Source organism: Streptomyces sp. NPDC086023 (genome assembly GCF_044540325.1).
Taxonomy (GTDB): Bacteria; Actinomycetota; Actinomycetes; order Streptomycetales; family Streptomycetaceae; genus Streptomyces.
In genome coordinates, this window is record NZ_JBITRX010000004.1 from 222661 (window position 1) to 280143 (window position 57483).

51 protein-coding genes and 2 tRNA genes (2 of these 53 cut by a window edge) are annotated in these 57483 nt (G+C 69.9%); 22 read left to right on the top strand and 31 right to left on the bottom strand.

Translation table 11 applies throughout. From position 1 onward, the window contains the following. Positions 1-336, bottom strand: partial view of an NADPH-dependent FMN reductase gene (locus tag ACIF6F_RS10440; protein WP_399944027.1) — the 5' portion only. It extends 234 nt beyond the left edge of the window; 336 of the gene's 570 nt are visible here — the first part of the coding sequence; its start codon is at positions 334-336; the stop codon falls past the left edge of the window. Between the two features lie 174 nt (positions 337-510). After that, positions 511-583 (bottom strand) — tRNA-Ala (locus tag ACIF6F_RS10445). 157 nt (positions 584-740) lie between these two features. Here ACIF6F_RS10445 and ACIF6F_RS10450 point away from each other — a divergent pair. Next, positions 741-1289, top strand: coding sequence for a helix-turn-helix domain-containing protein (locus tag ACIF6F_RS10450; RefSeq protein WP_399944030.1), 549 nt, complete (start codon positions 741-743; stop codon positions 1287-1289). Between the two features lie 27 nt (positions 1290-1316). Next, positions 1317-2624, top strand: coding sequence for a protein kinase (locus ACIF6F_RS10455; protein WP_399944033.1), 1308 nt, complete (start codon positions 1317-1319; stop codon positions 2622-2624). A 35-nt stretch (positions 2625-2659) separates the two neighbouring features. Here the strand turns inward: ACIF6F_RS10455 and ACIF6F_RS10460 are convergent, their stop codons facing one another. The 11 genes from ACIF6F_RS10460 to dnaA form a co-directional block, all read right to left on the bottom strand. Further along, the gene (locus ACIF6F_RS10460) at positions 2660-3955 is read right to left on the bottom strand and encodes a hypothetical protein (RefSeq protein WP_399944035.1); all 1296 of its coding nucleotides are present in this window, start codon (positions 3953-3955) and stop codon (positions 2660-2662) included. 126 nt (positions 3956-4081) lie between these two features. Beyond that, complete coding sequence (locus tag ACIF6F_RS10465) at positions 4082-4216, bottom strand: DLW-39 family protein (protein ID WP_208809277.1); 135 nt, start codon at positions 4214-4216, stop codon at positions 4082-4084. A gap of 148 nt (positions 4217-4364) precedes the next feature. Beyond that, positions 4365-4438: transfer RNA gene (locus ACIF6F_RS10470), tRNA-Ile, on the bottom strand. A gap of 94 nt (positions 4439-4532) precedes the next feature. Continuing rightward, the gene (locus tag ACIF6F_RS10475; RefSeq protein ID WP_399944038.1) at positions 4533-5045 is read right to left on the bottom strand and encodes a DUF3566 domain-containing protein; all 513 of its coding nucleotides are present in this window, start codon (positions 5043-5045) and stop codon (positions 4533-4535) included. A 93-nt stretch (positions 5046-5138) separates the two neighbouring features. Further along, positions 5139-7742, bottom strand: a complete 2604-nt coding sequence (gene gyrA / locus ACIF6F_RS10480) for a DNA gyrase subunit A (protein WP_399944039.1) — start codon at positions 7740-7742, stop codon at positions 5139-5141. A 43-nt stretch (positions 7743-7785) separates the two neighbouring features. Next, entirely contained in the window at positions 7786-9846 is a 2061-nt protein-coding gene (gene gyrB / locus ACIF6F_RS10485) for a DNA topoisomerase (ATP-hydrolyzing) subunit B (RefSeq protein ID WP_399944042.1), read from the bottom strand. A 325-nt stretch (positions 9847-10171) separates the two neighbouring features. Then, positions 10172-10732, bottom strand: a complete 561-nt coding sequence (locus tag ACIF6F_RS10490; RefSeq protein WP_399944044.1) for a DUF721 domain-containing protein — start codon at positions 10730-10732, stop codon at positions 10172-10174. Next, a complete protein-coding gene (gene recF / locus ACIF6F_RS10495) occupies positions 10729-11892 on the bottom strand; it encodes a DNA replication/repair protein RecF (RefSeq protein ID WP_399944046.1) in 1164 nt (387 codons plus the stop codon). The genes ACIF6F_RS10490 and recF overlap by 4 nt, the downstream gene beginning before the upstream one ends. A 62-nt stretch (positions 11893-11954) precedes the next feature. After that, positions 11955-12833, bottom strand: coding sequence for a phosphogluconate dehydrogenase (NAD(+)-dependent, decarboxylating) (gene gnd / locus ACIF6F_RS10500; RefSeq protein WP_399944049.1), 879 nt, complete (start codon positions 12831-12833; stop codon positions 11955-11957). A gap of 103 nt (positions 12834-12936) precedes the next feature. Next, positions 12937-14067 (bottom strand): DNA polymerase III subunit beta, encoded by a 1131-nt coding sequence (gene dnaN / locus ACIF6F_RS10505; protein WP_399944052.1) that lies wholly within the window; start codon positions 14065-14067, stop codon positions 12937-12939. A 937-nt stretch (positions 14068-15004) separates the two neighbouring features. Continuing rightward, positions 15005-16732, bottom strand: coding sequence for a chromosomal replication initiator protein DnaA (dnaA, locus tag ACIF6F_RS10510; protein ID WP_399944054.1), 1728 nt, complete (start codon positions 16730-16732; stop codon positions 15005-15007). Between the two features lie 356 nt (positions 16733-17088). On the opposite strand from dnaA, the gene rpmH reads away from it, so the two are divergent. From rpmH to ACIF6F_RS10555, 9 genes are all read left to right on the top strand, one after another. Beyond that, positions 17089-17226: a 50S ribosomal protein L34 gene (gene rpmH / locus ACIF6F_RS10515; protein ID WP_030457638.1), complete on the top strand. Its 138-nt coding sequence runs from the start codon at positions 17089-17091 to the stop codon at positions 17224-17226. A gap of 21 nt (positions 17227-17247) precedes the next feature. Further along, a complete protein-coding gene (gene rnpA, locus ACIF6F_RS10520; protein WP_399944057.1) occupies positions 17248-17622 on the top strand; it encodes a ribonuclease P protein component in 375 nt (124 codons plus the stop codon). Further along, complete coding sequence (yidD, locus tag ACIF6F_RS10525) at positions 17619-17900, top strand: membrane protein insertion efficiency factor YidD (RefSeq protein WP_399944060.1); 282 nt, start codon at positions 17619-17621, stop codon at positions 17898-17900. Before rnpA ends, yidD begins: the two co-directional genes overlap by 4 nt. Positions 17901-17903: 3 nt before the next feature. Further along, positions 17904-19004 carry a membrane protein insertase YidC gene (yidC, locus tag ACIF6F_RS10530; protein ID WP_399944063.1) on the top strand — a complete coding sequence of 367 codons (1101 nt, stop codon included), beginning with the start codon at positions 17904-17906 and terminating at the stop codon, positions 19002-19004. 15 nt (positions 19005-19019) lie between these two features. Then, positions 19020-19532, top strand: a complete 513-nt coding sequence (locus ACIF6F_RS10535; RefSeq protein WP_399944066.1) for a protein jag — start codon at positions 19020-19022, stop codon at positions 19530-19532. A 118-nt stretch (positions 19533-19650) separates the two neighbouring features. After that, entirely contained in the window at positions 19651-20370 is a 720-nt protein-coding gene (gene rsmG / locus ACIF6F_RS10540) for a 16S rRNA (guanine(527)-N(7))-methyltransferase RsmG (RefSeq protein ID WP_399944068.1), read from the top strand. Positions 20371-20591: 221 nt separating this feature from the next. Further along, a complete protein-coding gene (locus ACIF6F_RS10545; RefSeq protein WP_399944071.1) occupies positions 20592-21698 on the top strand; it encodes an AAA family ATPase in 1107 nt (368 codons plus the stop codon). Further along, positions 21695-22771, top strand: coding sequence for a ParB/RepB/Spo0J family partition protein (locus tag ACIF6F_RS10550; RefSeq protein ID WP_399944074.1), 1077 nt, complete (start codon positions 21695-21697; stop codon positions 22769-22771). Before ACIF6F_RS10545 ends, ACIF6F_RS10550 begins: the two co-directional genes overlap by 4 nt. 211 nt (positions 22772-22982) lie before the next feature. Next, positions 22983-23600, top strand: coding sequence for a GNAT family N-acetyltransferase (locus ACIF6F_RS10555; protein ID WP_399944077.1), 618 nt, complete (start codon positions 22983-22985; stop codon positions 23598-23600). Between the two features lie 112 nt (positions 23601-23712). Here the strand turns inward: ACIF6F_RS10555 and trxA are convergent, their stop codons facing one another. From trxA to ACIF6F_RS10590, 7 genes are all read right to left on the bottom strand, one after another. Then, on the bottom strand, positions 23713-24048 hold the full coding sequence (gene trxA, locus ACIF6F_RS10560; protein ID WP_399944079.1) for a thioredoxin: 336 nt from the start codon (positions 24046-24048) through the stop codon (positions 23713-23715). A 46-nt stretch (positions 24049-24094) separates the two neighbouring features. Then, positions 24095-25054 (bottom strand): thioredoxin-disulfide reductase, encoded by a 960-nt coding sequence (gene trxB, locus ACIF6F_RS10565; protein WP_399944082.1) that lies wholly within the window; start codon positions 25052-25054, stop codon positions 24095-24097. Between the two features lie 125 nt (positions 25055-25179). Further along, a complete protein-coding gene (locus ACIF6F_RS10570; RefSeq protein WP_399944084.1) occupies positions 25180-26112 on the bottom strand; it encodes an anti-sigma factor family protein in 933 nt (310 codons plus the stop codon). Continuing rightward, positions 26109-26798, bottom strand: coding sequence for an RNA polymerase sigma factor SigM (gene sigM / locus ACIF6F_RS10575; protein WP_399944086.1), 690 nt, complete (start codon positions 26796-26798; stop codon positions 26109-26111). The genes ACIF6F_RS10570 and sigM overlap by 4 nt, the downstream gene beginning before the upstream one ends. A 28-nt stretch (positions 26799-26826) precedes the next feature. Next, complete coding sequence (locus tag ACIF6F_RS10580) at positions 26827-28548, bottom strand: protein kinase family protein (protein ID WP_399944089.1); 1722 nt, start codon at positions 28546-28548, stop codon at positions 26827-26829. A gap of 172 nt (positions 28549-28720) precedes the next feature. Then, positions 28721-30883, bottom strand: a complete 2163-nt coding sequence (gene murJ, locus ACIF6F_RS10585; RefSeq protein ID WP_399944091.1) for a murein biosynthesis integral membrane protein MurJ — start codon at positions 30881-30883, stop codon at positions 28721-28723. Positions 30884-30930: 47 nt separating this feature from the next. Beyond that, entirely contained in the window at positions 30931-33204 is a 2274-nt protein-coding gene (locus tag ACIF6F_RS10590) for a DUF6049 family protein (RefSeq protein ID WP_399944094.1), read from the bottom strand. 184 nt (positions 33205-33388) lie between these two features. Between ACIF6F_RS10590 and ACIF6F_RS10595 the strand changes: the two genes are divergently transcribed. Beyond that, on the top strand, positions 33389-34831 hold the full coding sequence (locus tag ACIF6F_RS10595) for a CCA tRNA nucleotidyltransferase (RefSeq protein ID WP_399944097.1): 1443 nt from the start codon (positions 33389-33391) through the stop codon (positions 34829-34831). A gap of 37 nt (positions 34832-34868) precedes the next feature. Here ACIF6F_RS10595 and ACIF6F_RS10600 read toward each other — a convergent pair whose 3' ends face one another. The 3 genes from ACIF6F_RS10600 to ACIF6F_RS10610 all read right to left on the bottom strand — a co-directional run bounded on the left by ACIF6F_RS10600 (position 34869) and on the right by ACIF6F_RS10610 (position 37989). Continuing rightward, positions 34869-36149: an MFS transporter gene (locus ACIF6F_RS10600; RefSeq protein WP_399944100.1), complete on the bottom strand. Its 1281-nt coding sequence runs from the start codon at positions 36147-36149 to the stop codon at positions 34869-34871. A 105-nt stretch (positions 36150-36254) separates the two neighbouring features. Next, on the bottom strand, positions 36255-37337 hold the full coding sequence (locus ACIF6F_RS10605; protein ID WP_399944103.1) for an inositol-3-phosphate synthase: 1083 nt from the start codon (positions 37335-37337) through the stop codon (positions 36255-36257). A 49-nt stretch (positions 37338-37386) separates the two neighbouring features. Beyond that, positions 37387-37989: a helix-turn-helix transcriptional regulator gene (locus ACIF6F_RS10610; protein ID WP_399944106.1), complete on the bottom strand. Its 603-nt coding sequence runs from the start codon at positions 37987-37989 to the stop codon at positions 37387-37389. 275 nt (positions 37990-38264) lie between these two features. On the opposite strand from ACIF6F_RS10610, the gene ACIF6F_RS10615 reads away from it, so the two are divergent. Both ACIF6F_RS10615 and ACIF6F_RS10620 read left to right on the top strand, forming a co-directional pair. Further along, the gene (locus ACIF6F_RS10615; RefSeq protein ID WP_399944109.1) at positions 38265-40898 is read left to right on the top strand and encodes a transglycosylase domain-containing protein; all 2634 of its coding nucleotides are present in this window, start codon (positions 38265-38267) and stop codon (positions 40896-40898) included. 103 nt (positions 40899-41001) lie between these two features. Continuing rightward, positions 41002-42462 (top strand): glycosyltransferase family 87 protein, encoded by a 1461-nt coding sequence (locus tag ACIF6F_RS10620; protein WP_399944112.1) that lies wholly within the window; start codon positions 41002-41004, stop codon positions 42460-42462. Between the two features lie 25 nt (positions 42463-42487). Here the strand turns inward: ACIF6F_RS10620 and ACIF6F_RS10625 are convergent, their stop codons facing one another. From ACIF6F_RS10625 to ACIF6F_RS10635, 3 genes are all read right to left on the bottom strand, one after another. Further along, entirely contained in the window at positions 42488-43519 is a 1032-nt protein-coding gene (locus ACIF6F_RS10625) for an alanine racemase (protein WP_399944115.1), read from the bottom strand. Positions 43520-43566: 47 nt separating this feature from the next. Next, a complete protein-coding gene (locus tag ACIF6F_RS10630; protein WP_399944118.1) occupies positions 43567-44685 on the bottom strand; it encodes a lipid II:glycine glycyltransferase FemX in 1119 nt (372 codons plus the stop codon). A 131-nt stretch (positions 44686-44816) separates the two neighbouring features. Further along, positions 44817-45131, bottom strand: a complete 315-nt coding sequence (locus tag ACIF6F_RS10635) for a hypothetical protein (protein WP_399944120.1) — start codon at positions 45129-45131, stop codon at positions 44817-44819. Positions 45132-45395: 264 nt separating this feature from the next. On the opposite strand from ACIF6F_RS10635, the gene rpsF reads away from it, so the two are divergent. The 4 genes from rpsF to rplI all read left to right on the top strand — a co-directional run bounded on the left by rpsF (position 45396) and on the right by rplI (position 47091). Then, positions 45396-45686 carry a 30S ribosomal protein S6 gene (rpsF, locus tag ACIF6F_RS10640; protein ID WP_004950685.1) on the top strand — a complete coding sequence of 97 codons (291 nt, stop codon included), beginning with the start codon at positions 45396-45398 and terminating at the stop codon, positions 45684-45686. A gap of 72 nt (positions 45687-45758) precedes the next feature. Continuing rightward, positions 45759-46346, top strand: a complete 588-nt coding sequence (locus ACIF6F_RS10645) for a single-stranded DNA-binding protein (RefSeq protein WP_399944123.1) — start codon at positions 45759-45761, stop codon at positions 46344-46346. A 43-nt stretch (positions 46347-46389) separates the two neighbouring features. After that, positions 46390-46626, top strand: coding sequence for a 30S ribosomal protein S18 (rpsR, locus tag ACIF6F_RS10650; RefSeq protein ID WP_005315025.1), 237 nt, complete (start codon positions 46390-46392; stop codon positions 46624-46626). A gap of 18 nt (positions 46627-46644) precedes the next feature. Beyond that, positions 46645-47091: a 50S ribosomal protein L9 gene (rplI, locus tag ACIF6F_RS10655; protein ID WP_399944126.1), complete on the top strand. Its 447-nt coding sequence runs from the start codon at positions 46645-46647 to the stop codon at positions 47089-47091. A 137-nt stretch (positions 47092-47228) separates the two neighbouring features. Here the strand turns inward: rplI and ACIF6F_RS10660 are convergent, their stop codons facing one another. Further along, a complete protein-coding gene (locus ACIF6F_RS10660; protein ID WP_399944129.1) occupies positions 47229-48566 on the bottom strand; it encodes an MATE family efflux transporter in 1338 nt (445 codons plus the stop codon). 481 nt (positions 48567-49047) lie between these two features. Between ACIF6F_RS10660 and dnaB the strand changes: the two genes are divergently transcribed. Then, complete coding sequence (gene dnaB / locus ACIF6F_RS10665) at positions 49048-50532, top strand: replicative DNA helicase (RefSeq protein ID WP_399944132.1); 1485 nt, start codon at positions 49048-49050, stop codon at positions 50530-50532. Positions 50533-50558: 26 nt separating this feature from the next. On the opposite strand, the gene ACIF6F_RS10670 is transcribed toward dnaB, so the two are convergent. After that, positions 50559-51125 carry a dihydrofolate reductase family protein gene (locus ACIF6F_RS10670; RefSeq protein ID WP_399944135.1) on the bottom strand — a complete coding sequence of 189 codons (567 nt, stop codon included), beginning with the start codon at positions 51123-51125 and terminating at the stop codon, positions 50559-50561. A 158-nt stretch (positions 51126-51283) separates the two neighbouring features. Between ACIF6F_RS10670 and ACIF6F_RS10675 the strand changes: the two genes are divergently transcribed. Beyond that, positions 51284-52672: a serine hydrolase domain-containing protein gene (locus tag ACIF6F_RS10675; RefSeq protein ID WP_399944137.1), complete on the top strand. Its 1389-nt coding sequence runs from the start codon at positions 51284-51286 to the stop codon at positions 52670-52672. 19 nt (positions 52673-52691) lie between these two features. Here ACIF6F_RS10675 and ACIF6F_RS10680 read toward each other — a convergent pair whose 3' ends face one another. The 3 genes from ACIF6F_RS10680 to ACIF6F_RS10690 are packed head-to-tail and all read right to left on the bottom strand — an operon-like array spanning position 52692 to position 55258. Then, a complete protein-coding gene (locus tag ACIF6F_RS10680) occupies positions 52692-53870 on the bottom strand; it encodes a winged helix DNA-binding domain-containing protein (protein WP_399944140.1) in 1179 nt (392 codons plus the stop codon). Between the two features lie 31 nt (positions 53871-53901). Beyond that, positions 53902-54363, bottom strand: coding sequence for a GNAT family N-acetyltransferase (locus tag ACIF6F_RS10685; RefSeq protein ID WP_399944142.1), 462 nt, complete (start codon positions 54361-54363; stop codon positions 53902-53904). Positions 54364-54379: 16 nt separating this feature from the next. Beyond that, positions 54380-55258, bottom strand: coding sequence for a GNAT family N-acetyltransferase (locus ACIF6F_RS10690; protein ID WP_399944590.1), 879 nt, complete (start codon positions 55256-55258; stop codon positions 54380-54382). Between the two features lie 141 nt (positions 55259-55399). On the opposite strand from ACIF6F_RS10690, the gene ACIF6F_RS10695 reads away from it, so the two are divergent. Continuing rightward, entirely contained in the window at positions 55400-56050 is a 651-nt protein-coding gene (locus ACIF6F_RS10695; RefSeq protein ID WP_399944144.1) for an HAD family hydrolase, read from the top strand. Positions 56051-56239: 189 nt separating this feature from the next. Next, positions 56240-57483, top strand: the 5' portion of a protein-coding gene (locus ACIF6F_RS10700; protein WP_399944147.1) for a globin domain-containing protein. Its footprint extends 49 nt past the window's final position; only the first 1244 of its 1293 coding nucleotides appear in the window; it begins with the start codon at positions 56240-56242; its stop codon lies off the right edge, out of view.

The following is a 57483-nucleotide window of genomic DNA, read 5'->3' on the forward strand; positions in this document are numbered from 1 at the left end:
CACGGCGGTGACGCGGTCCTTCAGCGGCGAGGCGCCGCCCGGACGGGACAGCCAGTCCAGGGCGTTCTTCAGGACGCCGGGCATCTCACCGTTGTAGGAAGGGGTGCTGATGACGACCGCGTCGGCGCCGAAGACCAGCTCCTTCGCCGCGCGCACCGCATCCGAGCTGTCCGCGCGCTCGATCTCCACGTCGTAGAACGGGAGCTCCGCGATGGGGAGCAGCACCGCCTCATGGGAGCCGGGCAGCTCCGCGAGGATGCCCCGCACGGTCTCCAGGACCGCCGTGTTCACCGACTCCCGGCTCGTGCTGCCGGACACCAGAACGATCTTCGCCACGGGAACCCCTTCTCCTTGGCCGCCCGGTCGGCAGGCCTTCGACTGGTGAGGAGCCTCTCTCCCGCGGTTCCCGAACCCCTCCCGCTCCGTTCCCGCCCCCGGCGCCCGCCCGCTCCCGGGCATGAAAAAGACCCCTCCGATCCGCGTTTCCGCAGGTCGGAGGGGTCTGATACGTGGAGCCTAGGGGAGTCGAACCCCTGACATCTGCCATGCAAAGACAGCGCTCTACCAACTGAGCTAAGGCCCCGAAAGTGGATGCGACCGGGCTCCGCTGAGCCTCGGCCACTGCCGCAGACCAGAGTACCGGGTCATCCCCTGTATCCCGCAAAATGATAGGGACTCCCGGTCCGCGACCACTCTCCGTAAGATGCTCGCGAGGTTCGCACCAGCGAAGGGGAGTAGTAGTGGACGCAGTACAGCAAGAGGCCACGGCCAGAGCCAGAGAGCTTCAGCGCAGTTGGTACGGAGAGCCCCTCGGCGCGCTCTTCCGCCGACTCATAGATGACCTCGGCTTGAACCAGGCCCGCCTCGCTGCCGTGCTCGGCCTGTCGGCGCCCATGCTGTCCCAGCTGATGAGCGGCCAGCGCGCCAAGATCGGCAACCCGGCAGTGGTCCAGCGCGTCCAGGCCCTCCAGGAGCTGGCCGGACTGGTCGCCGACGGCAGTGTCAGCGCGGCCGAGGCCACCGACCGGATGGACGAGATCAAGAAGACCCAGGGCGGCTCCGTCCTGAGCAACACCTCGCAGACCACCACCAGTTCCGGCGCGCCCACCGTGCGCCGCGTGGTGCGCGAGATCCAGTCGCTGCTGCGCTCGGTGGCCGCGGCGGGAGACATCATCGATGCGGCGGACTCCCTCGCACCGACCCACCCGGAACTGGCAGAGTTCCTCCGGGTGTACGGCGCCGGGCGCACCGCGGACGCGGTGTCCCACTACGAGGCGCACCAGGGCTGACACCAGACGGGGAGCGGGCGCAGCGCGATGGGTGAGGTCTTCGCCGGTCGGTACGAACTGATCGATCCGATCGGACGCGGTGGGGTCGGGGCCGTGTGGCGGGCCTGGGACCACCGGCGGAAGCGGTACGTGGCCGCCAAGGTGCTCCAGCAGAGCGACGCCCACACCCTGCTGCGTTTCGTCCGCGAGCAGGCACTGCGGATCGATCACCCGCACGTGCTGGCCCCCGCCAGCTGGGCGGCCGACGACGACAAGGTGCTGTTCACCATGGACCTGGTGAGCGGCGGCTCGCTCGCCCACGTCATCGGCGACTACGGGCCCTTGCCGCCCCGCTTCGTCTGCACCCTGCTCGACCAGCTGCTGTCCGGATTGCAGGCGGTGCACGCGGAAGGCGTCGTGCACCGCGACATCAAGCCGGCCAACATCCTGCTGGAGGCCACCGGAACCGGCCGGCCGCACCTGCGGCTGTCGGACTTCGGCATCTCCATGCGCAAGGGCGAGCCCCGCCTGACGGAGACCAACTACGTCGTGGGGACGCCGGGTTACTTCGCACCCGAGCAACTGGTGGGAGCGGAGCCCGACTTCCCCGCCGACCTGTTCGCCGTCGGGCTGGTCGCCCTCTACCTGCTGCAGGGCCAGAAGCCCGACGCGCAGGCGCTCGTGGAGCACTTCATGGCCCACGGAACTCCGGGTGCCCCACAGGGCATCCCGGAGCCGCTGTGGCAGGTCATCGCCACTCTGCTCCAGCCCGACCCGGCGGTCCGCTTCCGTACGGCCACAGGGGCCCGCAAGGCCCTCACGGCGGCCGTGGAGCTGCTTCCCGAGCCCGGTCCCGACGAGGAGCCGGTCGAGGTCTTCGACCAGCTGGGCCCCCTCCCCGCGGGCTTCGGCCCCGAGGGTCCCGCACCCGTCGCGAGTACCGTGCCCGCGCCGGCCGATGTTTCACGTGAAACATCGGCCGCACCGGCGGCGGTCACCCCTTCCGCCACGGTGTACTCCCCCGGCGAACCCACCCAGACCTCGGCGACCAGGGCCCGGAGCCCGTACGAGGCGCCGCCGGCGAACCCGTACGCGCCCCAGTCGGCCATGTCGGAGACCGGCAGCTTCCATCTGGCTCCCCCGCCTCCGCGCGACGCCGCGGCGAGCCCCTTCCCCCAGCAGGACGGCACGCGGCCCTACACGGCCCCGCACCCCCTGGCGGGCCCACCGGACACCCCCGCGCCCGCCCCGGCCCCGGCACGCCGCCCGGGCCCCCCGAAGAAGGTCGCCGTCCCGGTCCTGCTGCTCGCCCTGCTCTGCTTCGCCGTGGGCTTCTGGGCCCTCACCCAGACCTGAGCCACCCGGCGCCGTACCGGGCGGCCACCGGTCTCCTACGCACCGGCCCTGCGCCGCGCCAGCAGCGTCCAGCCGCCCAGCCACAGCAGCAGCACGGTCCCGGCTCCGATGCCGCCGGCCGCGACGATCCGCATCGTGGCGCGGGAGTCGGCCGCCTCGGAGGCCTCGATCGCGGTCTGCCCCGCGTCGGCGGCCGCCCGGTCCTCGTCGGTCAGCCCGAAGCCGGCCTTCCTGGCCTGCTCCGGCTCGGCGTAGGCCGGGCCCTGGGCGGCCTGGCCGGTCAGCTTCACCCGGAGCGTGAGCGGGACGGAGCCCGTGGTGAACTCCCCGACCTTCTGGTTCAGGGTGACGGCCAGATAGTGCCACCCGGCGCTGCGCAGCTGCCGTATGTCGCTGTTGTCCGAGAAGCGGTTCTCGTACGCGACCGGCGCCAGCGGGCCGAGCGGCAGCCTCAACTGCTTGCCGCTGTAAGTGTCGTTCGTGGAGTGCACGAGGTTTCGCACGGACGTGTAGACCTCGGAGATGAGGCCGTAGGAGGCGTAGCCGGAGTCCTTGGTCATCTGGGCCTCGGACAGCTCCACGTCCACGCTCAGCTGCTGCCCCCAGTCCACCGGCACCCGGTAGAAGAGGCTCTGCCCGGGGCGGATGTCCGCGGTGTAGACGCCCTGTCCCACCGCGCGCGCGTCGTTGAACCCGGTGCCGCCCGCCCGCCTCACCGGCGCGCCGCCGGGAGCCGAGACCGGCGCGGACGGGTAGGCGCTCGGGCCGGCGGTGGGCGCGTTGCCGCCCGCCAGACCCGGCTCCCGTACGACCTGGAGCTCCATGGGCCAATCGGCCTGGTCGGACTCCTTGTCGGTCTCCCGGGTGACCTTGACGTAGTAGGTGCCGGCCGCCTGGCAGTCGCCGTCCTCCTCCAGCCGGCGCACCGCGAGGTCCGCGAGCGGCCGAGCCTGGTCGCCGCCGAAGGTGACGCCGCCGGAGCTGGTGCACTCCTTGCCGCCGGTGTCCATCAGCACCACGTCGACGCCGTCGCCGTACTTGACCTTCGCGTCCGCCTTCGGCCGTACCGTCGCCGAGACGTAGACGCTGGACTTCCCGTCGAGCTCCACCCGGTAGAACCGCTCGGCGCCCACCGGCAGCGTGTCCTCGTACGTCCGTCCGGCCCGCAGCTCGGGGCCGTTCGCCGTGCTGGCGCCGCCCTCGACCGCTTCGGCCCCCGGGTGCGGCACGTACGACGGGACGGGGTCCGGAGCCGCGTACGCCGTCCCGGGGACGACCGCCAGGGCACCCGCCACCAGCGAACCGACCAGACGCCTCGACCCGTGCTTCATCACGCCCCACCCCGAGTTTGCTAGCGCAAGCAGAAAGTTAGCAAAAACGAACGAACTACCGCAGAACAGCACAAAGCCCCGGCCGCAGCGGCAGCCGGGGCTTCATGACTCAGCCTTCAGTCGGTCTCACACACCGGAGCCGGACGGCACGGAGTCGGTCGCCTCCGTCCACAGGTCCTGCTCGGCGCGGTCCGCCTGGATCTGGCGGTACACGAGGAGCCCGCCGATGGCGGCCAGTGCGACCAGGAGCAGCTTCTTCACCGCGCGACCTCGTCTTTCGTTGACGTAGGGGACTTCTGGCGCCCGACTATACACACCGACCGATACCGATCGGTGACCTAGGGAACGAGCGGGGCCCCACAACGGCAACGGCCCGACGGAGAGTCTCCGTCGGGCCGTTGCCGATCTGTGGGGCTAACAGGATTTGAACCTGTGGCCTCATCCTTATCAGGGATGCGCTCTAACCAACTGAGCTATAGCCCCTCCGCGCTGCGCGCTGACCTCTGAAGATTAGCGCACAGACCCGGTAGTTCCCAAATCGCTGGTCACGGCCCTGCGAGGGCCCCAGCAGAGCGCTCTACTCGTCCTCGGCGAGGGTCAGCTCGACGCCGCCCACGAAGCCCGCCGACAGGTTGTAGATGAAGGCGCCCAGCGTGGCCAGCGCGGTGGCCAGCACCACGTCGATGACCGCGATCACCGAGGTGAAGATCAGCACCCTCGGCAGGGACAGGAAGGACTGGAGGTCGAAGCCGTTGCTCTCGTTGGAACCGGTGGCCTCGCTGATCGTCCCGCCCACGGTCGAGAAGACGCCCATGGCGTCCATGACCATCCACAGCACCGCCGCCGCGATGATCGTGCAGATGCCCAGCGCGATCGACAGCAGGAAGCTGACCTTCATGACCGACCAGGGGTCGGCCTTCGCCACGCGCAGCCGCGCCTTGCGCGTACGGGGCGTCGTACGGGCCCCCGTGCGCGCCACGCGCTGCTGCTGCTCGCCGCGCTGCGTGCCGGGCCCCGCGGGGGCCGCGTACGCCTGCGGCGGGTGGTAGGGACCGGCAGCCTGGGGCTGCGGCCCGCGGGTGTCCGTCACGGTTCCCCCCTTGGAGTCCGCGGCGGGGCCACCGGCACCGTTCGCTCCAGTCGTGGCCGATCCGGCGCCGGTGGCTCCGCTCACGTTCTACTCCTACTGCTCCGCGGCCGAGGGCTCGGTGCCCTCGGCGGCCTCGGTGACCTGTGCTTCCTCGGCCTGCCCCTCGACTGCGTCGGTCTCGTCGACCTCGTCAGCCTCCTGGCCGGCTTCGGCGTTCCGCGCGATGCCGACGACGGCGTCGCGCTTGCCCAGGTTGATCAGCTGGACGCCCATGGTGTCACGGCCGGTCTCCCTGACTTCGTTGACTCGCGTACGGATCACACCTCCGCCGAGCGTGATGGCGAGGATCTCGTCCGTCTCCTCGACCACCAGGGCCCCGACGAGGGAACCGCGGTCCTCCACGATCTTGGCGGCCTTGATTCCGAGGCCACCTCGTCCCTGGACGCGGTACTCGTCGACGGGGGTCCGCTTGGCATAGCCGCCGTCCGTCGCGGTGAAGACGAACGTACCGGGCCGGACGACATTCATCGAGAGCAGCTCGTCACCCTCGCGGAAGCTCATGCCCTTCACACCGGAGGTGGCACGGCCCATCGGGCGCAGCGCGTCGTCCGTCGCGGTGAAGCGGATGGACTGCGCCTTCTTGCTGATCAGCAGCAGGTCATCCTCGGAGGACACCAGCTCGGCGCCGATCAGCTCGTCGTCGTTGCCGTCCTCCTGCTCGCGCAGGTTGATGGCGATGACGCCGCCCGAGCGCGGGGAGTCGTAGTCCTTCAGCGCCGTCTTCTTCACCAGACCCGCCTTGGTGGCGAGGATCAGGTACGGGGCGGCCTCGTAGTCGCGGATCGCGAGGATCTGCGCGATCTGCTCGTCCGGCTGGAAGGCCAGCAGGTTCGCCACGTGCTGGCCGCGCGCGTCCCGGCCGGCGTCCGGCAGCTCGTACGCCTTGGCGCGGTAGACCCGGCCCTTGTTGGTGAAGAACAGCAGCCAGTGGTGCGTGGTGGAGACGAAGAAGTGGTCGACGATGTCGTCTTCCTTCAGCTTCGTGCCCCGGACGCCCTTGCCGCCGCGCTTCTGCGAGCGGTAGTCGTCGGTCTTGGTCCGCTTGACGTAGCCGCCGCGGGTGATCGTGACGACGATGTCCTCTTCGGCGATGAGGTCCTCGATGGACATGTCGCCGTCGAACGGCACCAGCTTGGAGCGCCGGTCGTCGCCGAACTTCTCGACGATCGCCGCCAGTTCCTCGCTGACGATGGCGCGCTGCTTCTCCGGGGAGGCCAGGATCGCGTTGTACTCGTTGATCTTGGCCTGGAGCTCGTCGTGCTCGGCGACGATCTTCTGGCGCTCCAGGGCGGCCAGCCGGCGCAGCTGCATCTCCAGGATGGCGTTCGCCTGGATCTCGTCGATCTCCAGGAGGTCCATCAGGCCGGTACGGGCGACCTCGACCGTGTCGCTGCGCCGGATGAGGGCGATGACCTCGTCGATCGCGTCCAGCGCCTTGAGCAGGCCGCGCAGGATGTGGGCGCGCTCCTCCGCCTTGCGCAGGCGGAACTTCGTCCGCCGGACGATGACCTCGATCTGGTGGTGCACCCAGTGGCGGATGAACGCGTCGAGCGACAGCGTGCGCGGCACGCCGTCCACCAGCGCCAGCATGTTGGCGCCGAAGTTCGTCTGGAGGTCGGTGTGCTTGTACAGGTTGTTCAGCACGACCTTGGCGACCGCGTCCCGCTTGAGGACGATCACCAGGCGCTGGCCCGTGCGCGAGGAGGTCTCGTCACGGACGTCGGCGATGCCGCCGATCTTGCCGTCCTTGACGAGGTCCGCGATCTTCTGCGCCAGGTTGTCGGGGTTGGTCTGGTACGGAAGCTCCGTGACCACCAGGCACTGGCGGTTCTGGATCTCCTCGACCGCGACCACCGCGCGCATCGTGATGGAGCCGCGGCCGGTGCGGTACGCCTCCTCGATGCCCTTGCGGCCCACGACCAGCGCGCCGGTCGGGAAGTCGGGCCCCTTGATGCGCTCGACGAGCGCGTCCAGCAGCTCCTCGTGCGAGGCCTCGGGGTTGGCCAGGTACCACAGCGCGCCGTCCGCGACCTCGCGGAGGTTGTGCGGCGGGATGTTGGTGGCCATGCCGACGGCGATGCCGGCGGAGCCGTTGACCAGGAGGTTCGGGAAGCGCGCCGGCAGGACCGTCGGCTCCTGGTTGCGGCCGTCGTAGTTGTCCGTGAAGTCGACGGTCTCCTCGTCGATGTCGCGGACCATCTCCATCGACAGCGGCGCCATCTTGCACTCGGTGTAGCGCATGGCGGCCGCCGGGTCGTTGCCCGGGGAGCCGAAGTTGCCGTTGGAGTCGACCAGCGGCATGCGCATGGACCACGGCTGGGCCAGGCGCACCAGGGCGTCGTAGATGGAGGAGTCGCCGTGCGGGTGGTACGTGCCCATGACGTCGCCGACGACGCGGGCGCACTTGTAGAAGCCCTTCTCGGGCCGGTAGCCGCCGTCGTACATCGCGTACAGCACGCGCCGGTGGACGGGCTTGAGGCCGTCACGTACGTCCGGCAGCGCGCGGGACACGATGACGGACATCGCGTAGTCGAGATAGGAGCGCTGCATCTCCGTCTCGAGCCCGACGGGCTCGATCCGCAGCTGCGGCTCCTCTTCGGGGGTCTCGGTGGTGGTGGGAGTGTTCTCGTCGGCCATTGCTGGTCTTCAAGTCCTTTCAGGCGGTCAGCGACGGACCGACTCAGATGTCGAGGAAGCGGACGTCCTTGGCGTTGCGCTGGATGAAGGAGCGCCGTGCCTCGACGTCCTCGCCCATCAGCACCGAGAACAGGTCGTCGGCCTGGGCCGCGTCGTCCAGCGTGACCTGGCCGAGCACGCGGTGGTCCACGTCCATCGTGGTCACCCGCAGCTCCTCGGCGTTCATCTCGCCCAGACCCTTGAACCGCTGGATCGAGTCTTCCTTGATCCGCTTGCCGTTCTGCTTGCCGAGCTCGACCAGCGCGTCGCGCTCACGGTCCGAGTACGCGTACTCGAAGTCGTCACGACCCCACTTGATCTTGTACAGCGGCGGGCGGGACAGGTACACGTGCCCCGCCTCCACCAGCGGCCGCATGAAGCGGAACAGGAACGTCAGCAGCAGGGTGTTGATGTGCTGACCGTCGACGTCGGCGTCCGCCATCAGGATGATCTTGTGATAGCGGAGCTTCTCGATGTCGAAGTCCTCGTGCACACCCGTACCGAACGCACTGATCAGCGCCTGGATCTCGGTGTTCTGCAGGATCTTGTCGATCCGCGCCTTCTCCACGTTCAGGATCTTGCCGCGGATCGGCAGGATGGCCTGGTACATCGGATTCCGGCCCGACTTCGCCGAACCGCCGGCGGAGTCACCCTCGACGATGAAGATCTCGCACTTCGTCGGGTCGTTGGACTGGCAGTCCGACAGCTTGCCCGGCAGCGAGGCGCTCTCCAGCAGACCCTTGCGACGCGTCAGGTCACGCGCCTTGCGCGCCGCGACACGCGCCGTGGCCGCCTGCACGGACTTGCGGACGATGTCCGCCGCCTCGTTGGGATTGCGGTCCAGCCAGTCCGCCAGGTGCTCGTAGACCGCCTTCTGCACGAAGGTCTTGGCCTCCGTGTTGCCCAGCTTCGTCTTCGTCTGACCCTCGAACTGCGGCTCGCTCAGCTTCACCGAGATGATCGCCGTCAGGCCCTCGCGGATGTCCTCACCCGTGAGGTTGTCGTCCTTCTCCCGCAGCAGCTTCTTGTCACGCGCGTACTTGTTGATCAGCGACGTCAACGCGGCACGGAAACCCTCCTCGTGGGTACCGCCCTCATGCGTGTGGATGATGTTGGCGAACGAGTACACGCCCTCGGTGTAGCCGTTGTTCCACTGCATCGCGATCTCGACCGAGAGCATGCGCTCCCGGTCCTCGGCCGCCACGTCGATGACGGTCGGGTGGATCAGCTCGCCCTTGCGCGAGTTGAGGTACTTCACGAAGTCGACGATGCCGCCCTCGTAGCAGTACGAGACCGTGCGCGCGACGTTGTCGTCGGCCTCCTCGGCCGAATCGGCGCCGACGGTGGCCTTCGCGGACTCGCGCTCGTCCGTCAGCTTCAGGGTGAGGCCCTTGTTGAGGAAGGCCATCTCCTGGAAGCGGCGCGAGAGCGTCTCGAAGGAGTACTCGGTGGTCTCGAAGATGTCCGGATCGGCCCAGAACGTCACCGAGGTCCCCGAGTCCGAGACCTCCTCGTGCTTGGCCAGCGGAGCGGTCGGAGCGCCGAGCTTGTAGTCCTGGGTCCAGCGGTGGCCGTCGCGCTTGATCTCGATGGAGACGCGGCTCGACAGGGCGTTCACGACGGAGACGCCGACGCCGTGCAGACCGCCGGAGACGGCGTAGCCGCCGCCGCCGAACTTTCCGCCGGCGTGCAGGACGGTCAGGACGACCTCGACGGCCGGCTTCTTCTCCACGGGGTGCATGTCGACCGGGATGCCGCGGCCGTTGTCGATCACGCGCACGCCGCCGTCGGCGAGGATGGTGACGTCGATGGTGTCCGCGTGGCCCGCCAGGGCCTCGTCGACGGAGTTGTCGACGACCTCGTAGACGAGGTGGTGCAGTCCTCGTTCACCGGTCGAGCCGATGTACATGCCGGGTCGCTTGCGGACGGCGTCCAGGCCCTCGAGGACTGTGATCGCGCTGGCGTCGTACGAGGCGGTGACCTCGCCGTTCTCGCCGGCTGTGGACGGAGTGTTCTCGTTGGGGTTGCCGGAATCGGCCACGAAGCGCCCTTTCTGGCACAGCACAGGCCTGACTCCGAGCAAGCACCGGTGCAAGCAGGAGCGGCTGCGTCGATCTGCGTTGTCAGCGTTTTCAGCGGGATCCCGCGAGCAGGGCGGGATTATCTACCAGTCTACCGGTAGCGCTGACATGAATGGGGGTTTGCCGGTACCTGAGTCCGCATGTGCCGCCCTGAACCTCCGTCGCCCGACTCCCCATATCCGGGAAGGGGCTCAAAGAGGCTCACACGGGCCTCCAGCGCTTCGGGCTGTCAACCTCCGGCTACCGTGAGGGACACCTCACTCCACAGAGGTCCCATGGGCGTCCCGCAGGGGTTCCGCGGGGCGGGGTTCAGCCCCGGTTTCCGTCGTTCCGGGTGGTCCCGGGGGCCCTCAGCCGGCCCGAGTACGAGGGCCTGCCGGTGTTCGGCGACAGCACCTTGATGAGCCGGACCGTGCCCTGCCCGAGGTCCTCGTTCAGGCGCGCGACGAGCTGCGCGCTCAGCATCCTCAGCTGGGCCGCCCAGGCGTCCGAGTCGCACTGCACGTGCAGCTCGCGCTTGTCCGGGTCGTCCTCGTACTTCAGCGGTACGCAGTGCCTGGCCAGCTCCGGGCCCACCAGCTCCGGCCAGCGGCGCATCACGCCGGCCACCGCGAGGGGGTTCTCCCAGCCGTGCTCGGTCTGGAGCCGGGACAGCGCGGTGCCCAGCCGCATCGGGTCGCGGCCGTCCGCCCGGGCGCCCGACCGCAGCCCGCCCCGCTGCTTCTTCCTGTCCTTGCCCACGGCCTGGCCGCGCGCCCGCGCCGCCTCCTTCGCGGCCGCCAGCGCCTGGCGCGCCAGGTCCACCCCGGAGGGCTCCGGGACCTTGCGGGGCTCCTCGCCGCCGCCCGCCTTGCCGTCCCCGTCCGTCACAGCCGCGTCACCTCGCCGTTCGAGACCGCGTACCGGGCGCCCACCAGGACGTCCGGCACGTCGTCGTCCACCGCCGCCGTCACCAGGACCTGCTCGCCCGGGGCCACCAGCTCCGCCAGCCGCTCGCGGCGCCGGGCGTCGAGTTCGGCGAAGACGTCGTCCAGCACCAGCACCGGCTCGTTCCCCTCGGAACGCAGCAGGTCGTACGAGGCGAGCCGGAGCGCCAGCGCGTACGACCAGGACTCGCCGTGGCTCGCGTACCCCTTGGCCGGCAGGTCGCCCAGGCGCAGCAGCAGCTCGTCACGGTGCGGGCCGACCAGGGTCACGCCCCGCTCGATCTCCTGCTTGCGGGCTTCTGCGAGGGCGGCGACCAGCGCCTCGTACAGCTCCTCGCGCGTGCCGTGGACGGCCGCGTCGACCGCCTCGCCCACCGAGCTGCGGTATGTGAGCCCGAGCGGGCCGCCGCCGGGGGCGAGCTGCTCGTACGCCTTGTCGGCGAGGGGCTGGAGGGTGGCGATGAGGTCGAGCCGCTGGGCCAGGAGCTCGGCTCCGGCCCGGGCCAGGTGCTGGTCCCACACGTCGAGCGTGGACAGGTCCGCCCCCGAACTCCGTCCGGGAGGTGCCCCCTGGCGGCCCCCGTGCCGGCGGGCCATGGCCGCCGACTTCAGGAGGGTGTTGCGCTGCTTGAGGACCCGCTCGTAGTCGGAGCGGACGGCGGCCATCCGCGGGGAGCGCGCGGTGATCAGCTCGTCGAGGAAGCGGCGGCGCTCGCCGGGATCGCCCTTCACCAGGGCCAGGTCCTCGGGTGCGAAGAGCACCGTGCGCACGATCCCGAGCACGTCCCGCGGCCTGACCTGCGAGGACCTGTTGACGCGCGCGCGGTTGGCGCGGCCCGGGTTCAGCTCCAGCTCGACCAGCTGCTGTCGCTCCCCCTGGGTGACGGCGGCACGGATGACGGCGCGGTCGGCGCCCATCCGTACCAGCGGGGCGTCGGAGGAGACGCGGTGGCTGCCGAGCGTGGCGAGGTAGCCCACCGCCTCGACCAGGTTGGTCTTGCCCTGGCCGTTCGGGCCCACGAAAGCGGTGACGCCCGGGTCAAGGGGGACCTCGGCCCGGGCGTACGAGCGGAAGTCGGCCAATGACAGGTGCGAGACATGCATGGTGCGGCCGACCTCCCCCGGCTCCTGCTGTTCGTCCCCAGCCTGTGGACGGGGACGGTGTACTACTTCTTGGTCTCGACCGCGTGGCCGCCGAACTGGTTGCGCAGCGCGGCGATCATCTTCATCTGCGGGGAGTCGTCCTGGCGCGAGGCGAAGCGCGCGAAGAGCGACGCGGTGATCGCGGGCAGTGGCACCGCGTTGTCGATCGCCGCCTCGACCGTCCAGCGGCCCTCGCCGGAGTCCTGGGCGAAGCCCTTGAGCTTGTCGAGGTGCTCGTCCTCGTCGAGGGCGTTGACCGCCAGGTCGAGCAGCCAGGAACGGATGACCGTGCCCTCCTGCCAGGAGCGGAAGACCTCGCGGACGTCGGTGACCGAGTCCACCTTCTCCAGCAGCTCCCAGCCCTCGGCGTAGGCCTGCATCATGGCGTACTCGATGCCGTTGTGGACCATCTTGGCGAAGTGGCCGGCGCCGACCTTGCCGGCGTGGACCGCGCCGAACTCGCCCTCGGGCTTGAGGGCGTCGAAGACCGGCTGCACCCGGGCGACGTTCTCCTTGTCGCCGCCGTACATCAGCGCGTAGCCGTTCTCCAGGCCCCAGACGCCGCCGGAGACACCGCAGTCGACGAAGCCGATGCCCTTCTCGGCCAGCTCGGCGGCGTGCTTCTCGTCGTCCGTCCAGCGGGAGTTGCCGCCGTCCACGACGATGTCGCCGGGCGAGAGCAGGCCGGCCAGCTCGTCGATGGTCGACTGGGTCGCCTCACCGGCGGGGACCATCACCCACACGACGCGCGGGGCCTGGAGACCGTCCACAAGCTCCTGGAGGCTGTGGACATCCGCGAGGTCCGGGTTGCGGTCGTATCCGATGACGGTGTGGCCTGCGCGGCGGATGCGCTCGCGCATGTTGCCGCCCATCTTGCCGAGACCGACGAGACCGAGCTCCATCAGGTGGTTCCTTAACTGTGTGTGCGGTTTCGTACCCGCGTCCGAGCCTACGCCCGGACGCGGATCCACACCTTCCCCCGGGCGCCGCCCGGGTTGCCCCACGTCAGCCGGACAGACGCACCGGCATGATCAGGTACTTGTACGCCTCGTCCGCCTCGGCGTCGACGGCCGGGCGGCCGCTCAGCAGCGCGGGCTTCGTCGAGGTCGTGAAGGACAGCTGCGCGACCGGGGAGTCGATGGCGCTCAGGCCGTCGAGCAGGAAGGTCGGGTTGAAGGCGATCGAGATGTCGTCGCCCTCCAGCTGCGCGTCGACGCGCTCCACAGCCTGTGCGTCGTCGCTGGAGCCGGCCTCCAGGATCAGCACGCCCTGCTCGAAGCTCAGCCGGACCGGGGTGTTGCGCTCGGCGACCAGGGCCACGCGCTTGACGGCCTCGACGAACGGGGCGGTCTCGATCACGGCGACGGAGTTGAACTCGGTCGGGAAGAGCGTGCGGTACTTCGGCAGGTCGCCCTCGAGCAGACGGGTGGTGGTACGGCGGCCCGCGCCCTCGAAACCGATCAGGCCCTCACCGGCACCGGAGCCGGAGAGCGCCAGCGTGACGGTGTCACCGCTGGTCAGGGACTTGGCGGTGTCCAGCAGGGTCTTGGCGGGCACCAGGGCGACGGCGGAGGCGTCCGGGCTCTCGGGCTTCCACAGGAACTCGCGGACGGCGAAGCGGTAGCGGTCGGTGGAGGCGAGGGTGACCCGGTCACCCTCGATCTCGATGCGCACGCCGGTGAGGACGGGCAGCGTGTCGTCGCGGCCGGCGGCGATGGCCACCTGGGCGGCGGCCGACGCGAAGACCTCGCCGGGGACGGTGCCGGTGGCGGTGGGCATCTGGGGCAGCGCCGGGTACTCCTCCACAGGCAGGGTGTGGAGTGTGAACCGCGAGGAGCCGCAGACCACCGTCGCCCGTACACCGTCTGTGGAAATCTCCACCGGGCGGTTGGGGAGGGCGCGGCAGATGTCGGCGAGCAGCCGGCCGGAGACGAGGACGGTGCCGTCCTCCTCCACGTCCGCCTCGACCGAGACGCGGGCCGAGACCTCGTAGTCGAAGCCGGAGAGGCTCAGCGAGCCCTCCTCGGCCTTCAGGAGAAGGCCCGCGAGAACGGGCACCGGCGGCCGGGCCGGGAGGCTACGGGCCGCCCACGCCACCGCCTCCGCGAGTACATCGCGCTCCACCCGGATCTTCACCGGAACCGCCTCCTGCTGTTGCTGGCTCGCCCTGCTGGCCTTCGTCGTCGGCTGAATGCCGGAGACCAGTCTGACGTACGGCGCCGACAGTCGGTGCTGCTGCCCGTCAAGTCGGGCCGAAGTCGTCGGGAGAGCCGAGAGGCGAGTTGTGCACAGGCCCTGCTTGAAAACCGAGCCAGGCCTAACTGTCTATGGGGGTAGTAGTAGGGCCTGTGGATTCCGTGGATAACCGCGTCCGCGCAGGTCAGCAACCGTTTTTTGTCCACCGGCCCTGTGGGCGGAGGCGGTGGACAACAGGGGTCTCCTGTGGAGAAGCGAAAGTTCTGCACAGTCCGTCCCCAGGTGACCCGGGGTACTCCACAGCTCTGTCCCCAGCTTTACCCGGTTTCCCCACAGCCCAACCATCCACATCGGTGTGACGCCTTTCACTCGGGGCGGTGAGAGGGGCGGTGTGGTTGCCGAACAGTGGACAACCGTGTGGAGAAGCTGAGGAAAGCTGGGGACAACCCGGCCCGGGCTGTGGGCCACCGGTGGACAACCATGGGGACGGCCCTGTGGACAGCTTGATCGTCCACAGCCTGTGGACTGTCGTCGCGCACAATTCCACAGCCCCCTGACCAGCCCTGATGCTCCATCAACAGGGGTGCCTGTGGACGGAATGTGGGTGGATTCGGGGGTCCCCAGGGTGTGGACGGGAAAAACTCCAAGATCTGTGGAGGACGCCCGTAACCAAGCCGCTAATCGAACAGATCCCGCTGTTCACGCGAACGGCCTAGCGAATCGCCGAGGGCCCCTGGGGGCGGCGAAACGGCCCCCCGACGGTCCCGAAGCGGCTCCTGGACGGCCCTGAAGCGGCCTCGGGACACCTTCCGGCGGCCCCCGGAACGGCGAAGGGCGCCCCGGGAGCGAGTCCCGGGGCGCCCCTGAGGCGGCGCGGTCAGCCGTTCTTGATGCGGTTGGTCAGCTCGGTGACCTGGTTGTAGATGGAGCGCCGCTCGGCCATCAGCGCGCGGATCTTCCGGTCGGCGTGCATCACCGTCGTGTGGTCGCGGCCGCCGAACTGCGCGCCGATCTTCGGCAGTGACAGGTCGGTGAGCTCCCGGCACAGGTACATCGCGATCTGGCGGGCCGTGACCAGCACCCGGCTCCGTGAGGAGCCGCAGAGGTCGTCCACCGTGAGACCGAAGTAGTCGGCGGTGGCCGCCATGATGGCGCCGGCGGTGATCTCGGGTGCGGTGTCCTCACCGCCCGGGATCAGGTTCTTGAGCACGTCCTCGGTCAGGCCGAGGTCCACCGGCTGCCGGTTGAGGCTGGCGAACGCCGTGACGCGGATCAGCGCGCCCTCCAGCTCGCGGATGTTCCGCGAGATCCTGGAGGCGATGAACTCCAGCACCTCCGGCGGGGCGTTCAGCTGCTCCTGCACCGCCTTCTTGCGGAGGATCGCGATCCGGGTCTCCAGCTCGGGCGGCTGCACGTCCGTGATCAGCCCCCACTCGAAGCGGTTGCGCAGCCGGTCCTCCAGGGTGACCAGCTGCTTGGGCGGCCGGTCGGAGGACAGCACGATCTGCTTGTTCGCGTTGTGGAGCGTGTTGAAGGTGTGGAAGAACTCCTCCTGCGTCGACTCCTTGCTCGCCAGGAACTGGATGTCGTCGACCAGCAGGATGTCCATCTCGCGGTACCGCTTGCGGAAGGCGTCGCCCTTGCCGTCGCGGATGGAGTTGATGAACTCGTTCGTGAACTCCTCCGAGCTCACGTACCGCACCCGGGTGCCCGGGTACAGGCTCCGCGCGTAGTGCCCGATCGCGTGCAGCAGGTGCGTCTTGCCGAGGCCGGACTCGCCGTAGATGAACAGCGGGTTGTACGCCTTGGCCGGCGCCTCGGCGACGGCCACCGCGGCGGCGTGCGCGAAGCGGTTCGACGCCCCGATGACGAAGGTGTCGAAGAGGTACTTGGGGTTCAGTCGCGCGGTCGGCTCGACCGGTCCCGAGGAGGAGCCGGACGAGGGCGGGGGCGGCGCGGCCTTCGGCTCGGCGCGCTGCTGCTCGTACGGTTTGGGCTCGTACGCGGGCTGCTCGTACGCGGGCTGCTCGTACTGCTGGGGCTCGTACGGCTTCGGCTCGTAAGGCCGGGGCTCGTAGGACGGCCCCGGCTGCTCGTACCCGCCGGAGCCGGAGGGCGACGCGTACGGGTCCCGCTCCTGGAAGCCGCCCAGGCGCGGCTGCTGCCAGCCGTACTCCTCCTGCTGCGAGGGGCGCGGCCAGGCGCCGGGCTCGGGACGCTGCGGCTGGTAGTCCGGGTAGGCCGGACGGGCCGTGGGCAGCTGGTCGTAGCCGTCGTCGTAGCGCGGACGGTCCTGCGGGGCGGGCGGCGAGGGCGCCGGTGCCGGCTCGCCGGCCGAGTCGTCCACCGTGATGGCGATCCGGATCGGACGGCCGCACTCGCGGCTGAGGGTCTCACTGATCAGCGGGGCCAGCCGGCCCTCCAGTACGCGCTTGCCCCATTCGTTGGGGACGGCCAGGAGCGCGGTGTCGGCTACCAGCGCGAGCGGCTGGCAGCGCTCGATCCACTGCTTGTCCTTGGCCTCGATGCCCTGCTGTCCCTCTCCCAGGAGATGCTCGAGAACCCTCGGCCACACTGCGGCAAGATCGGCAGGTACGTCAGCCACAGGGCACGCTCTCTCACAGGTCCCACGAATGTGTGGTTCTTTGGGACGGTCGGGACAAAAAAATGCGGGGTCAAGCCAAGGTAGTCAGCGCGACCCGTGCGGTTCAAGTTGTTGTCCACAGGCTGTGCACAGTGAGGGTCGGGCTCGACTCGGTTTGACCGGATGGACTAGTCCCGCGTACCGTAACCAGGTCGAGTTGTCGATGGCTGCTGCCGCCTGCCTACCGATGGGCGAAGATCACGGAACGTGATCGTTTAGCGGTGTCCACTCGGGCGATCACGCGAAAGTTCCTCGTGGGCGCACGGTGACAGCCAGGCGATGTACCGCCACAACGATTCATTTTCTGGAGCCCCCGAGTGAGCAAGCGCACCTTCCAGCCGAACAACCGTCGTCGCGCCAAGACCCACGGTTTCCGTCTGCGTATGCGTACCCGTGCCGGCCGTGCGATCCTCGCGAACCGCCGCGCCAAGGGTCGCAGCGCCCTGTCCGCGTAATCGCGCGCAGGTCATGACGTCGTGCTGCCTACCGAACATCGGCTGAGGCGGCGCGAGGACTTCGCGACCGCGGTACGACGAGGCCGCCGGGCCGGCCGCCCGCTCCTCGTCGTCCACCTACGTACCAGCGGTGCAACGGACCCGCACGAGCCGGGGGACTCAGCTTCCCCGACGCGTGCGGGTTTCGTCGTCAGCAAGGCAGTGGGCGGTGCGGTCGTCCGCAACCAGGTCAAGCGCAGACTGCGCCACCTGATGCGCGACCGGCTCGCCGAGCTGCCCCCCGGTAGCCTGGTGGTGGTACGTGCGCTGCCCGGATCGGGCGACGCCGACCACGAACAACTGGCCCGGGACCTGGATGCCGCCCTGCAGCGGCTGCTGGGAGGCGTGGCTCGATGAAGTACCCGCTGCTCGCTTTGATCAAGCTGTACCAGTGGACGATCAGTCCGCTGCTCGGGCCGGTGTGCCGCTACTACCCCTCGTGTTCGCACTACGGGTACACGGCCATCGACCGGCATGGTGCGGTGAAAGGGACGCTTCTGACCGCCTGGCGGATCCTGCGGTGCAATCCGTGGTCCCCAGGCGGAGTCGATCACGTCCCACCTCGCAAACGCCCGCGTTGGCACGAACAGCTGCGCAGTGCGTTGCGTAGACCTCGCAATGCTCAAGGAGCCTGATTAGTGGACACGATTGCCAGTCTGTTCAGCTTTATCACCACGCCCGTGTCGTGGGTCATCGTCCAGTTCCACAGCATGTACGGGGCGATTTTCGGTCCTGACACCGGTTGGGCCTGGGGACTGTCCATCGTTTCCCTGGTGATCCTGATCCGCATCTGCCTGATCCCGCTCTTCGTGAAGCAGATCAAGGCCACGCGGAACATGCAGGCGATCCAGCCGAAGATGAAGGCCATCCAGGAGCGCTACAAGAACGACAAGCAGCGCCAGTCCGAAGAGATGATGAAGCTGTACAAGGAGACGGGTACCAACCCGCTCTCCTCGTGCCTTCCCATCCTGGCGCAGTCGCCGTTCTTCTTCGCGCTGTACACCGTGCTCAGCGACATCGCCAACAACAAGCCGGTCGGCTTCATCGACCAGTCGCTGCTCGACAGTGCCCGTCAGGCATACATCTTCGGTGCTCCGCTCGCCGCGAAGTTCACCGACAGCGCCGAGAAGGTCGAGGCCCTGGGCGCCTCGCTGACCGACGTCCGCGTCGTGACCGCGGTCATGATCGTGCTGATGTCGCTGTCGCAGTTCTACACGCAGCGCCAGCTGATGCAGAAGAACGTCGACCTCACGGTCAAGACCCCCTTCATGCAGCAGCAGAAGATGCTGATGTACATCTTCCCGCTGATCTTCGCGGGCATGGGCATCAACTTCCCCGTCGGTGTCCTCGTCTACTGGCTGACCACCAACCTGTGGACCATGGGCCAGCAGATGTACGTGATCAACCAGAACCCCACCCCGGGTTCCAAGGCTCAGGACCAGTACCTCCAGCGCCTGCTCAAGCACGTCGCTTCGCACGGGAACGTCAAGGGCCGTCGTCGCAAGAACGTCGTCGCCGCGATCGTGGCCAAGGGCCCGGACCGCAACGACAACGAGCGGAAGTTCGTCTCCGCCCTGGCCAAGCAGGGCCTGGCCGCCCAGGCGGACGGCACGGTCTCCAAGAGCACCGTCGCCACCGCCGACGCGGACTCCGCCAGCAGCTCCGCCGCCAAGCGGCAGCAGCCCAAGCGGCAGAGCAAGTCACAGCGCCAGACCCCCAAGACCTCTCCCAAGAAGTAAGAAGGAGTCCATCCCGTGACGGAAGGCACCACCTCCGCCGCCGCCGAGGGTGGCGACACCCTCACCCGCCTTGAGCAGGAGGGTGAGATCGCGGCCGACTACCTCGAGGGTCTGCTCGACATCGCCGATCTCGATGGCGACATCGACATGGACGTCGAGGCCGATCGCGCCGCGGTGTCGATCATCAGCGACTCGGGCAGCCGCGACCTGCAGAAGCTGGTCGGGCGCGACGGAGAGGTCCTGGAGGCGCTCCAGGAGCTGACCCGGCTCGCGGTCCACCGCGAGACCGGTGACCGCAGCCGCCTGATGCTGGACATCGCCGGCTTCCGCGCCAAGAAGCGCGAGGAGCTGGCGGCGATCGGCGCCAAGGCTGCGGAGGAGGCGAAGAGCTCCGGCGAGCCGGTGAAGCTCCAGCCCATGACGCCGTTCGAGCGCAAGGTCGTGCACGACGCGGTCGCGGCCGCAGGTCTGCGCAGCGAGTCCGAGGGCGAGGAGCCCGAGCGCTTCGTCGTTGTGCTCCCGGCCTGACCGGAATAGTGCAGTGGTCGGCCCCGTCTGTGTCGCAGACGGGGCCGAAGTTTGTCAGCCTGGCATTTCAACCAGCACATGTGAGTCGACCGCAGTGCGTACGGAAGGACGGTCCCCCGTGACGGAGGCAGCAGCTGAGCTTCCCCCGGCGCCCGAAGAGGCGCGGACGGTGTTCGGTGAGTATTTCCCGGAAGCTGTCCGCTACGCGGAGCTGCTGGCGGATGCGGGGGTCAAGCGCGGCCTGATCGGTCCGCGTGAGGTGCCCCGCCTCTGGGAGCGGCACCTGCTGAACTGCGCCGTGCTGGCCGAAGTGGTGCCCGAGGGCGTCACCGTCTGCGACGTCGGCTCGGGTGCGGGACTGCCGGGCATTCCGCTCGCCCTGGTGCGGCCGGACCTGAAGATCACCCTCCTTGAGCCGCTGCTTCGGCGGACGAACTTCCTGCAGGAGGCCGTGGAGCTGCTGGGCCTGGACCACGTGACCGTGGTGCGGGGCCGGGCCGAGGAGATGCTGGGCAAGCTGCCGCAGGTGCACGTGGTGACCGCCCGTGCCGTGGCTCCGCTGGACCGGCTGGCCGGCTGGGGTGTGCCGCTGCTGCGTCCGTACGGAGAAATGCTCCTGCTGAAGGGCGACACGGCAGACGAGGAGCTGCTCGCTGCGAAGACGGCGCTCTCCAAGCTCGGTGTGGTGAAGACCTCGGTGCTGCAGGTCGGCGAGGGCGTGGTGGAGCCGATGTCCACCGTGGTCCGGGTCGAGGTGGGCGAGAGCCCCGGCGGCGTGCGGTTCGCGGCGAAGCGGGCCAAGGCCGCGCGCGTGGGGCGGGTCCGCAGGCGCCGTTGAGGTCCCGACGGTATGGATTTCGGAGTGTCGTAGCGGGATGAAGTGCCCGCGCGTGCATCGTGTTTCACGTGAAACGTCGCTCTCTGCTGCACGGAATCATCAGCCGCGGCCGAGCGGTTGCGTCCCCCCGCAACCGCCAGGAGACGGGGGTCGCGGAGTTGTCCACATCTGTGGATTCATCCACAGGAGTACGGGCCCCGCTGGTTCGCACCCCCGTAGACATGGGAGGCTCTGTTCATTCCGAGCCTGAAGTCGAGGAGAGTGAACCCGTGCGGTCCGACGCCAACCTCGCGGGGCCGGTGGCCGACCCGGTCCCCGGACCCCGCACCGAGTCCCCGGGGATGGGGACATCCCCAGCGGACGCGGCGGGAGATGTTTCACGTGAAACACCGCCTCCGATGGACGACACTCCCATCGGTCGCGCGGCCCAGCTGGCGGTCGAAGCCCTGGGTCGTGCGGGCGAAGGACTTCCTCGTCCGGAGCAGACCCGGGTCATCGTGGTCGCCAACCAGAAGGGTGGCGTAGGCAAGACCACCACCACGGTGAACCTGGCGGCCTCGCTGGCGCTGCACGGTGCTCGGGTGCTGGTCATCGACCTCGACCCGCAGGGCAATGCCTCGACGGCGCTCGGCATCGACCACCACGCAGAGGTCCCCTCGATCTACGACGTGCTTGTCGAGAGCCGGCCGCTGCTGGAGGTCGTCCAGCCGGTACCGGACGTCGAAGGCCTGTTCTGTGCGCCGGCCACGATCGACCTGGCGGGCGCCGAGATCGAGCTGGTCTCCCTGGTGGCGCGGGAAAGCCGCCTGCAGCGGGCCATCCAGGCGTACGAGCAGCCGCTGGACTACATCCTCATCGACTGCCCGCCCTCTCTGGGCCTGCTCACGGTCAACGCCCTGGTGGCCGGGGCCGAGGTGCTGATCCCGATCCAGTGCGAGTACTACGCGCTGGAGGGCCTGGGACAGCTGCTGCGGAACGTCGATCTGGTCCGGGCCCACCTCAACCCGGCCCTGCACGTCTCGACGATTCTGCTCACCATGTACGACGGCAGGACCCGCCTGGCCTCTCAGGTCGCTGAAGAGGTGCGCAGCCACTTCGGGAACGAGGTCCTGCGGACGAGCATCCCGCGCTCGGTCCGTATCTCGGAGGCGCCGAGCTACGGCCAGACGGTGCTCACCTATGATCCGGGCTCCAGTGGCTCCCTCTCCTACCTGGAAGCGGCGCGCGAGATCGCGCTGCGCGGAGTGGGAATCCAGTACGACGCCCAGCACGCCCACCTGGGCGGCGGCAGTATCAGCACGCAGAACATGTCGGAGGGGATCCAGTGAGTGAGCGACGTAGAGGGCTTGGGAGGGGGCTCGGCGCTCTGATCCCTGCGGCTCCGCAGGAACAGTCGGGTCCGGTGGTGGGTGCGGGGTCGACCTCGCCCGCGGCCGTACCGGTGCTGACGGCAGAGCGCGGAGTGGCGGCGGCCAAGGTGGCGGCCCTTCCGCACGCGACTGTTTCACGTGAAACGGAGGTGCCGGAGCCGGCGGCCGTCCAGCCCGAGGCCGCTGAGGTGGCCGGTGCGACCTTCGCGGAACTAGAGCTCGACTCCATCACCCCGAATCCGCGCCAGCCGCGTGAGGTGTTCGACGAGGACGCCCTGGCCGAGCTGGTCACCTCCATCCAGGAGGTCGGCCTGCTGCAGCCCGTCGTGGTGCGTCAGCTCGGGCCGGAGCGCTACGAGCTCATCATGGGCGAGCGCCGCTGGCGGGCCTGCCGTGAGGCCGGCCTGGAGCGCATCCCCGCGATCATCCGCGCGACGGACGACGAGAAGCTGCTCCTGGACGCGCTCCTGGAGAACCTCCACCGGGCACAGCTCAACCCCCTGGAAGAGGCGGCCGCGTACGACCAGCTCCTCCAGGACTTCAACTGCACCCACGACCAGCTCGCGGACCGTATCGGGCGCTCCCGCCCGCAGGTGTCCAACACGCTGCGTCTGCTGCGGCTCTCTGCCCCGGTACAGCGGAGGGTCGCCGCGGGCGTTCTGTCCGCGGGCCACGCCCGTGCGCTCCTGTCCGTGGAGGACTCCGAGGAGCAGGACCGCCTCGCCCACCGGATCGTGGCCGAGGGCCTCTCGGTCCGCGCGGTCGAGGAGATCGTCACCCTGATGGGGTCGCAGGCGACCAGCTCGGTGAAGCCGAAGGGTCCCCGCGCGGGGACCCGGGTCTCCCCTGCGCTGACGGAGTTGGCCTCACGGCTCTCCGACCGCTTCGAGACCCGGGTGAAGGTGGACCTCGGGCAGAAGAAGGGCAAGATCACCGTCGAGTTCGCGTCCATGGACGACCTGGAGCGAATCCTGAGCACGCTGGCTCCCGGCGAGGGGCGTGTGCTTGCGCAGGGCGACAGCGAGGGCTGAGCCGAGGGCGGACCAAAGGGCGGGCTGAGGCCCGCCCTTTGCTTTTCGTCGGTGTCGGTGCCCGGGCTCCGTGGCTACCATGCAATCAGCTATGGCGTATCCACTCGGAGACACCTCATGAAGAGGGGGCGGGGGCCATGCGATCGGTGAGACGCACCGGCCTGCTGACGGCGGGCCTGGGACTCGGAGCCGTAGGAGGGTTTGTCGGATCATGGGTCGTCGGCTTGTACCGCTCACGTTGGACAACCTCCAGGACCTTCCCAAACGCTGCCGGTCCTGCGTCTTCTGGGAACTCGACCCGGTCAGTGGCGACGCCGCGATAAAGGCCGGTACCCCGGAGCTGGAAAAGGAAGCGTGGATCTCCGCCGTCCTGTTGGAGTGGGGCTCCTGCGGGCGCGTGGTCTACGTCGACGAAGTGCCGGTGGGCTTCGTGCTCTACGCGCCCCCTGCCTATGTCCCGCGAGCCACCGCCTTCCCCACCAGCCCGGTCTCGCCCGATGCCGTCCAGCTGATGACGGGCTGGATCATGCCGGGCTACCAGGGACAGGGGCTGGGCAGGGTGATGGTGCAGACGGTCGCCAAGGATCTGCTGCGCCGGGGCTTCAAAGCCATCGAGGCATTCGGAGACGCCCGTTGGGACGGCCCGGCGTGCATGCTGCCGGCCGACCACCTCCTGGCGGTGGGGTTCAAGACGGTGCGTCCGCACCCCGTGCATCCGAGGCTGCGGCTCGAACTGCGCTCCACGCTGTCCTGGAAGGAGGACGTGGAGCTCGCCCTGGACCGTCTCCTGGGGGCGGCGCGCAAGGAGCCCGTGCTGCGTCCGCTCTGAGCCCCAGAGGCACGAGGGACCTCTGACGCCGGAGGCAGGAAAGGGGGCCGCCCACCAGGGCGGCCCCCTTTCGATGTTTCACGTGAAACACGGCTCCACGTGAAACGGGGTCTTACTTGGCCTCGATGAAGACATCCAGGTCGCGAAGGAGCGCGGCCTTCGGCTTGGCACCGACGATCGTCTTGGCGATCTCGCCACCCTGGTAGACGTTCAGCGTCGGGATGGACATGACGCCGTACTTCGCGGCCGTCGCCGGGTTCTCGTCGATGTTGAGCTTGACGATCTCGATCTGGTCGCCGTGCTCGGCCGCGATGGCCTCAAGGGACGGAGCGATCTGGCGGCACGGGCCGCACCACTCTGCCCAGAAGTCGACCAGGACGGGCTTCTCGCTCTTGAGCACAACCTCGTCGAAGTCCGCGTCGGTCACGTTCTTCAGGGTGCCGGCCACTGGGGCCTCCTTCTTCTGTACTGCGATGGGGTGTGGGGGAAGGGGGTCAGACGGTCGCGGTCGCGTGCTCCGAGTCGGAGAGGGCCGCGAGGAAGCGCTCCGCGTCCAGCGCGGCGGAGCAGCCGGTGCCGGCGGCCGTGATGGCCTGGCGGTACGTGTGGTCCACGACGTCACCGGCACCGAAGACACCGGTGATGTTGGTGCGGGTCGAGGGGGCGTCCACCTTGAGGTAGCCCTCCTCGTCCAGCTCCAGCTGACCCTTGAACAGCTCGGTGCGCGGGTCGTGGCCCACGGCGATGAAGAGACCGGTCACCGGGAGCTCGGAGGTCTCACCGGTCTTGGTGTTGCGCAGCGTCAGACCGGACAGCTTCTGCTCGCCGTGGATCTCGGCGACCTCGCTGTCCCAGGCGAACTTGATCTTCGGGTCGGCGAAGGCGCGCTCCTGCATGGCCTTCGAGGCGCGCAGGCTGTCACGGCGGTGGACGATCGTGACCGACTTGGCGAAGCGCGAGAGGAAGGTCGCCTCCTCCATCGCGGTGTCGCCGCCGCCGACGACGGCGATGTCCTGGTCCTTGAAGAAGAAGCCGTCGCAGGTCGCGCACCACGAGACGCCGCGGCCGGACAGGGCGTCCTCGTTGGGAAGGCCGAGCTTGCGGTGCTGCGAGCCGGTGGTCACGATCACGGCCTTGGCGCGGTGGACGGTGCCCGCGGTGTCGGTCACGGTCTTGATCTCACCGGTGAGGTCCACGGCGACGACGTCGTCCGGCACGAGCTCGGCGCCGAAGCGCTCGGCCTGGGCGCGCATGTTGTCCATCAGGTCAGGGCCCATGATGCCGTCAGGGAAGCCGGGGAAGTTCTCGACCTCGGTGGTGTTCATCAGCGCGCCGCCGGCGGTGACGGCACCCTCGAAGACGAGCGGCTTGAGCGATGCGCGTGCGGTGTACAGGGCGGCGGTGTAACCGGCCGGCCCGGAGCCGATGATGATCACGTTACGGACGTCGCTCACGGGTGCTTTCCTCGTCTCTGCGGACTGCCTGCTGACTACCGGGGGGCCGGTCTCTGGTCTCACCCCACCCAACGGATCCTACGGCGCCCGCATTCCCCGGTTGTCCGCCCTGTGGACCAGGGCTGTCAGGTCCGGGGGTAGGTGCCCGTCAGCAGGACCTTCCCGCGGCCCGTGGGATCGGAGACCGTGCAGGCCGAATCGACCACAAAGGCATCGGCACGAGACTCGTCACCCTGGTGCGGCAGGACCACCAGATAGGCGTCGTGCCCCTGGAAGATCCCCCGTTCGGCGGCGAGAGGCGTGTCCGTGCGGCCCGTGCCCGCGGCCACGCACGCGGGCAGCCTCCCGGCCAATGGCTTGCCGGTGTCCAGCAGCTCGGGTTTCGGGGCCGTCCGCTCGTCGAAGGTGCTGGCCGTCCCGGAGGGTGCCTGGGCGTTCCGGTCGCCGCTCAGCAACCGCTGGACGTCGCCGGGCAGGCGTGCGGCGCTGTACTCTCCCGGACCGTCCGCGGAGCTGGCGGCGGTGGCGTCCTTCTTGGTGTCGAAGGCGCCGTCCACGCCGAGGTTCTGGAAGAGGAGGACGCCGACGGCACAGGCAGCCGCGGTCACAATGCCGGTGAGGACGGCCACCCGGCGGCGGCTCCGCCTGCGGCCGGGACCGGTCGCGCCCGTGGCATGGCCCGCCGCACGGGTGGTCGCGAACGTCTTCGGGGCCACGGGCGCGCTCGATGTTTCACGTGAAACATCGCTTGCCGCCGTGTGCGCGGGGACGGCGGGCTCGTGGTCCGTGTCTCCGGGGGCGATGGTGTCCAGGAGCGCCTCGGCCGCCAGGGCGGCGTCGATGCGTCCGGCGATGTCGGCCGGCATGCGCTGCGGCCCCGGCAGGGTCCCCAGGAGTCCGCGGATCTCCTCCAGGGACGCCCGGACGTCCGCGCACAGCGGGCATTCGGTGAGGTGCGTGCGCACCTCGGCCGTCCTGGCCGGCGAGAGGAGGCCTTCGGTGAGATCGGAGATCTCCGAGACGTCCGGGTGCCGGATCGTGCCGGTCGTGGAAGTCACGCTCGCCCACCTCCGCCCTTCACAGCATCTGGGTCCCTGGATTCTGCTGCCGGTGGGACGGGTGTCCCCTGCGACCGGTTCCTTCCCCGGTCAGCGGCACTGTTACCCCCGGCATTCGAGCGCAGATGAGTGAGCAGGGGAAGAAGTCTCGCCCGGCCCCGGGCGCAGCGGCTCTTCACGGTGCCCGTCGGCACGTCGAGCATCTGCGCTGCCTCGGCCACGGGGTAACCCTGCATGTCGACGAGGACCAGGGCGGCCCGCTGCTCGGCAGGAAGGGTGTTCAGAGCGGCCAGCAGCTCACGGTGGAGGTCCTGGCGCTCGGCGGGCGCTTCGGCGGACTCATGGGGCTCCAGGAGCCTTTCGAAGGCCTCCGGGTCGTCCACCGCGGAGGTCCTGCGCGAGGCCACCTTGCGAGCCCGGTCCAGGCACGCGTTCACGGTGATGCGGTGCAGCCAGGTGGTCACCGCGGACTGACCCCGGAAGGTGTGCGCGGCCCGGTAGGCGGAGACGAGGGCGTCCTGCACGGCGTCCGCCGCCTCCTCACGGTCTCCGAGGGTGCGCAGGGCCACGGCCCAGAGCCGGTCCCGGTGACGGCGTACCAGCTCACCGAAGGCTTCGGGGTCGCCGGCGACATGTCTGGCCAGGAGTTCCTGGTCGCCGATGCCCCCGGATGCGGCGTCGTCCAACGGTGAGCCCCCTCCCCCTGTCGTCCTGTCAGCCGGTGAACTTCACGTCGGTGATGCCCTGCTTGTAGCCGGATCGGCTGAACTCGTCGGACCCGGACCTGGGCACATCGGTCAGCCAGAGGACCACGTAGCGCGTCTTCTTCGGCTGCTTGGCCTTGAGTACCAGTTTGTCGGCCGACGTGGTACCCGATGCGATCTTCTTCTTCGGATCGAGCGCGGCACTCGTGGACATCGAGTCGACCGCGTAGATCGCGGCCGTGGTGTGGTCACCGCTGTAGCGGAGTGTTATCGACGCGGCGCTGACCTCCTTCTCGGAGCCCAGGTCGAAGACCAGGCCGACACCTTCCTTGAAGGGGGCGAGCTTCGGTCCGTCGACGTAGCTCTTGGAACGCCAGTAGGTGGAGGCGTCCCCGTCGTAGGCGTTGGCCACGCCGTCCCGGTTCTGTGACGTGCCGTCGGGGAAGTACTCGTCGGCACCCTTGACGGCGAGCGGGACGGGCGCCTTGTTCTTCGGGCCCTCTTCACCCTCCTCCGTCTGGGACTGGGTGGTCCCTCCCCCGCTCTTGCGGTCGAGGATGGTGTCGGCGAGCTGCCAGCTGCCGAGGCCGAGCGCGGCGATCAGGAGCGCGGCCACACCCCACTTGAGCACGCGACCGGTGCCGCTCTGGAGCGGTGCGGGCGGCGGTGCCGTCGCGATGACCTGGGTGACACCTCCGGGGCGCGCGGCGGCGCGCCCGTAGGTCCCCTGCTGGTAGGTGGTCTGCTGGTACTCGGGCGGAGCCGCGAAGGTCGGCTCCGGGGGCCGGATGCGCGGCATGGCGGCGACCGCCTTCGCCAGCTCCTCCGGAGTGGTGCAGGGCGGTTCCTGGCGCGAGGCGGTGGCGCCGTCGTTGGCGAGGGCCCGCATCGCGATCTCGGCCAGTCCCCGGTGCACGCCGGCCCGGACCTGGTCCGGGGGCAGCAGGCCGACGCCCTTGGGCAGGCCCGACAGGCCGTACGCGTCGTTCTCGTACGGCCAGCGCTGGGTGAGGGAGGCGTACAGCAGCGCGCCGATCGCCTCCGTGTCCGCACGCTGCGGGGTGTCGCTGCTGATCCCGCGCAGCGCGGCGTTCACGGCCAGACCCCGGATCCGGTACTGGCCGGTGGACGTGCGCAGTATCGCGCTGGGCGTCAGCCGCAGGTGGGCCAGGCCCTCACGGTGGGCCGCCGCCATGGCCTGCGAGACCTGGGTGACCAGCTGGTACGACTCGTGGGCCTCCAGCGGGCCCGCGGCGAGCAGCGCGGTCAGCTCCGTGGAATCCGGCAGCCACTCGTGGACGACGTAGACGAGATCGTTCTCCTCGACCGCGTCCAGGACCTGCACGAAGCGGGGATCCCCGAGCAGGGCCGAGGAGCGGGCGGCGGCGAGCACGGACCGGGCGCGGGGGTGGTCCGCGGGCAGCAGGTGGACCCCCACGGCCCGGCGCAGCTTCTCGTCCATGGCACGCCAGGAGCTGAAACCGTCCAGACGGGTGACGCACTCCTCAAGGCGGTAGCGTCGGGCCAGCTTGTGGCCACTGTGCAGTTCGGGTGCGGAGGCCGCGCTCCTGCCGCGTTCGCCCTCCGCCTCGGCCGTGGTCCTGTCCGTCGCCTGCCGGGATTCCTGGGTTTCTGCCGCCCCGTCGGCCGTGGCCTTCTCCGCCTTGGCGGTCAGCGGCTCGCCGCCGCTGTTGTCGGCCACGTCGACGGCAGCCGTGCTACGTTCCGCCACCGTCGTTCTGCCTCCCCATCCGTTGCGCGCTGTCGGCCAGTCTGCAAAGCCATGCCAATTGTGCCCACAGTCCGCCGCTATGCACGACACGCGTCGGCGGCGGAAGGTTGTGCTGGACCTACTCCCCCGGCCGCCGGCCGGGGACGGTTCCGCCCGGCGGCAGCTGGGGGGTTCAGCGGCCCAGACGTCCGCGGACCATCCCGACCATCGCGTTGAGTTCCTCGATCCGCATGCGCTTGGCCGCCACGAAGAAGACGCCCATCAGCACGACCCCACCGGCCAGCAGGGCGGCCAGGGAAGCGAGCGCTCCGCTGCCGAGCAGACGGGTGACGGCGAAGGCCACACCGCCGCCGAGCGCGGCCGCCGGTACGCAGGCGCCGGCGAGGCGCGCGTACGTCCGCACGACGTGGGAGCCGTCGAGGTCGCCGCCGAGGCGGGTGCGCAGGCGGCGCCACGCGACGCCCACGCCGACCGCGAAGGCGAGGCCGTAGGCGCCGGCCATGCCGACCACGGCCCAGCGCGCGGGCAGGACCACGAACGCCAGGCCCGAGACCGCCGCGTTCACGGCGGCCACGATGACCGTGTTGTAGAAGGGGGTCCGGGTGTCCTCGTAGGCGTAGAAGCCGCGGAGCACGACGTACTGCACGGAGTACGGGATCAGGCCGAGGCCGAACGCCATCAGCACGTAACCGATGTTCTGGGCGCCGCTGCCGGATCCCGCGTACAGCAGGGTGGCCATCGGCACGCCGAGTGCCAGGAAGGCGAACGCGCAGGGCACGATCGCCACGGCCGAGGTGCGCAGGCCGTACGAGATGTCGTCGCGGACGGCCGCGGCGTCGCCGTCGTGAGCGGACCGCGAGATGCGGGGCAGCACGGCGGTCATCACGGAGACGGTGATGATGGCCTGGGGCATCTGCCACAGCGCCAGCGCGTAGTTGTAGGCGGTGATGCCCGTACCGGAGTGGCCCTGCTTGTCCGCGACCGAACCGGCCCAGGTGGCGAGCTGGGTGACGACCACGAGGCCGACCTGGTTGGCGAGGACGAAGAAGAAGGTCCACTTGGCGAGGCCGACGGCCTTGCCGAGGCCGTGGCCGCGCCAGTCGAAGCGCAGCCGGGGCTTGAAGCCGGCCTCGCGCAGGTACGGGACCATGGCCAGGGCCTGCACGGTCAGGCCCAGCAGGGTGCCGATGCCCAGCAGCCGTACGCCCTCGGGGGTCACCGAGGCGGCGCTGACGTGGGTGCTGGTGAAGCCGCCGAAGGCCCAGATGAAGGCGCTGAAGGTGGCGATCACGACGATGTTGTTGAGGACCGGGGTCCACATCATCGCGCCGAAGCGGCCGCGGGCGTTGAGGATCTGACCCATCACCACGTGGACGCCCATGAAGAACATGGTCGGCAGGCAGTAGCGGGCGAAGGCGACCGCCACCTCGTTCTGCTGCGGGTCCGACGCGATCTTCGGGGACATCATCGCGATGAACAGCGGGGCGGCCAGGACGCAGACAGTGGTCACGCCCGCGAGCAGCACCACGACCAGGGTCAGCAGCCGGTTGGCGTAGGCCTCGCCGCCGTCCTCGTCGTTCTTCATCGCCCGGACCAGCTGCGGGATGAAGACGGCGTTGAGCGCGCCGCCGCCGACGAGGATGTAGATCATCGTCGGCAGGGTGTTGGCGATCTGGTAGGTGTCGTTGAACGTGCCGACACCGATGGCGGTGGCCATGACCAGCGTGCGCAGGAAGCCCGTGATGCGGGAGACGATCGTGCCCGCGGCCATCAGCGCACTGGACTTCAGCAGGCTCGCCGCACGGCCCGCCGGCTTGCTCGGGGCGGGCGCGGCCACCGGGGCGTCCTCGGCGGGCGCGGCCGGCGCCGCCTGCTGGTCGCGGTAGAGGTGCGCGAAGGCGTCCGGCTCGGGCGGGGCGTCGGTGGCCTTGGTCACCAGCGCGTCCACGCCCACGAACTGGGTGGTGGTGGCGTGGTCGCCGTACGGCAGGTGGCGGGACGGGCCGTCGGGCTCCGGTGGCGGGGTCTGGGCCCAGACGCGCGGGTCCGGGGAGTGCGCGGGCGCGGCCGGCCGGTCGTACAGCGGACCGGGCTCGCGGAACGTGCCAGGAGCCGGCGGCGGGTGCGCCGCGCGGTCGTACAGCGCCTCGGTGACCGGGTCCTGGGCGGCCAGGTCCTGGGCACGGTACGGGTCCTGCTCGTAGGCCTCCTGGACGTACGGGTCCTGGGCAGGAGCGGCGGGCGGCGGGACCTGCCCCGGTACGGGGGCGTCCTGGCCCGTCTCTCTGGTGCCGCTCGCGCGCTGCGCGCGGTCACCGTCGTACGGCGCGTTCATCGAAACCCCACCTCATCGTCCCCAGGCCCGGCCGGCCACGGTGTCGCTCAACGGTCCACTGTCTCACCCGTGCCGGAGGAGCTGTTGCTTTCCGGTCCGGTGTCCGGCGTCGGGTCACTCGGCTGCGTGCTCTCGTCGGCGGCGGCCCTGGCCGCGACCCTCTTGCGGCTGGCGTACATCTTCACCCCGGCCAGCACGAGAAGCAGCACTCCGCCCGCGATGACGAGCAGCACGGTCGAGGTGATCTCCGTGGCCTCGACCTTGAAGCGGCGCTCCTCGCCATAAGGGATGCCGTCCCTGGTGTAGAGCTGCGCCACGACCTCCACGGGACCGCTGGCGGTCGCGTTGGCGGTGAACTTCACGGACTGGCTGTGGCCGCCCCGGACGTCCACCTCCTGGTCGGCCTCGCCCTTGTCGCCGAACATGAGGCGCGTCGGGTTGGTGGACTTCAGCCGCAGGATCAGCCCGTGCACGTCCTGGACCAGGCCGTTCTGTACCGTCACCGGGATGGTCGCGCTGCGGCCCGAAAGGTGGGCCTTCGTCTTGGGGATCAGCTTGACCTGCCGGGTCAGCTCGATCAGGTAGTCCTGCACGCCGTCGCGGTACGCCCGCGCCTCGTCCGGACGCCCCCGCCACGACGTGGACATCTCCCGGTTGAAGGTGTTCCCGAAGGGGATGTCGACCCGCTCCGGGTGCGAGAGGATCACCTTGAAGTGGTCGAGCGTGATCTGCGTGGTGCGGATCTCCTCGAAGGCCGCCTGGGGCAGCTCCTGCCTGCGCAGGGAGTTCGGGTACTGGCCGGCTCCGGGAACCAGGGTGGTGGCCCGGGGGTCGGGCTTGGCCTTCGCCGCCGCCTCCAGGTCGCTCGCCTGCGTCCAGCGGCTGCCGCTCAGCACGCCCAGGGCCTCCGCCATCGACTGGGCCTGGCTGGTCGTGGGCATCCGCTGGGGGGCGATCACGATGCTGCGCTGGGCATCGACGTCCTGGAGGTTGAGGGCGAGGCTCTGCGCCAGGAACTCCTGTACGGCCAGCATCGACTTCTCGGAGTCCAGCATGTCGCCCTCGAACGCCTTCGAGAGCCTGGCGTCCGCGACCACGGCGGTGGTACCCGCGCCGATCGGACGCGCGGCGGTGGGCGTGTACCCCAGGCCGCCGGTCTCCTGGAAGGTGTCGCTGCGGGCCAGCACGTTGTGCGCCCCGGCCGAGGTGGCCACGTTGACGATCGCCGGGTCCAGGGCGCCGTCGACCGGCCAGGCGAAGTCCGTCGACGGCTCGACGTGGAGCACCGTCTCGACGGCCTGCCTTGCCTTGTCGGTGGCCGGACGCAGCTGACCCAGGGATCCGGAGACGTTCTTGCCGCGGTGTGCGAGCGAGGCCAGATCGGGATCGGCGAACGGGAGGGCGACGACCTTCTTGCCCTGCACCGCGGCTTCGAGTGACGCCAGCCACTGTTTGGCGACGGCCTGGTTCCTGCCCCGGACGGTCTCGCCGTCCTCCGTGACGACCTTGTAGGTGCCGGCCATGGCGGCCACGCTCGCGAGCAGGTCCGGATCGATCACCCAGGTGACCGGGAGCTGGCTGCCGAGCGAGACGAGCTGCTCGAGACGGCCTCCGGGACGCAGCTCCGCCGCCAGGTCCTCGTTGCGGAAGACCGGGGTCTGGAGCTCGTCGGAGCCGGTCTGCGCCAACAGGTGCGTCGCGGAGATCAGCGGCCAGGCGTAGCTGACCTGCGTCTTCTTGGCGGCGCCCTCGGGCTGCCAGGGGAGGAAGGTGCGCTCGATGCCGAGCACCTGCTCGTCGGGCCTGCTCTCGGTCTCACCGGACACCGAGATGCCCAGCTGGTAGACGCCGTCCTCGCCGAGTCCGAGCTTGCTCACCGGGATCTTCAGGGTGAAGGGCTGGGCGACGTCCGGCGGCAGGGCCGAGATCTTGACCGCGGAGCCGGCGACTTCCGGGGAGTCGCTGCCCGGCCGGAAGCCGGTGCGCTCCGCCGCGTCGTCGATCGTGCCGCGGTCGGTGAGCCGCTGGCCGACCCGGAGGCCGACATGGGCGTCGGTCACCGTCTCCTTGCCGTGGTTGGTCACGGTGCCGGAGATGGTGAGGGTGTCGTTCTTCACGGGCGCGCTGGGGGCCAGCGAATCGAGCGACACGTCGACCGTGGAGGAACCGTTGGAGGCCGGCGCGGCCTGGGCCGGGGACTTTGCCGGCACGTAGATCAGACCGGCCAGGACGGGAGTACCGGCGAGCAGGACCACTGCTCGGCGCAGCCAGCGGCGGGCAGGGGCGGGGGCGTTCCCCAGGTTGTCTGCCGCCTCGGCCACGCGATCGCCCGTCCTCGTCGTGTCAGTGGTCGTCGGTTGTGCGTCCACGCATGGTAACGAGGCCCGCTGTGCCCGAGTGCCGCGGACTGCTCCACATGAACTGGCGGGCTCGGGGGGTGTCCGGGAGCTCACAGCCGGTAAACGAGGGAGTTCCTGGGGGGAGGGGCACGTACCCTTTTCTGTTGTGCCGAACGCCAACGAAGACAACCCCAGCGCCCTGAGCCAGGTGCAGCACCGCGCCGTGAGTGAGCTCCTGCGCGTCGCGCCCGTCGCCGACGATCTCGCCCGCCGTTTCAAGGAGGCGGGCTTCAGCCTCGCCCTCGTCGGCGGGTCCGTCAGGGACGCCCTGCTGGGGCGGCTCGGCAATGACCTCGACTTCACCACGGACGCCCGTCCCGAGGACGTTCTGAAGATCGTCCGCCCGTGGGCGGACTCCACCTGGGACGTGGGCATCGCCTTCGGCACGGTCGGGTCGCAGAAGGACGGCTACCAGATCGAGGTCACCACGTACCGGTCGGAGGCCTACGACCGGACCTCCCGGAAGCCCGAGGTCTCTTACGGCGACTCCATCGAGGAGGACCTCGTCCGTCGCGACTTCACGGTGAACGCGATGGCCGTGGCTCTGCCGGAGAAGGAGTTCATCGATCCGCACGGCGGTCTGGACGATCTCGCGGCCCGGGTACTGCGTACCCCCGGCACCCCGGAGGACTCCTTCTCGGACGACCCGCTGCGGATGCTGCGGGCGGCCCGCTTCGCCGCTCAGCTGGACTTCGAGGTGGCCCCCGAGGTCGTCGCTGCGATGACGGCCATGGCGGACCGCATCGAGATCGTTTCTGCCGAGCGCGTGCAGGGTGAGCTGAACAAGCTCCTGCTCTCCTCGCACCCCCGCAAGGGTCTGGGCCTGCTCGTGGACACCGGCCTCGCCGGGCACGTGCTGCCCGAGCTGCCCGCGCTGCGGCTGGAGAGCGACGAGCACCACCGGCACAAGGACGTGTACGAGCACTCCCTGATCGTCCTGGAGCAGGCGATCGACCTGGAGGAGAACGGCCCGGACCTGGTCCTGCGCCTGGCCGCCCTGCTGCACGACATCGGCAAGCCCCGTACGCGCCGCTTCGAGAAGGACGGCCGGGTCTCCTTCCACCACCACGAGGTGGTGGGCGCCAAGATGACCAAGAAGCGCATGACCGCGCTCAAGTACTCGAACGAGATGGTCAAGGATGTCTCCCGGCTCGTGGAGCTGCACCTGCGCTTCCACGGCTACGGGACGGGCGAGTGGACCGACTCCGCCGTACGCCGGTACGTGCGGGACGCAGGCCCGCTGCTGGACCGGCTGCACAAGCTGACCCGCTCGGACTGCACGACCCGGAACAAGCGCAAGGCGAACGCCCTCTCCCGGGCCTACGACGGGCTGGAGGAGCGGATCGCCCAGCTCCAGGAGCAGGAGGAGCTGGATGCCATCCGTCCCGACCTGGACGGCAACGAGATCATGGAGGTCCTGGGTGTCGGCCCGGGACCGGTGATCGGCAAGGCGTACCAGTTCCTGTTGGAGCTGCGGCTGGAGAACGGTCCGATGGAGCGCGACGCCGCGGTGTCGGCGCTCAAGGAATGGTGGGCCGGCCAGAGCTGAACCCGGGGCGATGTTTCACGTGAAACATCGCCCCGTTTCACGTGAAACATCGCTCGGGCTGTCGTCCGCGCCGCGCGAGCGCCAGGGCCACCGCACCGTAGATCAGGGAAACGGCCACGATCAGGGCGGCGGACTTCCCGTCGGGCGGCAGCATGAGCGCGGCCACGCCCGCCGCGCCCACGAAGGCGACGTTGAAGAGCACGTCGTAGACGGCGAAGACACGGCCACGGAAGGCGTCGTCCACCCGGAACTGCACCTCCGTGTCCGTGGAGATCTTCGCTCCCTGGGTGACCACGCCCAGGAAGAAGGCGGCGACCAGCATGGGCTCCGGAGCGAAGGGCAGCCCCAGTGCGGGGACGAGCACCGCTGCGACCCCCGCCAGCCCGGTGATCCAGCCGAGCGTCCCGAAGCGCCCCGCGCCCCAGGGTGTGATCACGGCCGCTATGAAGAAGCCGCCGCCGGAGACACCGACCGCGAGTCCGAGGAGGGCGAGCCCCTCGGACTCGGTCCTGGACCAGGCGTAGCGGCAGAGCATCAGCAGCATGACCGTGAGGGCGCCGTAGGCGAAACGCATGAGCGTCATGGCGGTCAGCGCCCAGGCGGCCGGACGCCGCTCCCCCAGGTGCCGCAAACCGGCGGCCATGCCGCGAACGGTCAGCACCACGGCTTCCAGCACGGACGGATGGGAGTGCCCGAGGTCCCGGTCTGGGCCCAGCAGGGCGACGGGGAGCCGCAGCGAGGCCAGGGCGGCACCGAGGTACAGAACGGCGCCCACGAGGACGACCACGGCGTTGGAGTCCGCGGCCAGCAGCCGGACGGCGAAGGCCAGACCTCCGCCGGCCACGGCGGCCAGGGTGCCGGCGGTGGGCGAGACCGCGTTGGCCATCACCAGCCGGTCGGTGTCCACGACACGGGGCAGGGAGGCGGAGAGGCCGGCCAGCACGAAGCGGTTCACGGCCGTCACCGACAGGGCGGAGGCGTAGAAGAGCCAGTCGGGGACGGAGGCGAGGACCAGTCCGGCAGTGCCGCAGGCAAGGAGGGCCCGCAGCAGGTTGCCGTAGAGGAAGACCTGACGGCGCCGCCAGCGGTCGAGCAGGACTCCGGCGAACGGCCCGATGACCGAGTACGGCAGCAGCAGGACGGCCATCGCGGAGGCGATCGCCGCGGGCGAGGTCTGCTTCTCCGGGGAGAACACCACGTACGTGGCCAGGGCGACCTGGTACACGCCGTCGGCCGACTGGGAGAGCAGTCGTACGGCGAGCAGGCGGCGGAAGTACCTCACGCGCAGGAGTACGCGCAGATCACGTACGACAGGCATGAGGGCAAGGGTCACACACGCGAAGGGTCCCCGGGCACATTGCCCGGGGACCCTTCGCGAAGAACGGGTGAGGAGCCCGCACAGAGCGGGACACACCGGTCTTGCTTAGCGCTCGACCTCGCCCTTGATGAACTTCTCGACGTTCTCGCGGGCCTCGTCGTCGAAGTACTGGACCGGCGGGGACTTCATGAAGTACGAGGACGCGGAGAGGATCGGGCCACCGATGCCCCGGTCCTTGGCGATCTTCGCGGCGCGCAGGGCGTCGATGATGACACCGGCGGAGTTGGGGGAGTCCCACACCTCGAGCTTGTACTCCAGGTTCAGCGGAACGTCACCGAAGGCGCGGCCCTCGAGGCGGACGTAGGCCCACTTGCGGTCGTCGAGCCACGCGACGTAGTCGGACGGGCCGATGTGGACGTTCTTCTCGCCCAGGTCCCGGTCGGGGATCTGGGAGGTGACGGCCTGGGTCTTGGAGATCTTCTTGGACTCCAGGCGCTCGCGCTCGAGCATGTTCTTGAAGTCCATGTTGCCGCCGACGTTCAGCTGCATGGTGCGCTCGAGGACGACACCGCGGTCCTCGAAGAGCTTCGCCATCACGCGGTGCGTGATGGTGGCGCCGACCTGCGACTTGATGTCGTCACCGACGATCGGGACACCGGCCTCGGTGAACTTGTCGGCCCACTCCTTGGTGCCGGCGATGAAGACCGGGAGGGCGTTGACGAAGCCGACCTTGGCGTCGATGGCGCACTGCGCGTAGAACTTCGCGGCGTCCTCGGAACCGACGGGCAGGTAGCAGACGAGGACGTCGACCTCGCGGTCCTTCAGGACCTGGACGACGTCGACCGGCGCCTCGGCGGACTCCTCGATGGTGGCCTTGTAGTACTTGCCGAGACCGTCGAGGGTGTGGCCGCGCTGGACGGTGACGCCCGTGGCGGGCACGTCGCAGATCTTGATGGTGTTGTTCTCGCTGGCGCCGATGGCGTCCGCCAGGTCGAGGCCGACCTTCTTCGCGTCCACGTCGAACGCGGCGACGAACTCGACGTCACGCACGTGGTAGTCGCCGAACTGGACGTGCATCAGGCCGGGGACCTTGGACGCCGGGTCGGCGTCCTTGTAGTACTCGACGCCCTGCACCAGCGAGGCGGCGCAGTTGCCCACGCCGACGATGGCTACGCGAACCGAACCCATTCCGGTTGCTCCCTGTTTGTTCTCGGACGAGGCCTGCACGACGCAGGCCTCACTTTGCAGTGTCGTCGGACGGGCCGGATCGCATCTGATCCTTTCCCGCCCGCTCGCTCTCGATGAGCTCGTTCAGCCAGCGCACTTCGCGCTCCACGGACTCCATGCCGTGACGCTGCAGCTCAAGCGTGTAATCGTCGAGCCGTTCCCGCGTCCTGGCGAGCGAGGCCCGCATCTTCTCCAGCCGTTCTTCAAGCCGGCTGCGGCGGCCTTCGAGGACGCGCATACGCACGTCCCGCTCGGTCTGGCCGAAGAAGGCGAAGCGGGCGGCGAAGGACTCGTCTTCCCACGTGTCGGGGCCGGTGTGAGAGAGCAGCTCTTCGAAGTGCTCCTTACCTTCCGCCGTCAACCGGTAGACGATCTTGGCGCGGCGCCCTGCGAGTGAAGCGGCGAGAGCGTCTTCCGGGGCGCTGCCCGGCTCTTCGATCAACCAGCCGTTTGCGACCAGCGTCTTGAGGCAGGGATAGAGCGTCCCGTAGCTGAACGCCCGGAACACCCCCAGCGAGGTGTTGAGCCGTTTGCGCAGCTCATAGCCGTGCATGGGGGATTCGCGCAGCAGACCGAGGACGGCGAACTCAAGGATGCCGGAGCGCCTGCTCACCCGCCGATGCCTCCTCTGCCCCTAGTCCCTTATGCCGAGCTGATGTATCGGCTCGATACATCCAGACGATAGAACTGGCTGCCGCGCTCGGCAAGGGGAGACATGGTGACCGGCGTCACATCATCAATTCGTTGGGGGCAAGTTGCCTGATTTGGGGTGAACTTCGGCACTGCGAGGGTTTTGACCGTGCGTAGTCTGTGCGCCATGACTCCGGTGGAACCGGAATTCACCTGCCGCTTCCAGGCGCACTCGCCTGTCCGAGGAGTAGTCGTTCGATGAGCGAGCACCGTCGCAAACCCCCGCAGCCGCAGGGCGGGGGACGCGCCGCCAACCGGCGGGCCGCCCAGCAGGGCTCCGGCCGCCGGGCCGCGACCGGGCGGGACGTGCCCACCGGGTCGCCCTCAGGTCCCTACGGGCAGCAGTCGTACGGACAGGATCCGTACGGCCGCCCTCCGCACGGGCAGGAGCCCGCATACGGCGGCCGCGCCGAGGCCCGCCGGGCCGCGCAGCGCGGAAGCGGAAGCCGCAGGCGCGCGCCGGAGCAGGGCGCCGGGCGCGGCCGTACCCCGGACAAGCGCTTCATCAACTACCCCCGCTCCGACAAGGACGGCTGGAAGCGCTTCGTCCCGTCCTGGAAGCTGGTGGGTGGTACAGCGCTGGGCTTTTTCGCGGCCATGACCGCCGCCACGGGCATCGCGCTGGCCATGGTCGGCACGCCCAACGCGAACGACATGGCCATCGCCGAGAACAACGTCTACTACTGGGCCGACGGCACCCAGATGGCAGCCGTCGGCGGCGAGCGCAACCGGCAGATCCTCCCGTACGAGAAGATTCCGAAGGAGATGCGGGACGCGGTCATCGCGGCCGAGAACGAGTCCTTCGACACCGACCACGGCGTCGACCCGATGGGCATCGCCCGTGCCGTGTGGAACATGGCCAAGGGCGGCTCGACCCAGGGCGGCTCGACGATCACCCAGCAGTACGTGAAGAACACCTTCCTCGACGCGGACCAGACGCTCACGCGCAAGGCCCACGAGCTGCTGATCTCCGTGAAGCTGGGCTACACCGGCGACAAGAACGACGTCATGGCGGGGTACCTCAACACCGCCTACTTCGGCCGGGGCGCCTACGGCCTCCAGGCCGCCGCGCAGGCGTACTTCAAGAAGAACGCCGAGCAGCTCGACCCCTCCGAGTGCGCCTTCCTCGCCCAGATGCTCAAGGGCCCCAACCTCTACAACCCGGACGGCGGCATCGGCGCCGCGGCCACTCCGAAGGCCAACACCGACCGCGCCAAGCGCCGCTGGGCCTGGGTGCTGGACCGGGAGGTGGAGGTCGGCCGGATGACGCAGGAGGAGCGCAACAAGTACCGGAGCTTCCCCAAGATCCAGCCCCCCGCGGAGGCCCTGTCCCTCAGGGGCCAGACCGGCTACCTGGTCGAGATCGCCAAGCAGTACGTGCTCAAGAAGTCGGGCATGACGATCAACCAGCTCGACCACGGCGGCTACCAGATCCACACGACCTTCGACAAGCGGAAGGTCGACGCCCTCGCCAAGGCCGTGGACCAGACCCGCGAGGAGTTCCTGGACGAGAAGGAGCGCCCCGAGACGGACAAGTACGTCCAGTTCGGTGCGGCCTCGGTCGACCCCAAGAGCGGTGCCATCGTCGCCATATACGGCGGCGCCGGCATGGACAAGAAGCACTTCACGAACAACGCCAACACCTCCGGTGTCCCGGTCGGCTCGACCTGGAAGCCGTACGTGCTGGCCGCGGCCATGGAGTACGGCACCCAGAACACCGACGGCGAGGGCCTCTCCCCGGAGAGCAAGTACAACGGCAACGACCTGATCGTCATCAAGAACCGGGACGGCGACCCGGTCATGGGCAGCAACGGACGCCCGTTCCGGCAGAAGAACGAGAGCCCGACCCGCTACGGCATGGTCACCCTCGACGAGGCCATGCAGAAGTCGATCAACACGCCGTTCGTGCAGCTCGGCTTCGACGTCGGCCACAGCAAGGTCCGCGAGGTCGCCGAGTCCACGGGCATCCTCGAGGAGTCGATGAACCCGAACAACGACGCCTCGTTCATGCTCGGCACCTCGACCCCGAGCGCGATCCGCATGGCCGACTCGTACGCCACCTTCGCCGCCTCGGGCACCCACCACGAGCCCTACTCCGTCACCAAGGTGGAGACCAAGGACGGCCCCCTGGAGGGCTTCGAGAAGCCCGCGGCCAAGCGCGCCATGGACAACTCCGTCGCGGACAACATCACCAAGGTGCTCGAGAACGTGGTGAAGCAGGGCACCGGTACCAAGGTCAAGAAGCTGGGCCGGCCGGCCGCTGGCAAGACCGGTACCACCGACAAGAACAAGTCGGCCTGGTTCGTCGGATACACCCCGCAGCTGTCCACGGCCGTGACGCTCTTCCGTACCGACCCCACCAGCGAGGACAAGGAGCTGATGTCGATGAACGGCACCGGCGGCGTCTCCTCGATCCACGGTGGTGACATCCCGGCCGAGATCTGGACCACGTACATGAAGGCGGCCCTGAAGGGCCAGCCCGAACTGGACTTCCCCGAGGCCGAGGACATCGGCGTCGAGGCCGACGGAGACGGCGGTCCCACGCCGTCGCCGACCCCCTCGATGACCGTCTCCGAGTCCCCCTCGCCGGAGCCGAGCGAGTCCCCCTCGCCCACCGCGACCCGCACCCGCAAGCCCAAGCCCACCTGTGGCCCCCGGGACTGGAACTGCGGTGAGGACGGCGGCACCGACTCCGGCACCACCGAGGGCAACGACGGCGGCGGGGACGGCGACCCCTCCGGCTTCCCGAGCCCGACGTACAGCAAGCCGACCAGCGGCGGACGGAGCGGCGGAGGCAACAGCGGCGGCCTCCTCGGCGGTACGGACAACTAGTCCCCGCCGCCGGAGCCGGCCGGCCGCAACACGTACGAGGGCCGTCGCACCACCCGGTGCGACGCCCCTCCGCGTTCCCGGCCGGGTACGGCAGGATGAGCGCATGACGAAGGTGCACGAGGACCGCCCCGTACTGCCCACCCAGCAGGACGAGGTCGCCGCGGCCGGCAGTGTGCTGTTCGGCGGCCCGCTGGGACGCCGCGCGCTGCTCGGCGGTCACTGGCTGACCCCGGTCCGCGTCATCGCGCTCGTGACCATCGGGATGTTCGCGCTGGGCATGGTCCAGAAGGTGCCCTGCTACGACTGGGCGTGGTTCCGCGGCGCCACGGCGCAGTACACCCACGCCTGCTACTCGGACATCCCGCACCTCTATGTGGCGCGCGGTTTCTCCGACGGCCTCACGCCGTACTTCGACCGGCTCGCCGGCGACATGCAGTACCTGGAGTACCCGGTGCTCACGGGTCTCTTCATGGAGGTCGCCTCGTGGCTGACCCCGGGCAGCGGCTCCATGCAGCACCGCGAGCAGATCTACTGGATGGTCAACGCCGGCATGCTCATGGCCTGCGCGGTGGTGATCGCCGTCTGCGTCGCGCGCACCCACCGCCGCCGCCCCTGGGACGGCCTGCTGGTGGCCCTGGCCCCCGCCTTCATGCTGACGGCGACGATCAACTGGGACCTGCTCGCCCTGGCCCTCACGGCCGCCGCGATGCTCATGTGGTCGCGGAGCAGGGCACTGGCCGCCGGCATCCTGATCGGCCTGGCGACCGCCGCGAAGCTGTACCCCGTCCTGCTCCTCGGTCCGCTGTTCCTGCTCTGCTGGCGCACCGGGAAGTGGCGCGAGCTCGGGCGTGCCGCCCTCGGCGCCGCCAGTGCGTGGCTGCTGGTCAACGTGCCCGTGATGATGTGGGCGCCCGAGGGATGGAAGAAGTTCTACACCTTCAGCCAGGAGCGTCCGGTCGACTTCGGCTCGCTCTGGCTGATCATCTCGCAGCGGACGGGGAACCCGCTGGAGGACGTGAACACGTACGCAACGCTGCTCATGCTGGGCCTGTGCGGGGCGATCGGCCTGCTCACCCTGACCGCGCCGCGCCGTCCCCGCTTCGCCCAGCTGGCCTTCCTGGTCGTGGCCGCGTTCATCCTGACCAACAAGGTGTACTCGCCGCAGTACGTGCTCTGGCTGGTCCCCCTCGCGGCGCTGGCCCGGCCGCGCTGGCGCGACTTCCTGATCTGGCAGGCCGGGGAGGTCCTCTACTTCCTCGGCATCTGGTTCTACCTGGCGGGCACGACCGGCGGCGAGGGGGCGAAGGGCCTGCCCCTGGAGGGCTACCACCTGGCCATCGCGGCCCACCTGCTCGCGACGCTCTACCTCTGCGCCGTGGTCGTGCGCGACATCCTGCTGCCCGAGCGGGACGTCGTACGGCGGGACGGCTCCGACGACCCCTCGGGGGGCGTGCTGGACGGGGCGCCGGACGTGTTCGTGCTCGGACACGCCGCGAGGGCGCCGCACGACGCGGCGCCCTCGGAGGGACAGCGGGTGGACTGGGGGGCCTCCGTACGCGACTGACGTACGGCGGGCCCGCCCGCCCGGGTCAGCGGTCGACCAGCCGGTCCGGCTGGGTGGTGGTGTGCCGGAGGTGGGCCACCAGCTCGTCGCCCACCGTCGGCTCCGTGGCGTCGGAGGGCACGAAGAGGATCGACACCTGCATGTGCGGGGGCTCGGCGAACCAGCGCTGCTTGCCGGCCCAGACGAAAGGCGAAAGGTTCCGGTTGACGGTCGCGAGGCCGGCCCGGGCGACGCCCTTGGCCCGGGGCATCACGCCGTGCAGGGCCTTCGGGGCCTCCAGGCCCACGCCGTGCGACGTGCCGCCGGCCACCACCACCAGCCAGCCGTCCGAGGCCGCCTTCTGCTGGCGGTAGCCGAAGCGGTCGCCCTTGGAGACCCGGGTGACGTCCAGGACCGCGCCGCGGTACTCGGTCGCGTCGTGGTCGCCCAGCCACAGCCGGGTGCCGATCCGGGCCCGGAAGCGGGTCTGCGGGAACTGCTGCTGGAGCCTGACCAGCTCCTCCGCCCGCAGGTGGCTGACGAACATGGTGTGCAGCGGCAGCCGGGCGGCGCGCAGCCGGTCCATCCAGCCGATGACCTCCTCGACGGCGTCGGAACCGTCGGGGCGGTCGAGGGGCAGGTGGAGGGCGAAGCCCTCCAGGCGGACGTCCTCGATGGCGGCCGCGAGCTGGCCCAGCTCGTCCTCGGAGACGCCGTGCCGCTTCATCGAGCTCATGCACTCGATCACCATGCGGACGCCCACCAGGGCGCGGACACCGTCCACGGAGGACACCGACCGGATCACCCGGTCCGGCAGCGGCACCGGCTCCTCGCCCCGCCGGAACGGGGTGAGGACCAGCAGGTCGCCGCTGAACAGGTCCTTGATCGAGGCGGCCTCGTACGTCGTGCCGACCGCCAGGATGTCGGCGCCCAGCCGTGTCGCCTCCTCGGCGAGCCGCTCGTGGCCGAAGCCGTAGCCGTTGCCCTTGCAGACGGGGATCAGCCCGGGGAACTGGTCCAGCACCTGCTTGTGGTGCGCACGCCAGCGCGCGGTGTCGACGTAGAGCGTGAGCGCCATGCCCGACCGGAACCTTTCTCGAGTGTGTGAGGGGTGGGGTGCTGCTGTCAGCGACGCGACATGTAGATGTCGAGGGCCTTGTGCAGCAGCTTGTTGAGCGGGAAGTCCCACTCGCCGACGTACTCGACGGCCTCGCCGCCCGTGCCGACCTTGAACTGGATCAGACCGAAGAGGTGGTCGTTCTCGTCGAGGGAGTCGCTGATGCCGCGCAGGTCGTAGACGCTCGCGCCCAGGGCGTAGGCATCGCGCAGCATGCGCCACTGCATCGCGTTCGAGGGGCGGACCTCGCGCTTGTGGTTGGCGGACGCGCCGTACGAGTACCAGACGTGCTGGCCTACCGTCAGCATGGTGGCTGCGGCGACCGCTTCGCCCTCGTGCTTGGCGAGGTAGAGCCGCATGCGGTTCGGGTCCTCGGAGTTGAGGGCCGTCCACTGGCGCTGGAAGTAGCTCAGCGGGCGGGGGCGGAACTTGTCGCGCTCCGCGGTGATCTCGTACAGGCGCTGCCAGTCCGGCAGGTCGTCGTAGCCGCCCTGGACGACCTCGACGCCGGCCTTCTCGGCCTTCTTGATGTTGCGGCGCCAGAGCTGGTTGAAGCCCTTGAGGACGTCGTCGAGCGAGCGGTTGGCGAGCGGTACCTGGAAGACGTACCGGGGCTGGACGTCGCCGAAACCGGCGCCGCCGTCCTCGCCCTGCTGCCAGCCCATCCGGCGCAGCTTGTCGGACACCTCGAAGGCGCGCGGCTCGATGTGCGTGGCCTCGACGTCACGCAGGCGCTTGACCTCGGGGTCCTGGATGCCGGACTTGATCGCGGCCGCGTTCCAGCGGCGGATGACGACCGGCGGTCCCATCTTGACGGTGAACGCGCCCTGCTGCTTGAGATGGGCCAGCATCGGCTGGAGCCACTCGTCCAGGTTGGGGGCGTACCAGTTGATGACGGGGCCCTCGGGGAGGTACGCCAGGTAGCGCTTCACCTTGGGCAGCTGGCGGTACAACACGAGGGCCACGCCCACGAGTTCACCGCTCTTGTCGAACCATCCGAGGTTCTCCGAACGCCACTCGTTCTTGACGTCGGCCCACGCCGGGACCTGGCAGTGGCTAGCCGAGGGCAGGCTCTGGATGTAAGCCAGATGCTGCTCTCGGCTGATGGTCCTCAGGGACAGGCTCATGCGGGGCGTCTCCTCCGGCGGCTTCGCTGGTATGGCGCGAAGCCTACTGCGACAAGGGCGCCACCCTTCTGGGGGACGTCCCGTGCACGTGCCCGGCCGCCCGGTGGCGCCCTGCCGCGGAGGAGCGCCGGTCAGCCCAGAAGGCCGCCGAAAAGCCCGCCGTGCGCCATGCCGATGCCGAAGCCGAGCGCGGAGGCGCCGAGGCCTAGGACCATGCCGAAGCGTTCGCGTGTCGTCTCGGAGATGAACTGTCCGTAGGCGCCCGTCACGATCCCGATCAGCCCGGCCCACGAGGTCAGCAGGTGCAGGTTGTCGAAGAACGCGGTGATGACGGCCACGGCTCCGAGCACCAGCGTGATCGCGAGCAGGGTGTCCTGGAGCGGGTGCGGCTTGCCGTCGGTCGCGAGGAGGGAGATCTGGGACTGGGGTCGGATTGCCTGTGCCATGAGGGGCACCTCCCGGCGCTGGAGAGTGGTGCCGCGGGGCCGCCCGGCCGTCTGCCGGGCATAGCACCGCGCACACCCGTTGTGTACAGATTGTGGCCCCTCGCTGCCGGATTTCAACCGGAAGGAGGTGAGCAGGTACTCTGTACGGTCTGCGCGGTGTCTGCTCTCAGACCAGTCGGCTCTGGGAACGCCGCGCGGCACGCATCACGACCCTCCTGCCACGGAACGACCGTGGCCGCTGAGTCCAAAGGAGGTGGGTTCCACATGCGTCACTACGAGGTGATGGTCATCCTCGACCCCGATCTCGAGGAGCGCGCTGTCTCCCCGCTGATCGAGAACTTCCTCTCCGTCGTCCGTGAGGGCAACGGAAAGGTCGAGAAGGTCGACACCTGGGGCCGTCGTCGTCTCGCTTACGAGATCAAGAAGAAGCCCGAGGGCATCTACTCGGTCATCGACCTGCAGGCCGAGCCTGCGGTCGTCAAGGAGCTCGACCGCCAGATGAACCTGAACGAGTCGGTCCTCCGGACCAAGGTCCTCCGCCCCGAGACCCACTGAGCTTCCGCTCAGAGGTAATCGGGTTCGAGTAGCACAAGCAGCCAGCAGCAATCCCCGCCGAGAGGTTCATCCATGGCAGGCGAGACCGTCATCACGGTCGTCGGCAATCTCGTCGACGACCCCGAGCTGCGCTTCACCCCGTCCGGGGCGGCAGTCGCGAAGTTCCGTGTCGCGTCCACCCCCCGCACCTTTGACCGCCAGACCAACGAGTGGAAGGACGGCGAGAGCCTGTTCCTGACCTGCTCGGTGTGGCGGCAGGCGGCCGAGAACGTCGCCGAGTCGCTTCAGCGCGGCATGCGCGTCGTCGTGCAGGGCCGGCTGAGGCAGCGGTCGTACGAGGACCGCGAGGGTGTCAAGCGCACGGTCTTCGAGCTGGACGTCGAGGAAGTCGGCCCCAGCCTGCGCAACGCCACGGCCAAGGTCACCAAGACCGCCGGTCGTGGTGGCCAGGGTGGTTACGGCGGTGGCGGCCAGCAGGGCGGCGGCGGTGGCGGCGGCTGGGGCGGAGCCCCCAGCGGCGGTCCGCAGGGCGGCGGAGCTCCCTCCGACGACCCGTGGGCGTCCAGCGCGCCGGCCGGTGGCCAGCAGGGCGGCGGTGGCGGCTGGGGCGGCAGCTCCGGCGGCAACGGCGGCGGCTACTCGGACGAGCCGCCCTTCTAGGGCAGCCCGTACCCAAACTTCTTGATCACACAGGAGAAACACCATGGCGAAGCCGCCTGTGCGCAAGCCTAAGAAGAAGGTCTGCGCGTTCTGCAAGGACAAGACCGCGTACGTGGACTACAAGGACACGAACATGCTGCGGAAGTTCATTTCCGACCGTGGCAAGATCCGTGCCCGTCGCGTGACCGGCAACTGCACGCAGCACCAGCGTGACGTCGCCACGGCCGTCAAGAACAGCCGTGAGATGGCGCTGCTGCCCTACACGTCCACCGCGCGATAAGGGAAGGGTGACCAACTAATGAAGATCATCCTGACCCACGAGGTCTCTGGCCTCGGCACCGCCGGCGACGTCGTCGACGTCAAGGACGGCTACGCTCGCAACTACCTGGTCCCGCGTGGCTTCGCCATCCGCTGGACCAAGGGCGGCGAGAAGGACGTGGCGCAGATCCGCCGCGCCCGCAAGATCCACGAGATCGCGACCATCGAGCAGGCCAACGAGGTCAAGGCCCAGCTCGAGGGTCTGAAGGTCCGCCTGGCCACCCGCTCGGGTGACGCCGGTCGCCTCTTCGGTTCCGTCACCCCGGCCGACATCGCCACGGCGATCGAGGCTTCCGGTGGCCCGAAGGTCGACAAGCGCCGCGTCGAGCTGGGCTCGCCGATCAAGACCCTGGGTGCGCACCAGGTCTCCGTGCGTCTGCACGCTGAGGTTGTCGCGCAGCTCGGTGTCGAGGTCGTCGCCGCCTAAGTGCCGCGCATGAAGGGCCGCACCCTCCGGGGTGCGGCCCTTCGTCGTTTCACGTGAAACATCGCCCGTCCGCTGTTTCACGTGAAACATCCGGACGCGGGGACAGCGGGGCAGGCGGGCGGCGGTCGTGGCAGCCGTCAGCGGGTGGCGCCGGTGACCAGCCAGCGGCCTGACCGGGCGCGCAGCTGCAGGGTCGCCATCCTGACCAGCATCATCAGCGTCATGGCCCACCACAGCGCCGTGAGGCCACCGCCGAGAGCGGGGACGAGGAGCGCGGCGGGCGTGAACACGGCCAGCGTGAGCAGCATGGCCCAGGCCAGGTAGGTGCCGTCGCCCGCGCCCATCAGCACACCGTCGAGCACGAACACGATGCCCGAGACCGGCTGCGAGAGGGCGACCACCAGGAGGGCGGGCAGCAGGGCGCTCTCCACGCTGGGATCACTGGTGAACAGCGGGATGAAGAGCGGCCGGGCGACGACGACCAGCAGGCCGAGGACCACGCCCGAGACGGTCCCCCACTGCACCATCCGACGGCACACGGCCTTGGCGCCCGTTGTGTCGCCGGCCCCGAGGTAGCGGCCGATGATGGCCTGCCCCGCGATGGCGATGGCGTCGAGGGCGAATGCGAGCAGGCTCCACAGGGACAGCAGGATCTGGTGGGCCGCGATTTCGGCGTCGCCCAGCCGGGCCGCCACCATGGTCGCGATCACCAGGACGGCACGCAGGGAGAGCGTCCGGACCAGCAGCGGCGCACCGGCCTGGGCGCAGGCCCGGATCCCGGCGGGGTCGGGGCGCAGCGAGGCGCCGTGCCGCCGGGCGCCGCGTACCACCACGACGAGGTAGGCGACGGCCATGCCGCACTGGGCGATCACGGTGCCCCAGGCGGAGCCCGCGATGCCCAGTCCGGCACCATAGACGAGACCGACGTTCAGGGCGGCGTTGGCGGCGAACCCGCCGATGGCGACGTACAGGGGCGTACGGGTGTCCTGGAGGCCGCGCAGCACACCGGTGGCGGCCAGCACCACGAGCATGGCCGGGATGCCGAGGGCGGAGATCCGCAGGTAGGTCACTCCGTACGGGGCCGCGGTGTCGGAGGCGCCGAGCAGGCCGATCAGCCAGGGCGCCGCCGGCAGGACCACGGCGATCACCACGGCGCCGAGCAGCAGGGCGAGCCAGATGCCGTCCATGCCCTGGCGGATTGCCGCACCGAGATCACCGGCGCCGACGCGCCGGGCGACGGCCGCGGTGGTCGCGTACGCGAGGAAGACGAAGACGCTGACAGCCGTCGTGAGGAGCGCCGCGGCCACGCCCAGCCCGGCCAGCTGGGACGTCCCGAGGTGGCCCACGATGGCGCTGTCGGCCAGCACGAAGAGCGGTTCGGCTACGAGCGCGCCGAAGGCCGGCAGTGCGAGTCCGAGGATCTCGCGGTCGTGCTGCCGGGGCCTCGCCTCGGGTCCTGGGGGCGCTTGTGTCATGTGCTCAATCTAATCTTCCACAGGTAATAGACGCAATGCCAGAATGACCATTACTTCGGGGTGTCGTACGACACTCCTCGTGCGGCGTTCGCGCCGATCTTGAAACCCTCGCCAAACTTTTTGTCCCCCACAGGCGCTGAATGGGGAAAGTCCAGGTCAGATGGGGTGTAAGGGGAGGTGCTATGAGTTTGTCCACAGTGCCATCCCCCGCTCCGTACACAGGATCCGCAGGGTTACCCACAGACTTGGCGCGCTCATCCACACAGCCTGTGGATAACCAGATTGGCTGACGGTGCCCGCGGGCCTACCGTTGTCCGTCGTCCCGCCTCTCTTCCGGCACCTGCCGGCCGGGGGACACGCCCCGCCGGAAGCCGGGGAGAGCGCCCCGGAGAGTGCGATTCGGACGCCTGAAATGTCAGAGCCGTGGCGTAGAAAGAGTGACACGGCGAGGTCCGCGCAGCGGACGGGAGGAGACGGCCCGGTGAGCATTCCCGAGCCCATGGACGACCCCTGGGCCGACAGCGGACCCAGCGACGTTCTCCCGGTCTCACGGCCTCGCCGCGTCGACGGTGCGCGCCGTCGTGGCGAAGAGCAGCATGAGCGCGGCCGCGAGGGAGACTCCTGGGACGGCGGCGGTGGCGGCTTCGAGCGCGTGCCCCCGCAGGACCTCGACGCCGAGCAGTCCGTCCTCGGCGGCATGCTGCTGTCCAAGGACGCCATCGCCGACGTGGTCGAGGTCCTCAAGGGCCACGACTTCTACCGGCCGTCGCACGAGACGATCTACCAGGCGATCCTGGACCTCTACGCCAAGGGCGAGCCCGCCGACCCGATCACCGTGGGCGCGGAACTCACCAAGCGCGGCGAGATCACCAAGGTCGGCGGCGCGGCCTACCTGCACACCCTGGTGCAGTCGGTGCCCACCGCGGCCAACGCCGAGTACTACGCCGAGATCGTCCACGAGCGGGCGGTGCTGCGGCGGCTGGTGGCCGCCGGCACCAAGATCACGCAGATGGGCTACGCCGCCGACGGCGACGTCGACGAGATCGTCAACAGCGCCCAGGCCGAGATCTACGCCGTCACCGAGCAGCGCACCTCCGAGGACTACCTGCCGCTCGGCGACATCATGGAGGGCGCCCTCGACGAGATCGAGGCGATCGGCTCGCGCAGCGGCCAGATGTCCGGCGTGCCGACCGGCTTCACCGACCTCGACTCCCTGACGAACGGCCTCCACCCCGGCCAGATGATCGTCATCGCGGCCCGTCCCGCGATGGGCAAGTCCACCCTGGCGCTCGACTTCGCCAGGGCCTGTTCGATCAAGAACAACATGCCCAGCGTCATCTTCTCCCTCGAAATGGGCCGCAACGAGATCGCGATGCGCCTGCTGTCCGCCGAGGCCCGGGTCGCGCTGCACCACATGCGTTCCGGCACGATGACGGACGACGACTGGACCCGGCTCGCCCGCCGGATGCCCGACGTCTCCGCCGCGCCGCTCTACATCGACGACTCCCCCAACCTGTCGATGATGGAGATCCGAGCCAAGTGCCGCCGCCTCAAGCAGCGCCAGGACCTCCAGCTCGTCGTCATCGACTACCTCCAGCTGATGCAGTCCGGTGGCGCGCGGCGCCCCGAGAGCCGCCAGCAGGAGGTCTCGGACATGTCGCGAAACCTCAAGCTGCTGGCGAAGGAGCTCGAGGTGCCGGTGATCGCGCTCTCGCAGCTGAACCGTGGTCCCGAGCAGCGCACCGACAAGAAGCCGATGGTCTCCGACCTCCGTGAGTCCGGCTCCATCGAGCAGGACGCCGACATGGTCATCCTGTTGCACCGCGAGGACGCCTACGAGAAGGAGTCGCCCCGTGCGGGCGAGGCCGACCTGATCGTCGCCAAGCACCGAAACGGTCCGACGGCGACGATCACCGTGGCCTTCCAGGGCCACTACTCCCGCTTCGTCGACATGGCCAACACCTGAGCCGACCTCGCGCGGGGCGCTGCCGCTCAGCGCCTCGTCTCGTACCTGGTCAGGACCACGCCGCCGGCAATCGTCCGCGTCTCCACCAGGTTCAGCCTCACCCAGCCGTCCAGCGCGGTGAAGAACGGCGTGCCGCCGCCCACCAGGACCGGGTGGGTGGCGATCACGTACTCGTCGATCAGCCCGGCGCGCATGGCCGCACCGGCGAGCGTCGCGCCGCCGATGGTCATCGGTCCGCCGTCCCCGGCCTTGAGACGGGTGATTTCGGCGATCGCGTCGCCGGTGACCAGGCGGGTGTTCCAGTCGACCCTGTCGATCGTGGAGGAGAACACCACCTTCGGCGTGTCACGCCAGTTCCGCGCGAACTCGATCTGTGCCGGGGTGGCGTCGGGCCGCTGGTCGCCGGTCGGCCAGTAGGAGCTCATCGTCTCCCACAGCTTGCGCCCGTACAGCGACAGGCCACTTGCCAGCTCGTGGTCGAGCCACCACTGGAACAGCTCGTCGCTCGGAGGTCCGCTCCAGCCGATGTCGTCACCTGCCGCGGCGATGTAGCCGTCCAGGGTCAGGTTCATGCCGTAGATCAGTTTCCGCATGGTCCGGCCTTCCGTTCCGTGGGTGCCCGGCGCATGGACCAGCGTGGTGTACCCGGCCGCACTCCGTCCCTCACTCGGACGGTGTGTCCTTGGGGGAGTCGGTCGAGATCGCCCTTCTCGTGCACTACGCCGACGAGATCTGATGCGAAGCTCTGGGCATGACTTCCGCACCTGAAGAGCTGCTGCCCGCGACCCGTCGTGCCCTGCTGCACAGGATCGCCGTCGCCCAGGCCGAGGGCCGGGCGCCGTCCCTCGTCGCCGCCGTCGCCCGGGGCGGCGCGACCGTGTGGGAGGGGGCCAAGTCCTGCGTCGAGGACCACGCCCCGGACGGCGGGGTGCAGTACCGGATCGGCTCGATCAGCAAGACCTTCACCGCCGTGCTCGTGCTGCGCCTCCGCGACGAGGGCCTGCTCGACCTGTCGGACCCGCTGGAGAAGCACCTTCCGGGCACGGGAGCCGGTGAGGTGACCATCGGTCAGCTGCTGTGCCACGCGGGCGGCCTGGCGGCCGAGACACCCGGGCAGTGGTGGGAGCGCTCGCCCGGATCGCTGCGGCCCGAACTGGCCGACGTACTGGGCGTGGATCCCTTCAAGCACGCCCCGGGCCGCCGGCACCACTACTCCAACCCGGGTTACACGCTCCTGGGTGCGCTCGTCGCCGCGGTGCGCGGGCGGACCTGGGAGGAGGTGCTGCGCTCCGAGGTCCTGGAGCCGCTGGGCCTGACCCGGACGAGCGCGCTGCCCGAGGCCCCGCACGCGGGTGGCTGGGCCGTGCATCCGTGGGCCGACGTGATGATGCCCGAGCCCGTGGAGGACCTCGGTCTGATGGCGCCGGCCGGTGCGCTGTGGTCGACCACCGAGGACCTGGCGCGCTTCGCCGCCTTCCTGCTCAGGGGCGACGACCGGGTGCTCGGCGCCGCGACGGTACGGGAGATGCGCGTGGCCGTGTCGCCGCCGGAGCCCGGCCTGGCCGACCTCGGCTACGGGCTCGGGCTCCAGATCCAGCGGTCCGGCGACCGCACGCTCGTGGGTCACGGCGGGTCCCTGCCCGGTTTCGTCGCCGGCCTCTGGCTGAGCGAGGCGGACGACGTGGCGGCCGTGGTGCTGGCCAACTGCACGTCGGGGCTGCCGGCTTCGGCGCTCGCCACCGATCTCGTACGGATCGTCGCCGAGGCGGAACCGCGGATCCCGGAGCCCTGGCGCCCCGCACCCGAGGCGGATCCGGCGCTGCTGGAGCTGACCGGCCCCTGGTACTGGGGCACCGCCCCCCACCTGCTGCGCCTGACGCGGGACGGGAACCTGGAGCTGGCGCCCCTCGCGGGCCAGGGCCGCGCCAGCCGGCTGCGCGCCGGGCAGGACGGCACCTGGACGGGCGAGAACGGCTACCACGCGGGGGAGACCCTGCGCGCGGTGCGGCGCCCCGATGGCACCCTGAGCCATCTCGACCTGGGCTCGTTCTGCTTCACCCGGACGCCGTACGACGAGACCGCGCCGGTCCCGGGCGGGGTGGACCCGCGTGGCTGGCGGGGCTCGCAGCAGGACCTTTAGGCGGCGCGAAGCAGCTCTTCTAGGCGACCAGTTCGCGTTCGAGCGGGGTCCGGAAGCGCGGGGTGACCCGGGCCCCGCCCAGCCAGGCGCCGAGGCGAGCGGCCTCGGCGCCGATCCGGGCCGCGGCCTCGGACCCGAGGTCCGACAGCAGCCGCCACACGATCTCCCCGTCGGAGCGCTGGGCCCAGCCGCCCACGACCTCGCCGTTCCACCAGACCGAGGGGCCGATGTTGCCGGCCCGGTCGAAGAGTGCGGCGCGATGGCCGGGGTCGAGGTGGAAGTCCCGGTCGGCCCAGCCCATCCCACTGGGGTCCAGCGCGGGGAGCAGAGCGACCCAGGGTTCGGGTGCGGGTACGGGTCCGTCGTCGCCGGGCGCCACCACGGCGGTGGCGCCGCCGTCGAGCAGCACCTCCTCCGCGCCGACGGCGGCGAGGGCCTTGCGCGCCTCGGTGAGCGTCCAGCCGGTCCACCACTTCAGGTCGGCCTCGGTCGCCGGCCCGTACGCCCAGAGCCAGCGGCGCGCGAGTTCGGCCCGGGCCTCCGCGACGGGGAGGAGCCCGGGCCACGGCTCGGAGTGCGTCCAGCGGAACTGGCTGGAGGTCCAGCCGCCCCGGGGGCGGTCCCGCCGGATCCGGCCCTCGGCGGCGAGGACCCGCAGGACCCGGGTGGCCACGCCCTGGACGGTCTCGTACTTCTTGCCGGGGAACACGGTGATCTTCCGGCGGAGGGCCTCGACGGACGACGACAGCTGGGTGCCGGTCAGCGGGCCCCGGGCATCGAGTTCCGCCAGCGTGTCCGCCTCGGCGCGGGCCAGCCAGGCGGCGTCGAGCCCCTGGCCGTCCTCCTCGAAGTGCTTGAGCAGCGTCGAGCGCTCCTTGGCGGCGATCGTCCGGGCCGTGGAGGCGTCCACGTACGGGGCCAGTTCGCGCGAGACGGCGAAGAGCGTGTTCCGCATGCTCAGCAGACGGACCACCGCGAGGTCCTCGTAGAACTCGCCCTCCATCGCGGTGATGTCGGGGTCCGTCAGCCTGGCCCTGGCCGAGAGGAAGACCGTGGCGGCATCCGTGGCGTGCAGGGCGACGACCGCGTCCGCCGCTGCGGCCACGGTCGCCGCACGGGCGGAGGGCGCCAGGCAGTGGCGGACGCCCAGCCGCGCGCGGCGCTCGGCATCGGTGATCGTGCGGAGGCTCTTGCCCATGCCCAGGATGGTAGGGGGCGGAACGGCCAGGTCAGAGCTGGAGCTTGAATCCGACATGCGAGGCCGTGAAGCCGAGCCGCTCGTAGAAGCGGTGGGCATCGGTGCGCGTTGCGTCCGAGGTGAGCTGTACCAGTGCGCAGTCCTGCCGGCGGGCCTCGGCCACCGCCCACTCGATCAGCTCGGCACCCAGACCACTGCCGCGTTCGTCGGTGTGCACCCGGACGCCCTCGATGAGCGCCCGGGTGGTCGCGGTCCGGGAGAGCCCGGGGATCACCGTCAGCTGGAGGGTCCCCACGACCCGGTCCCCGCGCACCGCGGCGACGAGGTGCTGGTTCGGGTCGTCCGTCAGCCGGCGCATGGCCGTACGGTACGGACCGAGGTCGTCCGGGGTCTCGCGGCTCGCGCCCAGCGGGTCGTCCGCCAGCATCGCGACGATGGCCGGCAGGTCGGCCTCGGTGACCGGGCGGATCTCCAGCTGCTTCGATTCGTTCATGATCGCGAGCCTAGGCTCATCCCGCCGCCACCGTCAGGGGGGCGAAGCGCCGGGTCCAGTCGCCGGGCAGGTCCGGGAGACCTTTGGTCATCACCGCGTTGAAGGCGATCGATTCCAGTCCCCGGGCCTTCAGCCAGTCCCGCAGCTCCTCGTGACGCACGTCCACGTCCGTGCGCAGCGGCCGGTCCGTTCCGGCGGCCAGCCCGCTCACCAGCGCCTTGGCCGTATCCGTGTCACGGGCGATCAGCGGACCCACGACATGGGTGCTCATGTTGGGCCAGGCCGACGCGTACCCGATGAGGTTGCCCGCCTCGTCCTCGGCGACCAGCAGCCGGTCCGAGAAGGCGGGCAGGCGCGTGATCATGTGGGTGCGGTCGGCCCCGAACACCTCGGCATCCAGCCGCAGGATGGAGGGCAGGTCCCCCGCGACCGCCGGCCGGACCGTCACGCCGGACCCGCCACCCGCGTCGGCGGCCCTGAAGTGCCCCATCAGCATCTCCGCGCGCCCGGGGGTGTCGAAGCCCAGTTCCTCGTAGAGCGGCCGTCCGTAGGACGTGGCGTGCAGGGTGAGGGGTACCGGGGCGAGCTCCTCGCAGACGGCGGTCATCAGCCACCGCCCGAGCCCCTGGCGTGCGAAGCGCTCGGCGACCAGCACCATGCCGATGGCCGCCAGTTCGGGCCCGGTGCCCGTACTGCCGTACCGGGTGACGACGCAGGCGGCGGCCAGGCCCCGGCCGTCCGGGGCGTCGACGCCGTAGCCGGTCCCCGCCGCGAGCAGCAGCCCCCATTTGTGCTCTTCGCGAGGCCAGCCGCGGTCCTCGGAGAGATCGGCACAGCGGGGCACGTCCTCCACGGTGAGCGTGCGGATTGTCAGGGTCGGCAGCGGCGTGGACAGCGATGATGAGGGCACTCGATCAGCCTGGATCACCACCGGGTGGCAGTCCAGCCGATTTCACCCGCGTCCTGCGAGTCTTCTCTCAAGATCGCGATGTTTCACGTGAAACGTGGCGGCGGGCACCCTCTAGCCTCGACTGCCATGACGGCACTCCACCTCTTCGATCTCGACGGCACGCTGATGCACGGCACCGCCGCACCGGCCGAGATTTCCCGCCAGCTCGGTCTGTCGACGGAGATCGCAGCTCTGGAAGCGGAGTTCAGCGCCCGCCGGATCGGGCCGCCCGACTTCGCGGTACGCCTGCACACGCTGTGGGCCGGGCTCACGACGGAGCACGTCCGCGCCGCCTTCGACGGGGCGCCCTGGCTTCTGGGCATCAAGGAGGTCTGGCAGGAGATCCGCGAGCGGGGTGACTACTGCGCCGTGATCTCGCTGTCCCCGTCGTTCTTCGTGGAACTCCTCCTTGAATGGGGAGCTCATGCCGCCCACGGCTCGGTCTTCCCCGAGGTCCCGTTCACCCGGCCCGTGGACATCGCCGGGATCCTCACGCCCGCGGGCAAGGTGGACGTCGCCGACCGCCTCTGCGCCCGCTTCGGCGTGAGCCTGCAGGACTGCGTGGCCTACGGGGACTCCGCCACGGATGTGGAGCTCTTCAAGGCCGTCCCGGTCTCGGTGGCGGTGAACGCCCGCCCCCATCTGGCGGCCGTCGCCACCCATGTCTACCAGGGCTTCGACCTGCGGGAGGCGTACCGGCTGGTGCAGCAGCCGCGGCGCGCGGGGGACGGATCCTAACCCCAAATTCGGCGTGAAACGCGGAGTTTCCGCGTTTTGCGCCGACTGCGGTAGTGGGCTGGCATGCTGCGAAAGCCCGGAATCACGGATTCGAGGCCGAGGCGCGCGCATACGAACGAGTTGCTACCGACCGAGTTGCTCGAAGCGAGGCACCGCATGGACGCTCCGCCCACCAGACCGGCCAGGGGTATGGCCCAGATACGCAAGGTGGGCCGCTCGCAACCCAGGCCCGCCTCCCGTCCCGCCCCCGTCGTGCCGCCCCCCGCGGCAGAACCGCTTCTGCCACCCCCGACGGGCACCGCGCAGGACACCTCGGAGGGTGCCCCGCCTGGCGAAGCGGCGGCGGACCCCCTGTCCGGCGGGGCCGAGCCCTCGCCGGACGCCGTGCTCATCCGTCGCACGCTGGCGGAGATCGCGCCCATCGCCGACAAGGTCACCTCGTACTTCTACGCGCTGGTGTTCACCCGGCACCCCGATCTCCGCGCGATGTTCCCGGCGGCGATGGACGCCCAGCGGGACCGCCTCCTCAAGGCCCTGCTCACCGCGGCCGAGCACATCGACAACCCGGCGGTCCTTGCCCCGTACCTGCGACGTCTCGGCAGCGGCCACCGCAAGTACGGAACCCTCCCCGACCACTATCCGGCCGTCGGGGAGGCCCTGATCGGTGCGCTGTCGCGGTACGCGTCGGACACCTGGGGGCCGGGGGCCGAGGCCGCCTGGGTGCGGGCCTACACCGCGATCTCCCAGATCATGATCGACGCGGCCGCGGAGGACGAGCGGGCGCGGCCGGCGTGGTGGCAGGCCGAAGTGGTCTCGCACGAGCTGCGCACTCCGGACATCGCCGTCGTCACGGTCCGCCCGGACCAGCCGTACCCCTTCCTGGCCGGGCAGTACACCAGCCTGGAGACGCCCTGGTGGCCGCGGGTCTGGCGGCACTACTCCTTCGCCTCTGCGCCCCGCGGCGACAACCTGCTGTCCTTCCACGTGAAGGCGGTCCCGGCCGGCTGGGTCTCGAATGCCCTCGTCCGGCACGCCAGGCCCGGTGACGTGCTGCGCCTGGGGCCGCCCGCCGGATCCATGGTGGTCGACCACTCCACCGACAACGGCATGCTCTGCCTCGGCGGGGGCACGGGCATCGCTCCGATCAAGGCGATGATCGAGGACGTCGCCGAGCACGGTGAGCGACGCCCGGTCGAGGTCTTCTACGGGGCACGCAGCGATGTCGACCTGTACGACATCGACACGCTCCTGGGCCTCCAGCAGTCGCACCCGTGGCTGTCCGTGCGCCCGGTGGTCTCCGACGGGCTGACCGGCCAGCTGCCGCAGGCGATGGGCGAGCACGGCCCGTGGAACTCCTACGACGCCTACATCTCCGGGCCCCCTGCGATGATCCGCAGCGGGGTGGCCGCCCTCAAGCGCATCGGCATCCCGGG

Bases quoted from the DNA above. Each gene is read 5' to 3' on its own strand.
- ACIF6F_RS10455 (WP_399944033.1), top strand. From the start codon at position 1,317: ATGGGTGAGGTCTTCGCCGGTCGGTACGAACTGATCGATCCGATCGGA.
- ACIF6F_RS10460 (WP_399944035.1), bottom strand. From the start codon at position 3,955: ATGAAGCACGGGTCGAGGCGTCTGGTCGGTTCGCTGGTGGCGGGTGCC.
- gyrA (WP_399944039.1), bottom strand. From the start codon at position 7,742: ATGGCCGACGAGAACACTCCCACCACCACCGAGACCCCCGAAGAGGAG.
- recF (WP_399944046.1), bottom strand. From the start codon at position 11,892: ATGCATGTCTCGCACCTGTCATTGGCCGACTTCCGCTCGTACGCCCGG.
- gnd (WP_399944049.1), bottom strand. From the start codon at position 12,833: ATGGAGCTCGGTCTCGTCGGTCTCGGCAAGATGGGCGGCAACATGCGC.
- yidD (WP_399944060.1), top strand. From the start codon at position 17,619: ATGAAGTACCCGCTGCTCGCTTTGATCAAGCTGTACCAGTGGACGATC.
- ACIF6F_RS10545 (WP_399944071.1), top strand. From the start codon at position 20,592: ATGGGAGGCTCTGTTCATTCCGAGCCTGAAGTCGAGGAGAGTGAACCC.
- ACIF6F_RS10555 (WP_399944077.1), top strand. From the start codon at position 22,983: ATGGGTCGTCGGCTTGTACCGCTCACGTTGGACAACCTCCAGGACCTT.
- murJ (WP_399944091.1), bottom strand. From the start codon at position 30,883: ATGAACGCGCCGTACGACGGTGACCGCGCGCAGCGCGCGAGCGGCACC.
- ACIF6F_RS10600 (WP_399944100.1), bottom strand. From the start codon at position 36,149: ATGCCTGTCGTACGTGATCTGCGCGTACTCCTGCGCGTGAGGTACTTC.
- ACIF6F_RS10605 (WP_399944103.1), bottom strand. From the start codon at position 37,337: ATGGGTTCGGTTCGCGTAGCCATCGTCGGCGTGGGCAACTGCGCCGCC.
- ACIF6F_RS10615 (WP_399944109.1), top strand. From the start codon at position 38,265: ATGAGCGAGCACCGTCGCAAACCCCCGCAGCCGCAGGGCGGGGGACGC.
- ACIF6F_RS10620 (WP_399944112.1), top strand. From the start codon at position 41,002: ATGACGAAGGTGCACGAGGACCGCCCCGTACTGCCCACCCAGCAGGAC.
- ACIF6F_RS10625 (WP_399944115.1), bottom strand. From the start codon at position 43,519: ATGGCGCTCACGCTCTACGTCGACACCGCGCGCTGGCGTGCGCACCAC.
- ACIF6F_RS10630 (WP_399944118.1), bottom strand. From the start codon at position 44,685: ATGAGCCTGTCCCTGAGGACCATCAGCCGAGAGCAGCATCTGGCTTAC.
- ACIF6F_RS10635 (WP_399944120.1), bottom strand. From the start codon at position 45,131: ATGGCACAGGCAATCCGACCCCAGTCCCAGATCTCCCTCCTCGCGACC.
- rpsF (WP_004950685.1), top strand. From the start codon at position 45,396: ATGCGTCACTACGAGGTGATGGTCATCCTCGACCCCGATCTCGAGGAG.
- ACIF6F_RS10645 (WP_399944123.1), top strand. From the start codon at position 45,759: ATGGCAGGCGAGACCGTCATCACGGTCGTCGGCAATCTCGTCGACGAC.
- rpsR (WP_005315025.1), top strand. From the start codon at position 46,390: ATGGCGAAGCCGCCTGTGCGCAAGCCTAAGAAGAAGGTCTGCGCGTTC.
- rplI (WP_399944126.1), top strand. From the start codon at position 46,645: ATGAAGATCATCCTGACCCACGAGGTCTCTGGCCTCGGCACCGCCGGC.
- ACIF6F_RS10660 (WP_399944129.1), bottom strand. From the start codon at position 48,566: ATGACACAAGCGCCCCCAGGACCCGAGGCGAGGCCCCGGCAGCACGAC.
- ACIF6F_RS10670 (WP_399944135.1), bottom strand. From the start codon at position 51,125: ATGCGGAAACTGATCTACGGCATGAACCTGACCCTGGACGGCTACATC.
- ACIF6F_RS10675 (WP_399944137.1), top strand. From the start codon at position 51,284: ATGACTTCCGCACCTGAAGAGCTGCTGCCCGCGACCCGTCGTGCCCTG.
- ACIF6F_RS10680 (WP_399944140.1), bottom strand. From the start codon at position 53,870: ATGGGCAAGAGCCTCCGCACGATCACCGATGCCGAGCGCCGCGCGCGG.
- ACIF6F_RS10685 (WP_399944142.1), bottom strand. From the start codon at position 54,363: ATGAACGAATCGAAGCAGCTGGAGATCCGCCCGGTCACCGAGGCCGAC.
- ACIF6F_RS10695 (WP_399944144.1), top strand. From the start codon at position 55,400: ATGACGGCACTCCACCTCTTCGATCTCGACGGCACGCTGATGCACGGC.